The sequence below is a fragment of the Streptomyces sp. NPDC002742 genome (assembly GCF_042888885.1).
Classification (GTDB): domain Bacteria; phylum Actinomycetota; class Actinomycetes; order Streptomycetales; family Streptomycetaceae; genus Streptomyces.
Genome location: NZ_JBIAQF010000003.1, coordinates 462,034 through 515,212, shown reverse-complemented (window position 1 = coordinate 515,212; position 53,179 = coordinate 462,034). Strand labels below are relative to the sequence as shown.

At 70.0% G+C, this 53,179-nt stretch carries 40 protein-coding genes and 2 tRNA genes (1 of these 42 cut by a window edge); 10 read left to right on the top strand and 32 right to left on the bottom strand.

Annotated features, from left to right (window positions below; all coding sequences use genetic code 11):
• Window positions 1–510, top strand: a 510-nt coding sequence (locus ACFYW8_RS07510) for a UTP--glucose-1-phosphate uridylyltransferase (RefSeq protein ID WP_389068792.1), incomplete at its 5' end; no start/stop codon positions are given.
• 233 nt (window positions 511–743) lie between these two features.
• Here the strand turns inward: ACFYW8_RS07510 and obgE are convergent.
• From obgE to ACFYW8_RS07475, 7 genes are all read right to left on the bottom strand, one after another.
• Window positions 744–2,180: a GTPase ObgE gene (gene obgE / locus ACFYW8_RS07505; protein WP_389068790.1), complete on the bottom strand. Its 1,437-nt coding sequence runs from the start codon at window positions 2,178–2,180 to the stop codon at window positions 744–746.
• Between the two features lie 191 nt (window positions 2,181–2,371).
• Entirely contained in the window at window positions 2,372–2,626 is a 255-nt protein-coding gene (gene rpmA / locus ACFYW8_RS07500) for a 50S ribosomal protein L27 (protein ID WP_037618784.1), read from the bottom strand.
• 16 nt (window positions 2,627–2,642) lie between these two features.
• Window positions 2,643–2,963 (bottom strand): 50S ribosomal protein L21, encoded by a 321-nt coding sequence (gene rplU / locus ACFYW8_RS07495; protein WP_164320786.1) that lies wholly within the window; start codon window positions 2,961–2,963, stop codon window positions 2,643–2,645.
• A gap of 266 nt (window positions 2,964–3,229) precedes the next feature.
• A complete protein-coding gene (locus ACFYW8_RS07490) occupies window positions 3,230–7,276 on the bottom strand; it encodes an Rne/Rng family ribonuclease (RefSeq protein ID WP_389068785.1) in 4,047 nt (1,348 codons plus the stop codon).
• Window positions 7,277–7,536: 260 nt separating this feature from the next.
• On the bottom strand, window positions 7,537–8,325 hold the full coding sequence (locus tag ACFYW8_RS07485; RefSeq protein ID WP_389068783.1) for a TIGR03936 family radical SAM-associated protein: 789 nt from the start codon (window positions 8,323–8,325) through the stop codon (window positions 7,537–7,539).
• Between the two features lie 48 nt (window positions 8,326–8,373).
• Entirely contained in the window at window positions 8,374–9,558 is a 1,185-nt protein-coding gene (locus ACFYW8_RS07480) for a hypothetical protein (protein WP_389068781.1), read from the bottom strand.
• An 89-nt stretch (window positions 9,559–9,647) separates the two neighbouring features.
• On the bottom strand, window positions 9,648–10,790 hold the full coding sequence (locus tag ACFYW8_RS07475) for a glycosyltransferase (RefSeq protein WP_365880415.1): 1,143 nt from the start codon (window positions 10,788–10,790) through the stop codon (window positions 9,648–9,650).
• 261 nt (window positions 10,791–11,051) lie between these two features.
• Between ACFYW8_RS07475 and ACFYW8_RS07470 the strand changes: the two genes are divergently transcribed.
• Entirely contained in the window at window positions 11,052–11,825 is a 774-nt protein-coding gene (locus ACFYW8_RS07470) for a hypothetical protein (protein WP_389068778.1), read from the top strand.
• A 131-nt stretch (window positions 11,826–11,956) separates the two neighbouring features.
• On the opposite strand, the gene ACFYW8_RS07465 is transcribed toward ACFYW8_RS07470, so the two are convergent.
• Entirely contained in the window at window positions 11,957–12,391 is a 435-nt protein-coding gene (locus ACFYW8_RS07465; RefSeq protein ID WP_365880411.1) for a barstar family protein, read from the bottom strand.
• Between the two features lie 493 nt (window positions 12,392–12,884).
• A complete protein-coding gene (locus tag ACFYW8_RS07460; RefSeq protein WP_389068774.1) occupies window positions 12,885–13,877 on the bottom strand; it encodes a phospholipase D-like domain-containing protein in 993 nt (330 codons plus the stop codon).
• Between the two features lie 699 nt (window positions 13,878–14,576).
• Here ACFYW8_RS07460 and ACFYW8_RS07455 point away from each other — a divergent pair.
• On the top strand, window positions 14,577–15,047 hold the full coding sequence (locus ACFYW8_RS07455) for a VOC family protein (RefSeq protein WP_389068772.1): 471 nt from the start codon (window positions 14,577–14,579) through the stop codon (window positions 15,045–15,047).
• Between the two features lie 264 nt (window positions 15,048–15,311).
• On the top strand, window positions 15,312–16,499 hold the full coding sequence (locus ACFYW8_RS07450; protein WP_389068769.1) for an MFS transporter: 1,188 nt from the start codon (window positions 15,312–15,314) through the stop codon (window positions 16,497–16,499).
• Window positions 16,500–16,504: 5 nt separating this feature from the next.
• Here the strand turns inward: ACFYW8_RS07450 and ACFYW8_RS07445 are convergent, their stop codons facing one another.
• From ACFYW8_RS07445 to ACFYW8_RS07390, 12 genes are all read right to left on the bottom strand, one after another.
• Window positions 16,505–17,770, bottom strand: a complete 1,266-nt coding sequence (locus ACFYW8_RS07445; RefSeq protein WP_389068767.1) for a sensor histidine kinase — start codon at window positions 17,768–17,770, stop codon at window positions 16,505–16,507.
• 381 nt (window positions 17,771–18,151) lie between these two features.
• Window positions 18,152–20,122, bottom strand: coding sequence for a TIGR03960 family B12-binding radical SAM protein (locus ACFYW8_RS07440; RefSeq protein WP_389068764.1), 1,971 nt, complete (start codon window positions 20,120–20,122; stop codon window positions 18,152–18,154).
• 235 nt (window positions 20,123–20,357) lie between these two features.
• Window positions 20,358–21,869 carry a CHAD domain-containing protein gene (locus tag ACFYW8_RS07435; protein ID WP_389068763.1) on the bottom strand — a complete coding sequence of 504 codons (1,512 nt, stop codon included), beginning with the start codon at window positions 21,867–21,869 and terminating at the stop codon, window positions 20,358–20,360.
• Window positions 21,870–22,009: 140 nt separating this feature from the next.
• Window positions 22,010–23,206, bottom strand: a complete 1,197-nt coding sequence (gene rodA / locus ACFYW8_RS07430; protein WP_389068760.1) for a rod shape-determining protein RodA — start codon at window positions 23,204–23,206, stop codon at window positions 22,010–22,012.
• A 34-nt stretch (window positions 23,207–23,240) separates the two neighbouring features.
• On the bottom strand, window positions 23,241–25,499 hold the full coding sequence (gene mrdA / locus ACFYW8_RS07425; protein WP_389068757.1) for a penicillin-binding protein 2: 2,259 nt from the start codon (window positions 25,497–25,499) through the stop codon (window positions 23,241–23,243).
• Window positions 25,500–25,639: 140 nt separating this feature from the next.
• Window positions 25,640–26,314: a rod shape-determining protein MreD gene (gene mreD, locus ACFYW8_RS07420; protein ID WP_365880371.1), complete on the bottom strand. Its 675-nt coding sequence runs from the start codon at window positions 26,312–26,314 to the stop codon at window positions 25,640–25,642.
• Between the two features lie 18 nt (window positions 26,315–26,332).
• Window positions 26,333–27,271, bottom strand: coding sequence for a rod shape-determining protein MreC (gene mreC, locus ACFYW8_RS07415; RefSeq protein ID WP_365880369.1), 939 nt, complete (start codon window positions 27,269–27,271; stop codon window positions 26,333–26,335).
• 218 nt (window positions 27,272–27,489) lie between these two features.
• A complete protein-coding gene (locus tag ACFYW8_RS07410; protein ID WP_261708775.1) occupies window positions 27,490–28,509 on the bottom strand; it encodes a rod shape-determining protein in 1,020 nt (339 codons plus the stop codon).
• Window positions 28,510–28,947: 438 nt separating this feature from the next.
• The gene (gene ndk, locus ACFYW8_RS07405; RefSeq protein WP_057615965.1) at window positions 28,948–29,361 is read right to left on the bottom strand and encodes a nucleoside-diphosphate kinase; all 414 of its coding nucleotides are present in this window, start codon (window positions 29,359–29,361) and stop codon (window positions 28,948–28,950) included.
• A gap of 400 nt (window positions 29,362–29,761) precedes the next feature.
• Window positions 29,762–30,151 carry a DUF4233 domain-containing protein gene (locus ACFYW8_RS07400; protein WP_389068751.1) on the bottom strand — a complete coding sequence of 130 codons (390 nt, stop codon included), beginning with the start codon at window positions 30,149–30,151 and terminating at the stop codon, window positions 29,762–29,764.
• A 5-nt stretch (window positions 30,152–30,156) separates the two neighbouring features.
• Window positions 30,157–31,695 (bottom strand): bifunctional folylpolyglutamate synthase/dihydrofolate synthase, encoded by a 1,539-nt coding sequence (locus ACFYW8_RS07395; RefSeq protein WP_389068748.1) that lies wholly within the window; start codon window positions 31,693–31,695, stop codon window positions 30,157–30,159.
• A gap of 350 nt (window positions 31,696–32,045) precedes the next feature.
• Window positions 32,046–34,697, bottom strand: coding sequence for a valine--tRNA ligase (locus tag ACFYW8_RS07390; RefSeq protein WP_389068746.1), 2,652 nt, complete (start codon window positions 34,695–34,697; stop codon window positions 32,046–32,048).
• A gap of 136 nt (window positions 34,698–34,833) precedes the next feature.
• Here ACFYW8_RS07390 and ACFYW8_RS07385 point away from each other — a divergent pair, with 136 nt between their 5' ends.
• Window positions 34,834–35,802: a hypothetical protein gene (locus ACFYW8_RS07385; protein ID WP_389068743.1), complete on the top strand. Its 969-nt coding sequence runs from the start codon at window positions 34,834–34,836 to the stop codon at window positions 35,800–35,802.
• Between the two features lie 113 nt (window positions 35,803–35,915).
• Here the strand turns inward: ACFYW8_RS07385 and clpX are convergent, their stop codons facing one another.
• The 5 genes from clpX to ACFYW8_RS07360 all read right to left on the bottom strand — a co-directional run bounded on the left by clpX (window position 35,916) and on the right by ACFYW8_RS07360 (window position 40,903).
• Window positions 35,916–37,202, bottom strand: coding sequence for an ATP-dependent Clp protease ATP-binding subunit ClpX (clpX, locus tag ACFYW8_RS07380; RefSeq protein ID WP_261708796.1), 1,287 nt, complete (start codon window positions 37,200–37,202; stop codon window positions 35,916–35,918).
• A 160-nt stretch (window positions 37,203–37,362) separates the two neighbouring features.
• Window positions 37,363–38,043: an ATP-dependent Clp protease proteolytic subunit gene (locus ACFYW8_RS07375; RefSeq protein ID WP_261708770.1), complete on the bottom strand. Its 681-nt coding sequence runs from the start codon at window positions 38,041–38,043 to the stop codon at window positions 37,363–37,365.
• Between the two features lie 117 nt (window positions 38,044–38,160).
• Window positions 38,161–38,766 carry an ATP-dependent Clp protease proteolytic subunit gene (locus ACFYW8_RS07370; protein WP_054231895.1) on the bottom strand — a complete coding sequence of 202 codons (606 nt, stop codon included), beginning with the start codon at window positions 38,764–38,766 and terminating at the stop codon, window positions 38,161–38,163.
• A 464-nt stretch (window positions 38,767–39,230) separates the two neighbouring features.
• The gene (tig, locus tag ACFYW8_RS07365) at window positions 39,231–40,625 is read right to left on the bottom strand and encodes a trigger factor (protein ID WP_389068740.1); all 1,395 of its coding nucleotides are present in this window, start codon (window positions 40,623–40,625) and stop codon (window positions 39,231–39,233) included.
• Window positions 40,626–40,826: 201 nt separating this feature from the next.
• Window positions 40,827–40,903: transfer RNA gene (locus ACFYW8_RS07360), tRNA-Pro, on the bottom strand.
• A 152-nt stretch (window positions 40,904–41,055) separates the two neighbouring features.
• On the opposite strand from ACFYW8_RS07360, the gene ACFYW8_RS07355 reads away from it, so the two are divergent.
• A tRNA-Gly gene (locus ACFYW8_RS07355) sits at window positions 41,056–41,129 on the top strand.
• Between the two features lie 553 nt (window positions 41,130–41,682).
• Here the strand turns inward: ACFYW8_RS07355 and ACFYW8_RS07350 are convergent.
• Window positions 41,683–41,877, bottom strand: a complete 195-nt coding sequence (locus tag ACFYW8_RS07350) for a hypothetical protein (RefSeq protein WP_365880354.1) — start codon at window positions 41,875–41,877, stop codon at window positions 41,683–41,685.
• 654 nt (window positions 41,878–42,531) lie between these two features.
• Here ACFYW8_RS07350 and ACFYW8_RS07345 point away from each other — a divergent pair.
• The gene (locus ACFYW8_RS07345) at window positions 42,532–43,734 is read left to right on the top strand and encodes an acyltransferase family protein (protein WP_389068736.1); all 1,203 of its coding nucleotides are present in this window, start codon (window positions 42,532–42,534) and stop codon (window positions 43,732–43,734) included.
• A 124-nt stretch (window positions 43,735–43,858) separates the two neighbouring features.
• On the opposite strand, the gene ACFYW8_RS07340 is transcribed toward ACFYW8_RS07345, so the two are convergent.
• Together ACFYW8_RS07340 and ACFYW8_RS07335 are read right to left on the bottom strand one after the other, a co-directional pair.
• Window positions 43,859–44,314: an HD domain-containing protein gene (locus tag ACFYW8_RS07340; protein ID WP_365880350.1), complete on the bottom strand. Its 456-nt coding sequence runs from the start codon at window positions 44,312–44,314 to the stop codon at window positions 43,859–43,861.
• Window positions 44,315–44,397: 83 nt separating this feature from the next.
• Window positions 44,398–45,570: a PP2C family protein-serine/threonine phosphatase gene (locus ACFYW8_RS07335; RefSeq protein WP_365880348.1), complete on the bottom strand. Its 1,173-nt coding sequence runs from the start codon at window positions 45,568–45,570 to the stop codon at window positions 44,398–44,400.
• A gap of 171 nt (window positions 45,571–45,741) precedes the next feature.
• Between ACFYW8_RS07335 and ACFYW8_RS07330 the strand changes: the two genes are divergently transcribed.
• Window positions 45,742–46,971 carry a GNAT family N-acetyltransferase gene (locus tag ACFYW8_RS07330; protein ID WP_389068731.1) on the top strand — a complete coding sequence of 410 codons (1,230 nt, stop codon included), beginning with the start codon at window positions 45,742–45,744 and terminating at the stop codon, window positions 46,969–46,971.
• Window positions 46,972–47,148: 177 nt separating this feature from the next.
• On the opposite strand, the gene ACFYW8_RS07325 is transcribed toward ACFYW8_RS07330, so the two are convergent.
• Entirely contained in the window at window positions 47,149–47,958 is an 810-nt protein-coding gene (locus ACFYW8_RS07325) for a DNA-formamidopyrimidine glycosylase family protein (protein WP_365880344.1), read from the bottom strand.
• A gap of 62 nt (window positions 47,959–48,020) precedes the next feature.
• Entirely contained in the window at window positions 48,021–48,515 is a 495-nt protein-coding gene (locus ACFYW8_RS07320) for a ribose-5-phosphate isomerase (RefSeq protein WP_389068727.1), read from the bottom strand.
• Window positions 48,516–48,773: 258 nt separating this feature from the next.
• Here ACFYW8_RS07320 and ACFYW8_RS07315 point away from each other — a divergent pair, with 258 nt between their 5' ends.
• The gene (locus ACFYW8_RS07315) at window positions 48,774–50,261 is read left to right on the top strand and encodes an amino acid permease (RefSeq protein WP_365880340.1); all 1,488 of its coding nucleotides are present in this window, start codon (window positions 48,774–48,776) and stop codon (window positions 50,259–50,261) included.
• A 137-nt stretch (window positions 50,262–50,398) separates the two neighbouring features.
• Here ACFYW8_RS07315 and ACFYW8_RS07310 read toward each other — a convergent pair whose 3' ends face one another.
• Entirely contained in the window at window positions 50,399–52,699 is a 2,301-nt protein-coding gene (locus ACFYW8_RS07310; protein ID WP_389068724.1) for a protein kinase, read from the bottom strand.
• A 231-nt stretch (window positions 52,700–52,930) separates the two neighbouring features.
• Here ACFYW8_RS07310 and ACFYW8_RS07305 point away from each other — a divergent pair, with 231 nt between their 5' ends.
• Window positions 52,931–53,179 carry the start of an LPXTG cell wall anchor domain-containing protein gene (locus ACFYW8_RS07305; RefSeq protein WP_389068845.1) on the top strand. 471 nt of this gene lie beyond the right edge of the window, so only the first 249 of its 720 coding nucleotides appear in the window; its start codon is at window positions 52,931–52,933; its stop codon lies beyond the right edge, outside the window.

The following is a 53,179-nucleotide window of genomic DNA, read 5'->3' as shown; positions in this document are numbered from 1 at the left end:
GACGACCTGATCGACCCCCGCGACCCCCTGCTCGCCCGCATGGTCGAGGTCCAGGAGCAGCACGGCGGCAGCGTCATCGCGCTCATGGAGGTCGCGCCCGAGCAGATCCACCTCTACGGATGCGCCGCCGTCGAGACCACCGACGAGGGCGACCTGGTCAAGGTGACCGGACTGGTCGAGAAGCCCGACCCGGCCGACGCGCCCAGCAACTACGCCATCATCGGCCGCTACGTCCTCGACCCGCACGTCTTCGACATACTGCGCAAGACCGAGCCGGGCCGCGGCGGCGAGATCCAGCTCACCGACGCCCTCCAGCAGCTCGCCCAGGACGAGAAGGTCGGCGGCCCCGTGCACGGCGTCGTCTTCAAGGGCCGCCGCTATGACACCGGCGACCGCGGCGACTACCTGCGTGCCATTGTCAGACTCGCATGCGAACGTGAAGACCTGGGCCCGGACTTCCGGACCTGGCTCCGCAGTTACGTAGCCGAAGAGATCCCCGGCAACGCCTGACCGCGGCCGCCCCCAACGCCCGTACGGCACACGTGTCCTGACGCACCGACAGCACGCGTGCCGCGTGGCACACCCCCTGCGGCCTTCACGGTCCCGCACGCGTACGCAGAGACGGACCGGCCATTCCTGGCCGGTCCGTCTCTGCGTAGGTACACCCTGCGGTGGCGGCCGGTCTCCGGAGTCCGTGGACCCGGGAGACCGGCCCGCCGCGGCCGCCGTCGGCCGTGGGCGCCCTAGAACGGCTCGAAGTCGTCGTACTCCTTCTCCGACTCGTCCCGCTCCGCCTGCTTGTCGCGGCGGCGCTGGGCGGCGGGGCGAGGCTCATCGAGGCGGTGGTCCTCGCCACGGCGGCCGAGCATCTCCGCACCGGCCATGACCGTCGGCTCCCAGTCGAAGACGACCGCGTTCTCCTCGGGGCCGATGGCCACGCCGTCGCCCGAGCGGGCACCCACCTTCATCAGCTGCGCCTCGACACCGAGACGGTTGAGGCGGTCGGCGAGGTAGCCGACGGCCTCGTCGTTGTTGAAGTCGGTCTGGCGGACCCAGCGTTCGGGCTTCTCGCCGCGCACGCGGAAGAGGCCGTCCTCCTCCTGCACCACGGTGAAGCCGGCGTCGTCGACCGCCTTCGGGCGGATGACGATACGGGTCGCCTCCTCCTTGGGCTTCGCGGCGCGGGCGGCGGAGACCATCTCGGCGAGCGCGAAGGACAGTTCCTTCAGACCCATGTGGGCGACCGCGGACACCTCGAAGACGCGGTAGCCGCGGCTTTCCAGGTCAGGACGGACCATTTCCGCGAGGTCCTTGCCGTCCGGCACGTCGATCTTGTTGAGGACGACCATGCGCGGCCGGTTGTCCAGGCCGCCGTACTGCTTCAGCTCCTCCTCGATGATGTCGAGGTCGGAGATCGGGTCGCGCTCGGATTCGAGGGTGGCCGTGTCCAGGATGTGGACGAGCACGCTGCACCGCTCCACGTGGCGCAGGAACTCCAGGCCGAGACCCTTGCCCTGGCTGGCGCCGGGGATGAGACCGGGCACGTCCGCGATGGTGTAGACGGTCTCGCCGGCGGTCACCACGCCAAGGTTCGGGACGAGGGTCGTGAACGGGTAGTCCGCGATCTTCGGCTTGGCGGCGGACAGGACCGAGATGAGCGAGGACTTGCCGGCGCTCGGGTAACCCACCAGGGCGACGTCCGCGACGGTCTTCAGCTCCAGGACGATGTCCTGGAGGCCACCGGGCACACCGAGCAGCGCGAAACCGGGCGCCTTGCGGCGGGCCGAGGACAGCGCCGCGTTGCCGAGGCCGCCGCGGCCGCCCTCGGCCGCGACGTACGAGGTGCCCTGGCCGACGAGGTCCGCGAGGACGTTGCCCGCCTTGTCGAGCACGACCGTGCCGTCCGGCACGGGCAGGATCAGGTCCTGGCCGTCCTTGCCGGAGCGGTTGCCGCCCTCACCGGGCTTGCCGCTGGTGGCCTTGCGATGGGGTGAGTGGTGATAGTCGAGCAGCGTGGTGACGGACTGGTCGACGACCAGCATCACGTCACCGCCACGGCCGCCGTTGCCGCCGTCCGGACCGCCGAGCGGCTTGAACTTCTCCCGGTGTACGGAGGCACAGCCGTGACCTCCGCTACCCGCGGCGACGTGCAGCTCGACGCGGTCCACGAAGGTGGTCATGTGGGGTGCCTCCAGCACTTCAGTTACTTCTTGTACGTACGGAATGTCTCTTACGTAACACGCGAAAGGCGGACCCGCTTCCCGTGGGGGAAGTGAGGTCCGCCTCGCGAAGAACTCTGTTCTACGGAGCCTGGGCCCCGAGGCACCGCATCCGGTCCGCGTGGAACCGGATCAGCCTCGACGGGACTGGATCAGGCGACCGGAACGATGTTCACGACCTTGCGACCACGGTGCGTGCCGAACTCGACCGCACCGGCGGCCAGCGCGAACAGCGTGTCGTCCTTGCCACGGCCGACGCTGACGCCGGGGTGGAAGTGGGTGCCACGCTGGCGGACCAGGATCTCACCGGCGTTGACGGTCTGACCGCCGAAGCGCTTCACACCGAGCCGCTGAGCATTGGAGTCGCGACCGTTCCGAGTGGACGATGCGCCCTTCTTGTGTGCCATGTCTCAGTCCCTACCCTTACTTCGCAGCCGCGGGGATCTCAGTGACCTTGATCGCCGTGTACTGCTGGCGGTGGCCCTGACGACGGCGGTAGCCGGTCTTGTTCTTGTAGCGAAGGATGTCGATCTTGACACCCTTGTGGTGGTCCACGATCTCGGCCTGGACCTTGATGCCCGCGAGGACCCAGGGGTCGCTCGTCACGGCTTCGCCGTCGACAACGAGCAGGGTCGAGAGCTCGACCGTGTCGCCAACCTTGGCGGTGGGAATCTTGTCAACCTCAACGATGTCGCCGACAGCAACCTTGTGCTGGCGACCACCGCTGCGCACGATGGCGTACACGCGGATCTCTCTTTCGCTCGGAACGGACCCCGCAGTCCAGCCGCCGACTCGCGCGAGCGGCCTCTCCCGGAACGCTGAGCACGAAGCTCGCGACACCAGGAGGAAAAGGTTTACGGGGGTGCGGCGCGTCAGGGGACACGCCGACGGTCAAGGTTACGGGGCCACGGCCGAAAGGGTCAAACCAGGCCGGGCCCCGCGGGTGTGCCACCGGTCACGCGACGTCCCGGGCCCGGCGGATGCGCGGGCCCGGGACGTCGGGTGGAGGCTCAGTCCTCGTCGGTGGACGCCGTGACGGTGGAGAGCGTCTGCTCAGCCGCCGCGGTCTTCTTCGCCGTGGACTTGGCGGCCGTCTTCTTCGCGGTCGCCTTCTTGGCCGTGGCCTTCTTGGCGACCGTCTTCTTGGCCGCCACGGTCTTCTTGGTGGCGGCCTTCTTCGCCGTCACCTTCTTGGCCGTCTTGCGGGCGGCCGTCTTCTTGGCGGCCGGGGCCTCGGCGTCGGCCTCGGCCTCGACGGACTCCGGCTCGGCGGCCTCGGGCACGGAGACCGGCTCCGCGGCGGCCGTCGGGACGACCGTGACGGCCGCCTCCTCGGACGCGGTCGGCGCGGTGGCCTTGCGCACGGCACGGCGGCGCGGACGGGCCGGCGCGGCGCTCTCGGCGGGGGCCTCGGCGACCGGCTCGGGCGTCGGCTCGGCCTCGGCGACGGGCACCGGAGCCGATTCCGTGATCGTCACCGCGGCCTCCTCGGCCGCCCTGGGCGAACCGGCCGGCGCCGACACCTTGCGGGTCGCACGACGACGCGTACGGCCCTGGGGAGCGGCCTCGGCCTCCGCCACGGCGGCCACGGGAGCCTGGGCGGTCTCGGCCTGAACCTCGACGACCGGCTCGATCACCGGCTGCTCGACGGCCGGAGCCTCGACGACCGGGTCCTCGGCCGCGAACGGCTCGGCCTCGGCGGCCTCACGGGACCGGGCGGCGGCGCGCTCGGCCCGCTCCTCGCGCCTGCTCCGGGGGGTGCGCTCCTCGGCCTTCGGCGCACCCGCCGGGGCGGACGCGCGCCGGGGGGTCCGACGCCGCGAGCGGCCACGGGTGGCCGCGGCCTCCGCCTCGGCGGCGCTGCCGTAGAACTCCTCGTCAGGCTGGAACTCGGTCTCGGCGAGCGCGACGGGCGCGGCGACCTCGGCGGCCAGCTCGGCCTCGGTCTCGACCGTCTCCGGCTCCTCGGCGCTCTCGTGCGTGAGCTCGTGGTCGTGGTCGTGGTCGTGGAGCTGGTCGGCGCCGCCACGGCCGCGCTTCTTGCGCTTGCCGCCGCCACCGATGGACGTCGGCTGCTCCATGTGCACGATGACACCGCGGCCGTTGCAGTGGACGCAGGTCTCGGAGAAGGACTCCAGCAGGCCCTGGCCGACCCGCTTGCGGGTCATCTGCACGAGGCCCAGCGAGGTCACCTCGGCCACCTGGTGCTTCGTACGGTCGCGGCCCAGGCATTCGAGCAGGCGCCGCAGCACCAGGTCGCGGTTGGACTCCAGGACCATGTCGATGAAGTCGATGACGACGATGCCGCCCAGGTCGCGCAGCCGCAGCTGGCGCACGATCTCCTCGGCCGCCTCCAGGTTGTTCCTGGTGACGGTCTCCTCCAGGTTGCCGCCCTGGCCGGTGAACTTTCCGGTGTTGACGTCGACCACGATCATGGCCTCGGTCTTGTCGATCACCAGCGAACCGCCGCTGGGCAGCCAGACCTTGCGGTCCAGCGCCTTCATCAGCTGCTCGTCGATCCGGTACGTGGCGAAGACGTCGACCTCGGAGGTCCACCTCGACAGCCGGTCGGTCAGATCGGGCGCCACGTGCGAGACGTAGCCGTGGATGGTCTCCCACGCCTCGTCGCCGCTGACGATGACCTTGGAGAAGTCCTCGTTGAAGATGTCGCGGACGACGCGGACGGTCATGTCCGGCTCGCCGTAGAGCAGGGTCGGGGCGTTGCCGCTCTTCGCCTTCTTCTGGATGTCCTCCCACTGCGACTGCAGACGCTCGACGTCGCGGCGCAGCTCGTCCTCGCTCGCGCCCTCGGCGGCGGTGCGCACGATGACGCCCGCGTCCTCGGGGACGATCTTCTTGAGGATGGTCTTCAGACGCGCGCGCTCGGTGTCGGGCAGCTTGCGGCTGATGCCGGTCATCGAGCCCTCGGGCACGTACACGAGGTAGCGGCCCGGCAGGGAGACCTGGCTGGTCAGACGCGCGCCCTTGTGGCCGATCGGGTCCTTGGTGACCTGCACGAGGACCGACTGGCCGGACTTGAGGGCGGACTCGATACGGCGCGGCCCGTTGGCCATGCCGAGCGCCTCGAAGTTGACCTCACCGGCGTAGAGGACCGCGTTGCGGCCCTTGCCGATGTCGATGAAGGCCGCCTCCATCGACGGCAGCACGTTCTGGACCTTGCCCAGGTAGACGTTGCCGACGTACGAGGTCGCCTGCTCCTTGTTGACGTAGTGCTCGACGAGCACGTTGTCCTCGAGGACGCCGATCTGGGTGCGCTCGCCGCTCTGGCGGACGACCATCACGCGCTCGACGGCCTCACGGCGGGCCAGGAACTCGGCCTCCGTGATGATCGGAACACGGCGACGGCCCTGCTCGCGCCCCTCACGACGGCGCTGCTTCTTCGCCTCGAGACGGGTCGAGCCCTTGATGGACTGCACCTCGTCCGAGGGCTGCTGCTCCTCGCGCCTGCCGCGCGGCTCACGGACCTTGACGACGGTGCGCTCGGGGTCGTTCTCGCTGGGCTGCTCGGCCTCGCCGCCGGAGTCACCGGCGCGACGACGGCGACGGCGACGGCGACGGGAGCTGCTGGAGCCGCCCGGCTCCTCGCGCTCGTCGGCCTCCTCGGCGTCCTCCTCGGCCTGCTCGGCGGTGTCCTCGGCGTCCTGTTCGGCCTGCTCGGCGGCGTAGTCGTCCTCGCCGGCCTCGCTGTCCGACTCGGCGGACTCGCCACGACGACGACGGCGGCCACCGCGACGACGGCGGCGACGGGAGCCCGCGGACTCCTCCTCGCCCTCGTCACCCTCGACGGCGTCCTCGGCCTCTTCGGCGTCCTCCGCGTCCTCGGCGGATTCCTCGGTCTCCTGGGGCTCCTCAGTCTCCTGGGGCTCCTCGGCCACGGTCACCGGTTCGTCCTCGACGGCCCGGCGACGGCGGCGCCGGCGTCCGAGGGCCGGCTCCTGGACGACCTCGGCCGGCTCGGCGGCCTCGACGGACTCGGCGGCTTCCTCGGCGGCCTCGGCGGCAGCCGCGGCGGCGGCCCGCTCGGGCGTCTGGAACATCGGCTCGGTGAACACCGGCGCCTGGAACACGGCGACGGCGGGACGGCCGGGGCGCCGCGAGGACTCCTCGGTCGCCTTCGGCGCGGGCGCCGAGAAACCGACCGCGGCCTTACGGGTGGCGCGGCGGCGGGTGCGGCGCGGGCCGCCTTCGCCGCTGTCCTCGGACCGCGCGGCGTCAGCCTCGACGGCCTCCGGCCGCAGGGCCTCCTCGGACTTGTTCTCGCTGCTCACGGGCGCCTCCACACGCTCGTCGGCGGTGTCGCCCTCGGGCGCACCGGCGGGGGCGGAGACACGCCGGGTGGCGCGACGACGGGTGGTACGACGCGGGGCGGCCTCTTCGGTGGCGGGCTCGGCGACGGGCGCCTCGGCCTCCGCGGTGGCGGGGGCGGCCACCGGCTCGGCGGCGGTCGTCACGACCTCGGCGGGCTCGGCCGTGGCGGGCGCGCCGGTGGGCGCGGAGACACGGCGGGTGGCGCGACGGCGGGTCCGGCCGGCGGGGGCGGTCTCCTCGACCGGGGCCTCCTCGACGGGCGATTCCCCGGGCTCGGCGGCCGCGGCGGCGGGCACCACGGTCTCGGCGGTCCCCGCCGCCGCGGGCGCGCCGGCGGGGGTGGAGACACGGCGGGTGGCACGGCGACGTGTACGGCGCGGTGCGGCGTCGTCGGTCTCGGTGCTGACGGCGGCCTCGGCCGGGGCCGGGGTCTCCTCGGTCTCTTGGACCGCGGCCGTCTCGACAGCCTCGTCGGCCTCGTCCGTCTCCTCGACCTCGTCGTTCACAGAGGTCGCGGCCCGCGCGGGGGCTTCCTCCGCCATGAGGTCGGCGGACGCCACGGCCGGTATGGCCGGCGCGGTGGCCTCGGCCGCGGCCGCGGCCTCGGAGGCGGCGACCGGCGGACCGGCGGGGCGCGACGCCGCACGGCGGCGGCGCCGCGGCGGCAGGGTGTCGCTGGGAGTGTTGTTGGTGTCGGAACCCTCGGTGGGTTCGGTCGGCTCGAGCATGCGGGTGGATCTCCCGTCAGGCTCCCGGGCGCCGCGCCTGGTCCGGCAGTGCCGGTGACGTCCGCGGCTCGCGCGATGCGCGGTGCCGCCGTCCGGGGCGCGGGCGCCGCACGGGAGCTCTCTGTGTCCTGTCTCGCCGGTTCCGTACGCCATGTGTGCGTACGGCCTGGCGAAAGTCTTCTGGTCGGTGCGCTGCCCGACCCAGGTGGCTCCCGGATACGAGGGCGGCGCTACGACAACTGCCTTACGCGGGACCTTCCTTACGCCGACGCCTTCGCGGCGGCAGTTTCGGCGGCCCCCGCGTGATCTGCTGGGGCGGCTGCTACTGCCTCGCGGTCGGGCGCGAGCGGGTCGGTCACCGTGCCGGTCTCTTCATCGAACAGCCCCTGCGCCAGCCTGGTCACCGCTGCGGCGACCGGCGGCGCCAGGTCGGCCACGGCGCGAAGACCGGACAGGACGTCGTCGGGTCGAACGGCAGGCGTCACGTGCCGAACAACCAGCCGCAGTATCGCACAGGCCTGGTCGGTCGGCCTATCAGCCTGTGGACTGTGCGTCTCATCAGTCGTCTCAAGGCTTGCCACGGCACCGCGGGCGTCGAACGTCCGCATGCCGTTCTTGGTCTTGCGGCGGACCTCGACGGTCTCGGCCGCGTTGAAGGCCTCCACCGCGCGCTCCGCGTCCGCCGGGTCCACGCCGTCGAGGCGCAGCTCCCACACGGAAGCGGTGAGCCGCTCGGCGAGACCCGAGACGCGGGCCTCGACCGCCTCGATGATGTCGAGACCATGGGGCATCGACTCGTCGAGGAGCGCGCGCAGCTTCTCGGGGTCGCGCCGGTCCGTGAGCGCGATCTCCAGGTACTCCGCCTCGCTGCCCGTGCCGGTGGGTGCGGCATTGGCGTACGACACCTTCGGATGCGGTGTGAACCCCGCCGAGTACGCCATGGGTACGGCGGCACGGCGCAGGGCACGCTCGAAGGCGCGCTGGAAGTCACGGTGGCTGGTGAACCGGAGGCGGCCGCGCTTGGTGTAGCGCAGTCGGATGCGCTGCACCGCGGGTGCGGGCGGCGGGCCTTCGGGCTGTCGCTTGCCCAGTGTCGCTCAGTCCTTCATGAGTGCGGTCGTACTGCTACCTAGAGTACGTGTCTCACCGGCCGCTGGTTCCCGTAGGGCGACCGGCTCCGGTTCCCGGGGCGCCCCGAAGACCATCCGCCGGAAGTCGGCGCGGGCCTGCCGGGCGCTGTCCCTGGCGGCGTCCAGGGCCTGCCGTGCCGCCTGCCGGACGCCGCGCGCCACCTCGGCCGCGGGCTCCAGCACCAGGTCGCGCACGGCGTGCCCGACCGGTGTCAGCACGGTCCGGTAGGCCCAGCGCGCCGGTTCCACGAAGGTCCACCGGAAGAGGCGCGCGAGGAACCGTCCGACGGCGAGCGAGATGTACCCGGCGACCCGCCACGCGTGCCCGAGTGCCTCGCCGATCTCCCTGGCGACGACGGCGAGAATCCGCCCGACCGGCACGAGGACCCAGCGCCACACCGCGAGGGCGGGCAGCACCAGCAGGACGCGCGCCGTCCGGTAGAGCGCGGCACCGATGCCCACGAAGATCATCCGTACGATCCATGCGAGCCCTCCGGCCAGCAGGGCAGTCGCCTTGCCGACGGGCGTGAGGACCCGGGCGTAGAGCCACAGGGCCGGGACGACGAGCAGGTACCGGACCAGCCAGGCGACGGCGGTGTACGCCCCGGCCCCGATGGCCGCGAGGACCCGGCCGACACCCTTGAGCAACCGGCCGGCGGATCGTCCGAAGGGCGTGAACAGCCGCACGTAGACCCAGTCGAGCACGGTCACGACACCGGCGGCCGTCCCGATGACCACGGCCGCGAGTCCCCTGAACAGCAGGGCGATCCCGGCGCCGATCCCCCGGACCAGCCAGGCGACGGCGTGACCGAGCGGAGTCAGGACCGTGCGGTACAGCCACACCGCGGGCACGACGAGCAGCACTTCCCCGAGCCATGCCAGTGCCCTGCCGACCGGCAGGACGACGTACCGCCACAGCGCCACCCAGGGCCACACGAACAGCGCGCGTGCCACCCATCCGAGCCCCCGCCCCAGCGGCCTCAGCATGGTGTCCCGAAGAAACCTTCCGCCGACGACGAGCGCGTCCCACGCCATCCGTACCGGCACGACGAGGACGAGCACCACGATCCGCACCGGAATGCGGATCGCGACGGCAAGGCATCCCGCGGGCTGCGTTCCGGGCCCGCCGAGGGGCGGCTTTTCCAGATCCATACCTGCGTAGACGCAACGGCCGTGCCAATGGATGCGACACATCAGCACCCATTGGCACGACAGCCGCCCGTCACACAGTCGCAGCCCCGCTACCTCTTGGCGGCCCTGCCCGCCCGGGACGCCTCCGGCCCGCTGGGCACGGAGGCCGGCGGCGGAACGGTGGCGAGGCGCTGGACCGAGAACTCACGGTTGATGCCGGTCTGGCGCCGGATGGCCTCGGGCAGGTCGGGCAGGGCCAGCAGCCGGTCGCAGGCCTGTACCGAGCCTGCGTGGTCGCCCACCCAGTAAGCGGTGATCGAGTACTCGAAGAGCAGACCCCAGCGGTACACCCAGTTCCTGGTGAAGAGCAGGTCGTCGGGTTCGGGCCGGTCCAGGGCCGCGCCGAGCAGGGCGTGCGCGGTGTGGTGGCGGCCCTGGACCCGCAGCCGGGATGCCAGTTCGTAGCAGGCTTCGAGCCGCTCCGGACGCGCTTCCCAGGCGCGGGAGAACGCGTCCATCGCCCCCGGCCAGTCCCCGGCCCTCTCCGCCTTGAGGAGACCGGCCTCCAGCAGCGAGCAGTAGACCTCCTCCGGCCAGCCGCCCATGGCCGCACGCCGTTCGTACAGCGCGATCGCCTCTTCGGCGTGGCCGAGGTCGCGTTCGGTGTTGGCGAGGTAGAAGACCGTGCGGGTGTTGGCGGGGTCGCGCTCCAGTTCGCCGCGCAGCAGGCGGGCGTCGCGCTCGAACTTGTCGGTGCGGCAGCCGCCGTCGGCGTGGTCCTCGACCACCAGCGCGTCCAGGTTCTCCTGGACGTCGGGCTCGTCGGTGCACGGGTACTCGTGGGTGACACCCTCGTAGTACCAGGTCCTGTCGCCCCGCATCAGGTGCTTGAAGCGGTGCTGGGTGCCCGGGGTGTCGTAGCGCAGCATGTACGAGGTCGCCGTCAGCCGGGGCAGCGGCGCGTCCTGGCGCAGGACGTGGTCGGCGTCGACGGTGAGGAGGAAGTCGGCCTTGCCGCGGGCGTACTGGATGTTCCGGGTGCGGTTGTGGCCGAAGTCGACCCAGGGGTCCTCTTGGAGTTCGCCCGGGATTCCGGCGAGTGCCGTGCGGATCAGGTCCTGGGTGCCGTCCGTCGAGCCGGTGTCGGAGATCACCCAGGTGTCGATCAGGTGGCGGACCGAGCCGAGGCAGCGTTCGATGATCCGCGCCTCGTTCTTGACGATCATGCAGAGGCAGATGGTCTGCGGCTTCACGGCGGCCAATGTGGCACACGCGGGGCGCCCGGGATCGCAGGGCGCGGGCCGCGGGGCCGAACAGCGCCCGATCGGCCGAAGGCGCCCCCGACTTCGAACCGATGGCGGGTGTTGACCCATCAGGTCGCCCGTAATTGAGCTGATTTGATGATATACAGGGCGCGTTTCGATGGAATACGACGGTCCGGCCGGGGTCGGCGGGTCAAGCTCGCGATCGGCTTCGGGGAATTCCCCACCGATCGATTCAAGGAGCACCCCCGCATGAATCCTGAGTCCAGGACCGCCCGCCTGCTGGGCCCGCCGGGCCGCAGCCGGTTCAAGAGGGCCGGCGTGGTCGCCTCGCTGGCGCTGGTGACGGCGTCGGGAGTAGCCGGCCCCGCGATCCCGGCGACCCAAGGCGGGTCCGATCGCACTTCGGTCGCGGCGGGCGGCGACCGGTGCCGCCCGCGCCACCGCGAGGTCGGGGCCCTCCCGGGCGAGCCCGCCGACGACAGGTCGGGGTGCAGGGGTCCGCGGGGCCCGAGAGGCGCCACCGGTGCGATCGGGCCCATCGGGCCCATCGGGCCTCAGGGACAGCCGGGGCCCACCGGAGCCACCGGCCCTCAGGGCGAAGTCGGCGCGACAGGACCGACGGGCCCCTGTGTCGGCATCGACGCCGATCAGGCATCGGAGGACTTCGAGATCCGTGTCGCCCTGAGCGGCGGAAGGACGTACGCGGGCATCCGTGACCAGCGGACCGGCGAGAAGCAGAACTTCCTCTGGACCGACCTCAGCGGCCGTCCCGACTATCCCGCGGGCGGCGCGGGCGGCCTGCCCTGCGACGTCTCCGTCAACGCGCACAACCGGAACACCACGGTGAAGCGCATCAAGTTCGACGTCATCACCACCACGGGTCAGATCTGGGAAGCCGCCTGCGTCGCGTTCACCACCACCCACCCCGCGACCCTGAACTGCGCCGACCGTACGGGTCATCCCAAGCCCTGGATCCTGGTCGCCCGGCAGCCGGTGCTCGACGCCCTCAACGGCGGCGTTTGACCGTCGGCTCCCCGCCACCGGTTCCCCGTACGGCCTGTATCCGAACCGGCCGGACACAGCCGCGCGGAAGGGGTGTCCGACGGGTCGGAACCCGACCTCTAGGACACCCCACGCGACGGACGACCGCCGGGTCAGACCCCGGTCCAGTCCCCCACGTAGAACAGCTCCAGCTGGCCGTACGGTTCGTCGATGTTCGACAGTTCCTCGGCCAGGCTGTGCAGCACCGTCACGGACCGCACGAAACCGTGCACGTCCGCGCGGAGGAACGAGTGGGCCCCCGTGAACACCATGGCGATGAGCCACGGACTGCTCTCACCGCGCTGCTGAAGCAGGTCGCGCAGCGCGTCCCAGTTGTCGGCGTAGTCGTCCGGCTTGACCAACGCCCGGCCCAGCGCGGCTTTGAGCTGTCGCTCCTCGCGCACCGCCGCCAGGTCGATCTCCAGTACCGAGAAGCCCGACCGTTCCAGTTCCTCCACCAGGAGGCCGTGCCGTTCCTCACCCACGAAATAGGGGTCGAGCGGCAGCCAGGGCAGCCGTTCCTCGACGTCCACCCAAGCGTCAAGCATCTCGTCCTCGGTACTCACCAAGTCCCCCGCACGCAGTCTTGTGATGATCGCCGGATGAGTACACCACACACGGCCCGATCGGGATCCGGTCGTCCGCCCACGAACAGGGAGCGGCCGGGGCCGAGCGCCTTGTCGGGCATGACGAAGCCGCCCACCAGGATCTTTCGTGGTGGACGGCTCGCGTCTGGTTGTTCAGAGATCGGAGTCGGCGGCGGCAACGTGACGTCCTGGGCCGCTGGACGACACCGGCCGGGGCCGGCGACGGGATTCGAACCCGCGTTGTTCTCTGTACAAGGAGAAGTAGCCGCAGCCTGCGCACCTGAACGACGCCCACACTAAAGGCGGTCGGCGCTTCGCGCATCCGACTTACCGTACGTCCGGAACGAGTTGAACCCGCCGGACCGGCCGGAACGCGGAGGCACGCGACCGCGCCCTCGCCCCGCCGGGTTGGGTCCGCATCATCTATCGGCGGGCCTTCCCGGACAGGCTCCGGCTAGGCGGTGGTACCGCCCGCGTAGTCGCTGTCGAAGGTGGTCTCGATGGTGGTGGCGACGGACTGGGCCACGCCGGTGCCCGTGAGGATGAGGCCCAGTTCCCTGTTGTTGCTCAGCGAGTTGCTGCTGATGTTCATCGAACCCGCCTCCACCTCCTGGGTGGACAGGGCGTAGTCGGCGACCATCGCCTTGGCGTGGATGTAGAACCCGTTGGGGTCGGAGTACCCGACGACGGTGCCGCCCGCCGCCTTGATCGCGGACACCTGGCTGGAATAGCTGGAGGGACTCTCCAGGACCACCCGTACGGTGACGCCCGCCTTCGCCCTGGCCACGATGGCGTTCACCACCGTGCTGTCGCTGAACTCCAGTTCCTCGACGTCGAGGGTCTTGGTGGCACTGTTGATCACGGACACCAGGCGGCTGCGGGAGTCGGTGGGAGACCAGAGCAGATGGTCGCCGTCGGTCGGGGTGACCGCGGTTCCGGAGTAGTCCGCGTTGAAGACCTTCTCGATCGAGGCGACGTCGCGGCTGTCGTCGTCGAACACGCCGTAGTCACGGCCTGTCGGGTAGTACTGGGAGGTGAGGTTGCTGGTGAGGATCAGCGACTTCGCACCGTCCACCGTGATGGTCTTCTGGTGGGTGTAGACGAAGGTGGACGACGACCAGACCACTCCCGCGCCCGCGCTCGTCAGGGAGTTGTACGCCGACTGGTCGGCGGACTTGTGCGCGCTGTCCAGGATCACCCGTACCGCTACACCCTTGTTCTCCAGGGCTATGAGGTCGTTGACGGCCGTCGTGTCCTCCAGCTCGTACATGGTCATGTCGAGTGAGGTGGTGGCCGAGTTGATGAAGCCGTAGATGGCGGGCTGGCTGCTGCTCCGCGAGAAGGCGAACGCCGTGTAGCTCGCGGCGTTCGCGGGGACGGCGGTGGCGAGCACGGCGGCGCCCGTTGCCAGCGTGACACCGGCGCGGCCGAAGACCTTCCACAACATGCGTGACTCCTAGTCGAGTTGACGCCCACCCGGGGGGATCGTGGACGTGTGCATGACACCACGCGCGTAGACAGCCGAGGAAGTGAAGGCGGGTGAACGCGCGGTTACCGGCCGGCCGTGCGGACGGGCAAAGGGGACTTCGCGCAGATGGAACGCGGTTCACGCAATTCCCGCGCGTTCGCAAAATCTTCGTAGCGAGCCCGGGGAAGTACGCGAGGTGCGGGTTCCGGGTGCCGCCACCGGCTCCGGGTGCGGATGCCAGGCGGCGGGTCCGGGTGCGGATGCCAGGCGGCGGGTCCGGGTTCGGATTCCAGGCGGCGGCTCCGGGTTCGGATTCCAGGCGGCGGCTCCCGGGTGCGGATTCCAGGTGCCGCCAACGTCGGCACCTGCCACCGTCGGCACCCGCCACCGTCGGCGCGCCCTTGCCGCCGTCGGTACGTCGCCGTTCGAGCCGCCGGGCCGGTTCGAGCCGCCGAACCGCCGGTCATGATCACACTTGGGTCGCGGTTGGAACCCCGTCGGCAATCCGGCCTTGACTCAAAACCCCTCTGTGCCGGTGGAGCGCCGTGGTCATCGGCTCCGCGACAGCCGGCGTCAGCTTCCGAACACCGGACTCTCGGACCGATCCACCGATGAGTTCCGCCGGGCGGGCCGGTCTACCAGGACGTACGCCATCGAGCCACCGTCTGGAGACCCACCATGACCACTCCCGCACACCCCGGCCGCATGCTGTTCGTGAACATGCCCGTGGCGGACCTCGAGCTCAGCAAGGCGTTCTTCGCCAAGCTCGGGTTCAGCTTCAACCCGATGTTCACCGACGAGACCGCCGCCTGCATGATGGTCGGCGAGCACGCCTTCGTCATGCTGCTCAGCCGCGAGAAGTTCGCGGAGTTCGCGAAACTGCCGATGGCCGATCCCACCACGCACACGCTGGCGCTGTACTGCTTCAGCGTGTCGTCCCGCGACGAGGTCGATACGGTCAGCGCCGCTGCGCTCGCGGCGGGCGGCTCCAAGGCGGATGACGCCGAGGACTACGGCTTCATGTACTCGCGCAGCTTCTTCGACCTCGACGGCCACGGCTGGCAGGTCATGTGGATGGACCCGGCGGCGGCGGAGCAGGGCCCCGAGGCGTTCGCGGCCTCCGCGCAGGACACCGACACCCCGGCCTGAGCCACCGCGTTCCGCACGTGCGCCGTCGCCGTGCGGCCGACCGCCACGCCGCGAGCACCTGCTGGACAGGGAGAACGAAATCCAACGGAGCAAGTCCACGGGACACCCGCTCTCGGGCACTGCCCGCCGGATGCTCGACACGACATACCGGAAGTGGCTGAGACAAGCGAGGCCAAGGGCTGTCCATGTTGTGCACGACCGCTCGCGAAGACTGTGCGGAGCAGCCCTTCCATGCCCCGCGCGCGAGACACCGGATCGGAGTCCATGACCGACACTCCCGACCCCCGGGCGGCTCCGGCCCGGCAGATGTGGCCGTTGTACGCGGCCGGATTCACCACCGCGTTCGGCGCCCACGGCATCGCCGCGAACCTCGGCGGCCACGGGAGCGGCGCGGTCACCTCGCTGATGGCGCTCGGCGGGCTGCTCGCCCTGTACGACGGCGCCGAGGTGCTGCTCAAACCGGTCTTCGGCACGCTCGCGGACCGTGTCGGGGCCCGTCCCGTCCTGCTCGGTGGGCTCATCGCGTTCTCCGCCGCCTCCGCCGTGTACGCGCTGGCGGACAGCCCCGGATTGCTGTGGGCGGCGCGCCTCGGTCAGGGCGCCGCCGCGTCCGCCTTCTCGCCCTCGGCCTCCGCGCTGGTCTCCCGACTCAACCCTGCGGCGAAGCAAGGCAGGGCTTTCGGCAGTTACGGCTTCTACAAGTCCGTCGGCTACACCCTCGGCCCGCTGCTCGGCGGAGTGCTCGTGTGGGCCGGCGGGCTACGGCTGTTGTTCACGGTCCTGGCGGTGCTGGGCGCGGCGGTCGCCGTGTGGGCGGCGCTCGCCGTTCCGGTGGTGCCGCCGCTGGCGAAGGCCCGGCAGACCGTGTTCGACCTTGCCAGGCGACTGACACACCCGGATTTCCTGCGTCCGACCGCCGCGCTGGCCGCCGCGACCGCCGCCCTGTCCGTCGGCGTGGGCTTCCTGCCCGTCTCGGGGCGGGCGGCCGGCCTCGGCACGGTCGCGACCGGGGCGGCCGTGTCGGTGCTCGCGGCCTGTGCCGCTGTCGTCCAGCCCCGGGCCGGACGCGCTCTGGACGCCGGACGCCTCACCGCGCGCGATGGCATCATGGCCGGGCTGCTGCTCGCCGCCGCGGGTTTGGGCTGCGCGACCCTGCCGGGCGTACCGGGGGTGCTGTCCGGCGCGGCCCTGATCGGCACCGGAACCGGCCTGATCACCCCCCTCGGCTTCGCGGCTCTGGCCGCCTCGACTCCCGCCGAGCGGCTCGGCCAGACCATGGGTGCCGCCGAGCTCGGCCGCGAACTCGGCGACGCGGGCGGCCCGTTGCTCGTCGCAGCCGTCGCCACGCTCACTACCCTCGACCACGGTTACGCGACTCTGGCCGTGGTCCTCGCTCTCGCACCCGCGACCGCTCTCGTACGCCGTGCCGCCGGGCTGCGTACCTCCCGCTGACCGGCTCAGCAGGGCACGTCGAGCGTGACCGCTGCTCCAGTGGCTCCCGTAGCTCGCGGTGGGATGTTCTCGGCGTGGGCCGTTCCGCCGTGTGAGGCCGCGACCGCCGCCACGAGCGCCAGGCCCAGGCCCGCGCCGGGCGTGGTGCGGCTCGCCTCGGCGCGGCTGAAGCGGTCGAAGGCGTGCGGCAGGAAGTCCGGCGGGAAGCCAGGTCCTTCGTCGGAGACCGACAAGGACAGACGGCCGTCGTGCGTCTCGACGCACACCACTATGGCGCCGCGGCCGTGGCGCAGGGCGTTGTCGAGGAGGGTGCCCACGGCCGGTTCCAGCCAGCGGGGGTCGACCCGCACGGTGGTGTGGTCGTACGTGACGGTCAGGGTGCGACCGTCACGTTCCGCGGCCGTCCGGTACTGCGCGCAGGTGTCGTCGAGGAGGCGGTCGAGGGTGATCGGGACGCGTTGGACGCGTTCGCCGCTGCCGAGCTGTTCGAGGTCGAGGAGGACATTGGCGAGGGTGACCAGGCGGCGCGCCTCGGCGTCGACGGCGTGCAGGGTCTCGGTCAACTCCTCGGCGGTGCGCGGCCGGTGCAGGGCGACGTCGAGTTCGGCGCGCATGAGAGTGAGCGGGGTGCGCAGCTCATGGCTGGCGTCCGCGATGAACTGGTGTTCGCGGGCGGCCGAGGGGGCCAGTCGGTCGAGCATCCGGTTGAGGGTGTGCCCGAGCCGGGTGATCTCGTCGTCGCGGTCGGTCGGCACTTCCAGCCGCAGTCCCGGTGACGCGTCGGCGCCGTCGGCGAGGGCCGCGGCACCCACCCGGTAGCGCTCGACCGGACGCAGGGCGGCTCGGGCGGTGCGATAGCCGACATACGAGGCTGCCAGCAGCGTGAGCCCCGAGGCGAAGGCGAGCTGGGCGAGGAGCTCGCGCAGCGCCTCGTCACGGTGGCCTCGCTGGACGGCCGCGATGACGATGCGCCGCTGCCCGTCGGCGGTCACCCGATCCGCCCGCAGGCGCAGGGTGCCGTCGGTGATGGGCAGCAGGGCACCTATGTCACGCCGGACGACGGCTCCGTGCGCGGCAGCCACCCGTTCAGCCGGCGTGAGCAGTCGCTGATCGCGGAAGGCGGGGCTGGAGCGCAGCACCCGGCCGTCCGTGTCGAGGACCTGACGCACACTGCCGTTCGGGCCGGCCGGCAGATCCTGGCCGTGTCCGACGTGCTGTCCATGCTCGACGGTCTTGCCGACGAGCGCGTTGAAGCGGTTACCCCCGACCAACTGGCGATCGCGGACACTGATCTCAACTCGGCCGTCTTGTCATGGATGATCGCGCGCCCTGACGGCGTCGATCCCGGAGTCGGAGCGCCCCGCCGGAGCCATGCCTTGACCACTGCTCGCCGTCGGACGCCTGTGAGCCCCCTTCCCGGTCAGGTAAGGGGGCTCACAGGTCACGCAAAAGCCGATCCGAACCCTCAGACCCACTCCACCTCAGAAACGATGTGCAGCGAAGCCTCAGGGCCCGGCAGCGGCGTCCGGAGGGGCGCTGACGGCGCCGACGGGCGAGGGAGCGAGACGCCGGCCGCGGACAGTGCAGCCGTCACCTCGTCCTCGCTAGCCCCCGCCAGCGCCTCAATCACCCGATCGAGTGCCCCGCTCACGTCAGTGAGAGTGACCGCTCGATGCCGGCGTCGGACCCGCGTTCTTGACCGTCAGAGGCAGCAACTTCTTGCCGGTCGGGCCGATTTGTATGGCCGTGTCCATCTGGGGACACACACCGCAGTCGAAGCACGGCGTCCAGCGGCAGTCCTCGACCTCGGTTTCGTCGAGGGAGTCCTGCCAGTCCTCCCAGAGCCAGTCCTTGTCGAGGCCCGAGTCGAGGTGGTCCCAGGGCAGGACCTCCTCGTAGGTGCGCTCGCGGGTGGTGTACCAGTCGACGTCCACGCCGAAGTCGGGGAGGGTCTTGTCGGCGCACCGCATCCAGCGCTCGTACGAGAAGTGCTCGCGCCAGCCGTCGAAGCGGCCGCCGTCCTCGTAGACGGCGCGGATGACGGAGCCGATGCGCCGGTCGCCGCGGGAGAGCAGGCCCTCGACGATGCCCGGCTTGCCGTCGTGGTAGCGGAAGCCGATCGAGCGGCCGTACTTCTTGTCGCCGCGGATCTTGTCGCGGAGCTTCGTGAGGCGGGCGTCCGTGTCCTCGGCGGAGAGCTGCGGTGCCCACTGGAACGGGGTGTGGGGCTTGGGAACGAACCCGCCGATGGACACCGTGCAGCGGATGTCGTTCTGACCGGAGACCTTGCGGCCCTCGGCGATCACGTTCATCGCCATGTCGGCGATCTGCATGACGTCGTCGTCCGTCTCCGTCGGCAGGCCGCACATGAAGTACAGCTTCACCTGACGCCAGCCGTTGCCGTAGGCGGTGGAGACGGTCCGGATGAGGTCCTCTTCCGAGACCATCTTGTTGATGACCTTGCGCATGCGCTCGGAGCCGCCCTCGGGGGCGAAGGTCAGACCCGAGCGCCGGCCGTTGCGGGTCAGTTCGTTGGCGAGGTCGACGTTGAAGGCGTCCACACGGGTGGAGGGGAGGGAGAGGCCGATCTTGTCCTCCTCGTACCGGTCGGCCAGGCCCTTGGCGATGTCGCCGATCTCCGAGTGGTCCGCGGACGACAGGGAGAGCAGGCCGACCTCCTCGAAGCCCGTCGCCTTGAGGCCCTTCTCCACCATCTCGCCGATGCCCGTGATGGAGCGCTCGCGCACCGGGCGGGTGATCATGCCCGCCTGGCAGAAGCGGCAACCGCGGGTGCAGCCGCGGAAGATCTCCACCGACATGCGCTCGTGGACGGTCTCCGCGAGGGGCACCAGGGGCTGCTTCGGGTAGGGCCACTCGTCGAGGTCCATCACCGTGTGCTTGGAGACGCGCCACGGGACGCCCGACTTGTTCGGGACCACGCGGGCGATCCGGCCGTCGGGGAGGTACTCGACGTCGTAGAAGGCCGGGATGTAGACGTTGCCCGTCTTCGCCAGGCGGAAGAGGACCTCTTCGCGGCCTCCGGGGCGGCCCTCGGCCTTCCAGCCGCGGATGATCTCCGTCATGTCGAGCACGGCCTGCTCGCCGTCGCCGATGACCGCCGCGTCGATGAAGTCGGCGATCGGCTCGGGGTTGAAGGCCGCGTGGCCGCCCGCCAGGACGATCGGGTCGTCCAGCGTGCGGTCCTTGGACTCCAGCGGGATGCCCGCCAGGTCAAGGGCGGTCAGCATGTTCGTGTAGCCCAGCTCCGTGGAGAAGGACAGGCCGAACACGTCGAAGGCCTTCACCGGGCGGTGGCTGTCCACCGTGAACTGCGGGACCCGGTGCTCGCGCATCAGCTCCTCGAGGTCCGGCCAGACGCTGTACGTGCGCTCGGCGAGGACGCCCTCGCGCTCGTTCAGCACCTCGTAGAGGATCATGACGCCCTGGTTGGGCAGGCCGACCTCGTAGGCGTCGGGGTACATAAGTGCCCAGCGGACGTCACAGGAGTCCCACGGCTTGACCGTGGAATTGAGCTCTCCGCCGACGTACTGGATCGGCTTCTGCACATGCGGGAGCAGAGCTTCGAGCTGTGGGAAGACCGACACGGCGGTTTCGGCAGGCATCTCGCGAACCTTCGTGAGCTGATGGGGGGTGACCATCTAGCGTAACGCGGCCGGAGGGACTCGCCGCACCGCTGGACGTGATCCGCCCCCGGACACCACCGGACGGACACCGCCCCGGCCGCCTCCCGGGCCCGGGAGGCACCACCGGAGGGACGGACGCTCCCCGGTTCCGCCGCCTCCCCCGTTTCCCCCGCTCACCCCATGCGCCTCCCGCCTCCGCCTTCCGGCCGTACGGTCAGACGGACATCTGCCCCTCGATCGCCTCCCAGGCCTCCGGCAGCGCCGCCTCTGCCGTCGCCGCGCGCTGTTCCTCACGGCCGTAGAGCACCCCGTAGGTGAACGAGCTCTCCCCCGCCGCGTGGGCCAGGGCCGACAGTTCCCGCAGGGCCCCGCGGGTCATCACGCTGTCCTGGTGGTCGCCGAGCAGGGTCTGCAGCGACTTCATCGACTTGACCAGACCTGCGGCCGGCCCGCCCAGGGCCGGGGCGGCGGCCTCGGCGGCGTAACGGGTGCGTTTGGCCTTCTTGCGGGCGTCGTGCATCGCCTGGTCGCGGCCGGCGCCCGGCGGCCGGTCGAGAGCCTGGACGACGAGGTCGGCGACCTTGCCGAAGTCCTTGCGGACGGCCTTCGCGATCACCTTCGCGGGGTCACCCGCGGCCGCTTTGAGCAGCGGCGGGTCGGCCACGAGCGCGTCGAGCGCGGTCAGCAGCGCCATGTAGCGCTTTCCGTCCAGCACGGCGATCAGGCGGCGCCGGGAGCCGCCGTGGCGGGCGTGCGCCCAGGTGCGCAGCCGGGTGCGGACAGGTCCGGAGAGCAGGGTGCGGGGCAGCCGGCCGAGGGCCTCGGTGAGCCGTTCGGTGAGGACTTCCTGGTCGCGGTCGACGCCGAGCTCACCGGCCAGCCATTTCAGTTCGTCGCCGATCGGGTCGGTGACGGCGCGGTCGAGGATCTTCCCGTACGAGCGGAAGGTGCTGCGCATCCGGCGGGTGGCGACGCGCATGCTGTGCACGGAGTCGTGGACGTCGCGGCGGACGGCCGGATCGAGCTCGACCATGGCGTCGTACTGGGCGCGGAGGTAGGCGAGGACGTGGTCGCCCGCGGTGACCGGCTCCTTCTCGGGGGCGGGCTTCTTGGCGCGCTTCCCGGTCTCGCCCAGCGCCTTCGCCAGTTTGGAGGAGGAGGCGGAGCGGCTCAGTCCGGCTTTGCGGAGCTTCTTCTCGACCTTGTCGAGGAAGGCGGGGTCGCCGTCGTCCGCGAGTTCCACCTCGATCTCGGTCCACGCGGCGGTGCCCTTGCCTCCGCCGAGCCGTTCCGCGCGGACCCGGTCGAGGCTGACCTCGGCGAGCAGGGCGCCGGAGCCGTCGACGAGGTGGCGGATGTCGCGGGCCGACCGCAGGCGTACGAGGGGGACGAGCTCGGCGTCGCGCACCCGGGAGCGGACGAGTCCGGACAGTGCGCGGGGCACGGTGTCGGAGAGGGGGGCCTGGATCTCGTCGCGTACGCCCTCGGAGACGGGGAGCTTGAGATGCCAGCCCGCGTCGGCGCCACCGGTGCGGCGGCGCAGGGTGAGGGAGGCGGCGGCGAGGCGCTGGTCGGGCGTGTCGTAGTAGGTCGCGTCGAGTTCGGCGACGCCCTTGTCGACTACGCCCGCGACTCCGGGGACGCCGCTCAGGTCCGGCAGTTCGGTGCCGCCCTCGGCCGCGGCACCTTCGTACTTACGCTCGATCTCGCGCTTCGTGTCCGCCATGAACTGAATCTAGACGCGTTTGCATGCCCTGGGCAGTACCCAATCGGCCCCGGCTCGGCCAGAGGATGTCTTTTGCCGTTGGGCCGGGTGTCACCTCATGTTCCGTGAGGCGGCACCCGGCCTTCGGTGTCTCGGGCAGGCTAGGCCGACATCGGGCGTTGCACTCTGATCGACTGCAAGAGACCGATCGCGACCCAGACCGCGAACATGGAGGATCCTCCATAGGACACGAACGGTAGGGGCAGACCGGCGACCGGCATGATCCCGAGGGTCATGCCGATGTTCTCGAAGGCCTGGAAGGCGAACCAGGCGATGATCCCGGCGGCGACGATCGTGCCGTAGAGCTCGGTCGTCTCGCGGGCGATGCGGCAGGCACGCCACAGGACCACGCCGAGGAGCAGCAGGATGAGGCCCGCGCCCACGAAGCCCAGTTCCTCGCCGGCGACGGTGAAGACGAAGTCCGTCTGCTGCTCGGGCACGAACTGGCCGGTCGTCTGCGAGCCGTGGCCGAGGCCGGTGCCGAAGAGGCCGCCGGAGCCGATGGCGATGCGGGCCTGGTTGGTGTTGTAACCGACGCCGGCCGGGTCGAGATCCGGGTTGGCGAAGGCCGCGAAGCGGTTGATCTGGTACTCGTCGAGGACGTGCAGCCGCCAGGCGGCGACCGCGCCGAGGGCGCCCGCGCCGATGAGGCCGAACACCCAGCGGTTGGAGGCGCCGGAGGAGAGCAGCACACCGAGCACGATGACGACCGCGACCATGATCGTGCCGAGGTCGGGCATGAGCAGCACGATCATCATCGGGACGGCGGCGAGGCCCAGCGCCTGTACCACCGTGCGGTGGTCGGGGTACGGCTTGTCGCCCGCGTCCACCCGCGTGGCCAGCAGCATCGCCATGCCCAGGATGATCGTGATCTTGATGAACTCGGCGGGCTGGAGCGACAGGCCGCCCGCGACGAGCCAGTTGCGCTGGCCGTTGATCGTCGCGCCGAGCGGGGTCAGCACGAGCAGGATCATGAAGACCGAGAACCCGTACAGGATCGGCACGGCCGTGCGCAGGGTGCGGTGGCCGAGCCAGATCGTGCCGATCATCAGGCCGATGCCGATGCCGGTGTTCATCAGATGGCGGATGAGGAAGTAGTACGGGTCGCCCTGGTTGATCTCGGTGCGGTTGCGGGTCGCCGAGTAGACGAGGGCCGAGCCGATCAGCGAGAGCGCGACGGCCGACAGCAGTATCGGCCAGTCGAGCCGGCGGGCGAGCGAGTCGCGGGCGAACAGACGTGTCCAGCCCGCGCGCTCGGGTCCGTACCCGGAGACGGAGAAGTTGTTGGCTCCGGTCATGTCAGGATCCTCAGCACCTTGGTCGCCGCCCTCGTCATGTCAGGATCCTCTTTCCCCGCCTCTTCGGCGGGTGGGCCCTACGCCTCCGGGTGACGCGGTTTCCGGCGCTGGGCGAGGCGGTGGTGCCGGCGGGCAGCTGCTGGCCGGTGGTGGCGTCCTTGGGGGCCTGGCTGGCCTGCTGGTCCTTGGCCGGGTCCTTGGAGATGGCCGGGGCGTCGATCGAGCCGTCGGTCTGGATCTTCGGCAGGCTCTTCTGCGGGGACGGCAGCAGGGCCTTCTTCTTGTCGATGGCGCCGTCGGCGGAGACTCCGTAGAGGGCGTTGTAGATCTTGCGCACGGCCTCACCGGACGCTCCCGAGCCCGTACCGGCCTGGGAGATCGTCATGATGATCGTGTAGTCCTTGGAGTACGTGGCGAGCCAGGACGTCGTCTGCTTGCCGTAGACCTCGGCGGTACCGGTCTTGGCGTGCAGCGGGATCTTGTCCTGCGGCCAGCCGCCGAACTTCCAGGCGGCGGTACCTCGGGTGACGACACCCGCGAAGGCCTCGTTCATGCCCTTGAGCGTCGCCTTGCTGACCGGCAGCTTGCCGTTCACCTTCGGCTTGATCTCCTGGACGCTCCTGCCGTCGGCGCTGACGATCGCCTTGCCGATGGTCGGGGCGTACAGGGTGCCTCCGTTGGAGACCGCCGAGTAGATGGCGGCTTCCTGGACCGGGGTGACGAGGGTGTCACCCTGGCCGATGGAGTAGTTGATCGAGTCGCCCTCGCGCATCTTGTTGCCTTCGAGGCAGTTCTCGTACTCGATCCGCTGGACGTAGGTGCCGCCCTTCTTGCCGGTCTTGCACCAGGCGTCCTTGTTGGCCTTCCAGTAGTTCAGCTTCCACTTGCGGTCCGGGACGCGGCCGGTGACCTCGTTGGGGAGGTCGATGCCGGTCTCCTGGCCGAGTCCGAACTGGTGCGCCGTCTTGTAGAAGTAGTCCTTGGGGGTCTTCTTCGGGTTGATGCCGCCGTCCTTCTTCCACTCGTTGTCGGCGAGTCCGTAGAAGACGGTGTCGCAGGAGACCTCCAGCGCCCGGCCGAGCGAGATCGGGCCGAAGCTCTCTCCCTCGAAGTTCTTGAAGACCTGGCTGCCGACGGAGTACGAGCTGGTGCACGGGTAGTGCCCGTCGAAGGAATATCCGGCCTGGACCGCGGCGGCGGTGGAGACCACCTTGAACGTCGAACCGGGGGCCGACTGGCCCTGGGTGGCCCGGTTCAGCAGCGGGTAGTTGGACTTCTTGCCGGTGAGCGCGGTGTAGTCCTTGCCGGAGATGCCGCCGACCCAGGCGTTCGGGTCGTACGTCGGCTGGGAGGCCATGGCGACGACACGGCCGGTCTTGGCCTCCATCACCACGACCGCGCCGGAGTCGGCCTTGTAGTTCTCGCCGGTGATCTTGTCGAACTGGGTCCGGGCGACCTTCATCGCGTAGTCCAGCTCGTACTCGGCGACGCGCTGGACGCGGGCGTCGATGCTGGTGACGAGGTTGGCGCCGGGCTCGGCCTTGTCGCTCTTGGCCTTGCCGATGACGCGGCCGAGGTTGTCGACCTCGTAGCGGGTGACGCCGGCCTTGCCGCGCAGGGCCTTGTCGTACTGGCGCTCCAGGCCGGAGCGGCCGACCTGGTCGGAGCGCAGGTAGGGCGAGTCGGTGTCCTTGGCCTTGGTGATCTCGTCGTCGGTGACGGGCGAGAGGTAGCCGAGCACCTGCGCGGCGTTGGACTTGCCGGGTGCCGCGTACCGGCGTACCGCCTCCGGCTCGGCGGTGATGCCGGGGAAGTCCTCGGAGCGTTCGCGGATCTGCAGGGCCTGGCGCGGGGTGGCCTTGTCGGTGATGGGGATCGGCTGGTAGGGCGAGCCGTTCCAGCACGGTTGCGGCGTCTTGGCGTCGCAGAGGCGGACCTTCTGGATGACGTCCTCGGGCTTGAGGCCCAGCACGCCGGCGAGCTTGGTGAGGACGGCTTTCCCGTCGTCCGCCATCTTCAGCAGGTCGGTGCGCGAGGCGGAGACCACGAGCCGGGTCTCGTTGTCCGCGATCGGAACGCCCCGGGCGTCCAGGATCGAGCCCCGTACGGCGGGCTGGACGACCTGCTGGACGTGGTTGCCGGAGGCTTCCTTGGCGTACTGGTCGCCGTTGCGGATCTGGAGGAACCAGAGGCGTCCGCCGAGGGTACCGAGGAGGGAGAGTACGAGAATCTGGATGACGACGAGCCGGATCTGGACCCGTGGGGTCCGACCGGTCTCGGGGATATTTGTCATTGGTGCTGCCTCCCCCTCTCAGTGTGTGTACGAGTCATACGAGTACACGGCGAACCTGTGCGTCCCGACACCGCGGTCGGTCAAGTCCCGCGACCCGCGCGGCGCTTGAGCTGTCGGCCGGACGGCGCTCGTCGCTGTCGTCACAGCCGCTTGACCCCCTTGATGCGTCCGGCGCGGGCGACCCGTGCCTTGGCGGCCTTCACGCGCAGTCCGCTGCGCTGGCTGCCGATGCGCAGGCCGGTGCCGCCGGAGGACAGCCAGCCCGACGCGACGTCGGCCGCCTTGGACGCCGAACCGCCCTCGGAGAGCGGATCGTTCTCGGCGCGCCTTGCGAGCGCCATCAGCACCGGGACGACGAAGGGCGCGAGCAGCAGGTCGTAGACGGCGGCGGTGAGCAGCAGGCTTCTGAGCCCCACATGGCGGGCGGCGGTGTCGCCGACGAGGGCGCCGACGCCCGCGTAGAGCACGGTGGAGCCGATCGCGGCGGCGACGACCACGACCATGGGTCCGGTGGCCGATTTGAGTCTGCCGTTCTCGGGCTTGGCGAGGCCGGCGAGATAGCCGACGACGCAGAGCACGAGGGCGTAGCGCCCGGCGGCGTGGTCGGCGGGTGGGGCGAGGTCGGAGAGGAGACCCGCGCCGAAGCCGATGAGCGCGCCGCCGACATGGCCGTAGACCATGGCGAGGGCGAGCACGGTCAGCAGCACCAGGTCCGGGACGGCGCCCGGGAGATGGAGTCGGGCAAGAACGCTCACCTGGATCACCAGGGCGACGACCACCAGGGTGACGGAGAGCAGCATCCGGTTGAAACGCATGGGATTCGGCTCCTCCTGCTACTGCTGCTGGCCGAGGACGGGGGCGCTCGCCGAGGGGGTGACCGTCACGGTCACGGTCGGCGTGGGCGTCGGTCTGGGTTTCGGCGGCAGCACGGTGTCGCGCGGGTCGCTCTTGGGTGCCGCCACGACGACGCCGACGATGTCGAGCTTGGTGAACGAGACGAACGGCGTCACGTAGATCGTGCGGGTCAGGTCGCCGCCGGAGGGGTCGACTCGGGAGACGACGCCGACGGGGACGCCGGGCACGAACGGCTTGTCGGACTGCGAGCCGAAGGTGACCAGCCGGTCGCCCTTCTTGATCTTCGCCTTGGCGTTGAGGAGTTCGACGCGCAGCGGGCGGTCGCCCTGCCCCGAGGCGAAGCCGAGTTCGTCGCTCGACTCCATGCGGGTGCCGACGGTGAAGTCGGGGTCGTTCGCGAGGAGCACGGTCGCGGTGTCGGGGCCGACGGTGGTGACCCGGCCGACCAGTCCGTCGCCGTTCAGGACGGTCATGTCGCGCTGGATGCCGTCGTTGGCGCCGACGTCGATGGTGACGGTCCAGGAGAAGCCCTGGGCCGCCCCTATGGCGATCACCTCGGCACCCTTGATGCCGTACTGGCCCTCGCCCGCCACCTTGATCATCTTGTCGAGCTGCTTGAGGCGGCTGCGGTTGCGGTCGTCGCTGCCGAGCCTCGCCTTCAACGCCGCGTTGTCGTGCTCCAGTTGGGCGAGACGGTCGTGCCGTCCGCCCGAGTCGCGGACCGCGGAGATCGCGTTGCCGACGGGGTCGACCGCGGACGACACCCCGTTCTCGATCGGGCCGAAGACCGTCGCGGCGGCCTGGCGGGCACCGTCGACCGGTGAGTCCTGCCCGCCGCGGATGTCCACCGTGATCAGTGCGAACGCGATGGCGATCAGCAGCACCAGGAGCAGCCGGCTCTCTCGTGTGTCCCTCACGTGCGGCGGCCGTGCCTTCCTCGTCGTAATGAGTCAACAGGGGCGCACCCTGGGCGAGAAGGACGCCCACGGTGCGATGAGGCTGGGTGGTGGGGGGTGTGACGGGGTGGCTGTTATGGGGGAGGTTATGACTCTATGTCGCAGGAGTTTATGCCTCCATACCAACGATCCGCCGCACGAGAAGGGGTGATCTCGTACGGCGGAATCGAAGTGTTACTTCATCTGCGCGGCTGGGCGTCCAGAACCTGCTGGAGCGCCTCGAACTCCTCGACACACTTGCCGGAGCCGAGCGCCACGCTGTCCAGCGGGTCCTCCGCGATGTGGATCGGCATGCCGGTCTCGCGGCGCAGTCGCTCGTCCAGACCGCGCAGCAGGGCCCCGCCGCCGGTCAGAACGATTCCGCGGTCCATCACGTCACCGGAGAGCTCGGGCGGACACTTGTCGAGCGTCGTCTTCACGGCGTCGATGATCGCGTTGACCGGCTCCTCGATCGCCTTGCGGACCTCCGCCGCGGAGATGACGACCGTCTTGGGCAGTCCGGACACCAGGTCCCGGCCGCGGATTTCGGTGTGCTCGTCGGTGTCGAGGTCGTACGCCGAACCGATCGTGATCTTGATCTGCTCGGCCGTCCGCTCACCGAGAAGGAGGCTGTACTCCTTCTTGATGTGCTGGATGATCGCGTTGTCCAGCTCGTCACCCGCGACGCGGATGGACTGGGCGGTGACGATGCCACCGAGCGAGATGACCGCGACCTCGGTGGTGCCGCCGCCGATGTCCACCACCATGTTGCCCGTGGCCTCGTGGACCGGCAGGCCGGCGCCGATGGCCGCGGCCATGGGCTCCTCGATGATGTGCACCTGGCGGGCGCCGGCCTGGGACGACGCCTCGATGACGGCACGGCGCTCGACTCCCGTGATGCCCGAGGGCACACAGACGACGACACGGGGGCGGGCGAGGTAGCGCCGCTTGTGGATCTTCAGGATGAAGTAGCGGAGCATGCGCTCGGTGATCTCGAAGTCGGCGATGACGCCGTCCCTCAGCGGGCGCACGGCAACGATGTTGCCCGGCGTCCGCCCGATCATCTTCTTCGCTTCCGCGCCGACCGCGAGGATCCCGCCGGTGTTGGTGTTGATCGCGACGACGGACGGCTCGTTGAGTACGATCCCGCGACCCCTGACGTACACCAGCGTGTTGGCGGTCCCGAGGTCGACAGCCATGTCACGGCCGATGAACGACATTGAGTTCCCCATCAGGATTCGTCTGGCCTTCCCAAGTGGAGCTTTGACGGCTTTTTAGGACGGCGAGGTTGGTGCAGCGACGTGAATGCTTCCATCGTAGACGCGCATACACGAACACGGCGCGAGGGTCTTCGCCATTGTCAGCAGATGGCGGGCCGACTTGCTTGTGGAGACGGGCCATCGGGGTCACGCGTTCCCTCGATCAGCACGCATATGCCACGGGACGGCCGGATTTTTCACGGCCGTCCCAGGTCAGACTGTCCGAGCGGCGCTGACGCCGTCTCAGAAAATATCTTTTGGATGTACTGCCCGACGCGGTCCGCGGATCGTCCGGGCGACCTCGCCGAGACCGCCCGCGACCTCGGACGCGACTGTCCGTGCGCATGACGGTGACCGTCCGTGCGCGCGGGCGCGCACGCGAGGTCGGCGTCCGTACGCTCAGGCGCGGCCGGGGAAGAAGATCTTCACCTCGCGCTCGGCGGACTCCTCGGAGTCGGAGGCGTGGATCAGGTTCTCGCGGACGATGACGCCGTAGTCACCGCGGATGGAACCGGGGGCGGCGGCGATCGGGTCGGTCGGTCCGGCCAGGGCGCGCACGCCCTCGATGACCCGCTCGCCCTCGACGATCAGCGCCACGACCGGGCCGGAGGCCATGAACTCGACCAGCGGCTCGTAGAAGGGCTTGCCCTTGTGCTCGCCGTAGTGCTGCTCCAGCGTGTCCTGGTCCAGGGTCCGCAGCTCCAGCGCGGTGATCTGCCAGCCGGCCTTGCGCTCGATGCGGCTGATGATCTCGCCGGTCAGGCCGCGACGGACGGCGTCGGGCTTGAGAAGGACGAGGGTGCGCTGGCTCACGGGATGGCTCCTTCGGGTCACACTTGTGCGGATGACCGAGGCTACAGGGCGTGTCAGGGTGGCTGTCGCACAGTGTCGGGTGATACCGGCACACGCGCCTGTCCGCCGGTGCCGCGCGCCGGGGCGCGGGTGCCGCGCCCCGGAGTGCGGGTGCCGCGCGTAGGAGTGCGGGTGCCGCGCGCAGGAGTGCGGGTGCCACGCGCAGGAGTGCGGGTGCCACATCACACGCGGGAGTGCGGGTGCCGCGCGCCGGGGCGCCTCGGAGGGCTGGGGCAAGCCCCCGACACCAGCGCCGGCGGCGACAGCGGCGTCAGGCCGGCACACGTGCTCGCCCGCCCGCGCCCGACCGTCACACGCTTGCGCCCGACCGTCGCACGGCCCGCGCCCGTCCGGGCCACGTCTAGGCCGGGTTGCCGCCAGGCTCGGCCTTGGCCGGGGCCTGCGGCTGCGGCTGCGGCTGCGCCTGCGCGGCGAACCTGGCCTTGGCCTCGTCGATCTTCCGGCCGTAGTGGACCGAGGCCCACCACAGGGCGGCGAAGGCCGCGCCCAGGACGAACATCGACGGGACGACGAAGCCGCCGGCGATCAGCAGGATCTGCAGGGCCCAGCCGAGCTGGACCCCGCCGGGCCGCGTGATCATGCCGCACAGCAGCACGCTCAGCGCCATCAGGACCCCGCAGACCGTCCAGACCGTGGCCGTGGACAGATCGGGTTCCTTCATGGCGACGAGCCCGGCGAAGCCGATGACGAAGAACTCGCCGATCAGCGTGGAAGCACAGAGCGTACGCACGGGAGTCAGCCCTTCCCCAGGAGCAGTCGGACCTCGCCGACCGTGATGACGGATCCGGTGACCAGTACGCCCCCGCCCGCGAACTCGCCCTCTTCCTCGGCGAGCGTGATCGCGGCCTCCAGGGCGTCGTCCAGCCGCGGTTCGACCTGTACCCGGTCCTCACCGAAGATCTCGACGGCGATCCCGGCCAGTTCGTCCGTGTCCATCGCACGGTGGCTGGAGTTCTGGGTGACGACCACCTCGGCGAAGATCGGCTCGAAGGCTTCGAGCAGCCCCCGGACGTTCTTGTCGCCGCTCGCGCCGACGACGCCGATCAGCCGGCTGAAGTCGAACACCTCGCTCACCGCCTCGGCGGTGGCGCGGGCACCCGCGGGGTTGTGCGCGGCGTCGAGCACCACGGTGGGCGAGCGCCGCACGATCTCCAGGCGGCCCGGCGAGGTGACCGCCGCGAACGCCTTGCGCACGGTGTCGATGTCGAGCCGCTGCGCGTGTGCCGAGCCGACGCCGAAGAACGCCTCGACCGCGGCGAGCGCCACGGCGGCGTTGTGCGCCTGGTAGGCGCCGTGCAGCGGCAGGAAGACCTCTTCGTACTCCCCGCCGAGGCCGCGCAGGGTGAGCAGCTGCCCGCCGACGGCGATCTGGCGCCCCACGACACCGAATTCGAGCCCCTCGCGGGCCACCGTCGCGTCGACCTCGACGGCCTTCTTCAGCAGCACCTGGGCCGCGTCGACCGGCTGCTGGGCCAGGATGACGGTGGCGTCCTGCTTGACGATGCCCGCCTTCTCGGTGGCGATCTCGCCGGGCGTCTCCCCGAGCCGGTCGGTGTGGTCGAGGTCGATGGGAGTCACGACGGCGACGGCCCCGTCGATCACGTTGGTGGCGTCCCAGCTGCCGCCCATGCCGACCTCGACGACGGCGACGTCCACGGGCGCGTCGGCGAAGGCGGCGTACGCCATGCCGGTGAGCACCTCGAAGAACGACAGCCGGTACTCCTGCTGCCCGTCGACCATCTCGATGTACGGCTTGATGTCGTTGTACGTCTCGACGAACCGCTCGGCGGGGATCGGCGCCCCGTCCAGGCTGATCCGCTCGGTGATCGACTGCACGTGGGGGCTGGTGTAGCGGCCGGTGCGCAGGGCGAAGGCGCTCAGCAGCGCCTCGATCATGCGGGCGGTGGAGGTCTTGCCGTTCGTGCCCGTGATGTGGATCGAGGGGTACGCGCGCTGCGGCTCACCCAGGACGTCCATCAGCGCCGCGATCCTGCTGACGGACGGCTCCAGCTTGGTCTCGCCCCAGCGGGTGGCGAGCTCGGCCTCCACCTCGCGCAGCGCCTTGTCCACCTCGGGGTCGGAGGGGCGCCCGGGTACGTCGGCCTGCGGGCCGCCACTGCCCTGCGTTCGCAGGGTGCGGCTGCCGGCCTCGATCACCGCGAGGTCGGGGTCTCGGTCGGTCTCGTTTGCCACGATCTCCTCGAAGAGGCCGTGCGGGTCACGAGGTTCCGGCTCGTCGGACGCGCTGCTGTCGTGCGGGGGGAGGTCGCTCACGGGGCCAGTCTACGGAGGCGGCGGGGTGTGGGGGCGTGTGGGGCCGCGTGGGGGTTTTCGCCCCCTCCGCCCCTACCCGTCCCGTAACGGGGGCGCTGCCCCCGGCCCCCCGCTCCTCAATCGCCGGAGGGGCTGATCCTCTCTCGTCCGGCGCTGGAAAGTCTTAGCCCGTCCGGCGATCGAGGACGAGGCCCTCGGGCCGAAGTGGGGGGCTGGGGCGCAGCCCCCGGGACGGGAGGGGCGGAGGGGGCGGAGGGGGTGGAGGGGGTGGAGGAAAGTCTGGCCGGGTACGGCGGAAGGCCCCGGGGCCGAACGGTCCGGGGCCTTCGTCACGCTCGTACGACGGGCGGTTACGCCTCGGGCAGCCGGTTCAGCTGCTCCTGGATGCGGGCGATGTCCTCGTCCGCCTTGGCGAGCCGGCCGCGGATCTTCTCCACGACGTTGTCCGGGGCCTTGGCCAGGAACGCCTCGTTGCCGAGCTTGCCGTTCGCCTGGGCCTTCTCCTTCTCGGCGGCGGCGAGGTCCTTGGCCAGCCGCTTGCGCTCGGCGGCGATGTCGATCGTGCCCGACAGGTCGAGCGCGACCGTGGCGCCCGCCACCGGCAGCGTCGCCGTGGCCGAGAAGCTGTCGCCCTCCGGCTGGAGGCGCAGGAGCTGGCGGATGGCCGCCTCGTGCGGGGCCAGCGCGGTCCCGTCGAGGGTCAGCCGGGCCGGAACCCGCTGGCCGGGCTGGAGGCCCTGGTCGGCACGGAAGCGGCGGACCTCCGTGATGACCTGCTGGAGCTTCTCGATCTCCTGCTCGGCGGCGGTGTCGCGGAAGCCGCCCGCCGCCTCGGCACCCGGAACGGACACGGCCTTCGGCCAGTCCGCGATGACGACCGACTCGCCGCCCGTGAGGGTGGTCCAGAGGGTCTCCGTGACGAACGGGACGATCGGGTGCAGCAGCCGCAGCGTCACGTCCAGGACCTCGCCGAGGACCCGGCCGGAGACCTTCGCGGGCTCGCCGCCGGCCATGAACGTCGTCTTGGACAGCTCGACGTACCAGTCGAAGACCTCGTCCCACGCGAAGTGGAACAGCGCGTCCGACAGCTTGGCGAACTGGAAGTCGTCGTACAGGGCGTCGACTTCGGCGACCGTGGCGTTCAGCCGCGACAGGATCCAGCGGTCGGTGGCCGACAGCTCCTCGGCGGGCGGGAGGTCGCCCTCGACCGTCGCGCCGTTCATCAGCGCGAAACGGGTGGCGTTCCAGATCTTGTTGGCGAAGTTGCGTGAGCCCTGGACCCAGTCCTCGCCGATCGGCACGTCGACACCGGGGTTGGCGCCGCGCGCGAGCGTGAACCGCAGTGCGTCACTGCCGTACTTGTCCATCCAGTCCAGCGGATTGACCGCGTTCCCGAAGGACTTGGACATCTTCTTGCCGAACTGGTCGCGGACCATGCCGTGCAGGGCGATGGTGTGGAACGGCGGGGTGCCGTCCATCGCGTACAGGCCGAACATCATCATCCGGGCGACCCAGAAGAAGAGGATGTCGTAGCCGGTGACCAGGACGGAGTTCGGGTAGAACTTCGCGAGGCTCTCGGTCTGTTCGGGCCAGCCGAGCGTGGAGAACGGCCACAGGCCGGAGGAGAACCAGGTGTCGAGGACGTCGGTGTCCTGGTGCCAGCCCTCGCCCGTCGGTGCCTCGTCGTCGGGACCGACGCAGACGATCTCGCCGTTCGGCCCGTACCAGACCGGAATCCGGTGGCCCCACCACAACTGCCGTGAGATGCACCAGTCGTGGAGGTTGTCGACCCAGTCGAAGTACCGCTTCTCCATCTCCTGCGGGTGGATCTTGACGCGGCCGTCGCGGACGGCGTCGCCCGCGGCCTTCGCCAGCGGACCGACCTTGACCCACCACTGCATGGACAGCCGCGGCTCGATGGTGGTCTTGCAGCGCGAACAGTGGCCCACGGAGTGGCTGTACGGCCTCTTCTCGGCGACGATCCGGCCCTCGGCGCGCAGGGCGGCGACGATGGCGGAACGGGCCTCGAGACGGTCCAGTCCCTGGAAGGGGCCGGAGACCGTGATGACCGCGTGCTCGTCCATGACGGCGATGTTGGGCAGGTTGTGGCGCTGCCCGATCTCGAAGTCGTTCGGGTCATGGGCGGGCGTCACCTTGACGGCGCCGGTGCCGAACTCGGGGTCGACGTGCTCGTCCGCGACGACCGGGATCGAACGCTCGGTCAGCGGAAGCCGGATGAGCTTGCCGATGAGGTGCTTGTACCGCTCGTCGCCGGGGTGAACGGCGACGGCGGTGTCACCGAGCATGGTCTCGGCGCGGGTGGTGGCGACGACGATGGAGTCGTCCCCCTCCCCGTACTTCATGGAGACCAGCTCGCCGTCGTCGTCCTGGTACTCGACCTCGATGTCCGAGATGGCGGTGAGGCAGCGCGGGCACCAGTTGATGATGCGCTCGGCGCGGTAGATCAGCTCGTCGTCGTAGAGCTTCTTGAAGATGGTCTGGACCGACTGGGAGAGACCCTCGTCCATGGTGAAGCGCTCGCGCGACCACGCGACGCCGTCACCGAGGCGGCGCATCTGCCCGGAGATCTGCCCGCCGGACTCGGCCTTCCACTGCCAGACGCGCTCGACGAACGCCTCCCGGCCGAGGTCGTGCCGCGACTTGCCCTCCTTGCCCAGCTCCCGCTCGACGACGTTCTGGGTGGCGATGCCGGCGTGGTCCATACCCGGCTGCCACAGCGTCTCGAAACCCTGCATGCGCTTGCGGCGCGTGAGGGCGTCGATGAGCGTGTGCTCGAAGGCGTGCCCGAGGTGCAGGCTGCCCGTGACGTTCGGCGGCGGGATGACGACCGTGAACGGAGGCTTGTCGCTCTTCGCGTCCGCCTCGAAGTAGCCGCGCTCCACCCAGCGCTCGTACAGCGGCCCCTCTACATCGGCCGGCGCGTACTGGGTCGGCAGTTCGGCGTTGGGCTCTGGTGGCTGCTGCTGAGCGTTTTCGGTCACGGGATCAGTTTAGAGGCGTCATGCCCCTGTCCCGAAACGCGATTACTTCGTAACGGTGCGGCCCCCGGGGGCTTGGGGGCGTGACCTGTACGCCAGGATGTTGGGAACGCATAAGTATCTGGAGGGGAACCCAGGAATGAGCTACAACCAGCCGGGCCCGTACGGCGGGCAGCCCGAGCAGCCCGGACCGTACGGTCAGCCGGGCCAGCCTGGCCCTTACGGCCAGCCGCCGCAGGCCCCGCAGCCCGGCTACGGCTACCCGCCCCAGGCTCCCCCCGCGCAGCCCGGCTACGGCTACCCCCAGCAGGCTCCCCAGGGCGTCCCGCCGCAGACCCCTCCGTACGGCCAGCCGCCCGCCTACGGACAGCAGCCTCCCTACGGCACGGTCCCGATGCCGCCCGAGCCGTCCGGCGGCAAGAAGCGGACGGGCCTGGTCATCGGCGGCGTCGCCGTGGTGGCGGTCGTCGCGGTGGCGTCGTACCTCCTGTTCGCCGGAAGCGCCAGCGGCAGCTCCGTGGCCGACGACGGCCCGCACAAGCTGACGACGCCGGCCTCGGTCCTCGGCGGCGAGTACAAGAAGTCCACCGCCGCCGCCGACGCCGGTGGCGGCATGACCAAGAACGATCTGAAGGACGCCCAGGGGTGGGGTGTGAAGAACCCCAAGGACGCCAACGCGACGTACCAGTCGGGCGACAAGAGCAACCCGCTCTCGATGAAGCAGCTCACGTTCGGCGGTGTCTGGGGAACCATCGACGACCCGGAGGCGACCGTCGACAACATGTTCGCCGGCATGAAGAAGGAGCAGCAGAAGCAGGGCTCCAAGGACGGCGAGTTCGTCGGGAGCCCGAAGGCGTACACGCCGAGCGCGCTCGACGGTGCCGTCCTCAAGTGCCAGGAGATCAAGGTCAAGAACGACTCGGCGAGTTCGGGCGCCGGCCCCAGCTCGTTCACCCTGCCGATCTGCATCTGGGGCGACCACAGCACGATCGGTCTTGTGATGCCGTTCGACTACGCGAGCATCTTGTCCGGCAAGAGCAGCACCCCGGAGAGCGCGGCCGACATCGCCGCGAAGCTGCGCAAGGACGTCAGGGTCAAGATCTCCTGACGTCGGCCTCCCGCTGAAGGGCCCGGCGCCTTCACAGCGGTAGGCGGTGAGGGCAACAGACAAGGGGCGCCCGGCGATTGCTCGCCGGGCGCCCCTTCGTCGTAGAGGTGTCGCTACGCCGTCTTCTGCTCCCCCGGCCCCCGGCCCCGCGCGTCACGCGGGATAAGGGTCGGGTTGACGTTGCGCAGGACCACGTCCGCGGTGATGACCACGCGGGCCACGTCCTTGCGGGACGGGACCTCGTACATCACGGCCTGGAGGACTTCCTCCATGATCGCGCGCAGGCCTCGGGCGCCGGTCTGGCGGAGGATGGCCTGGTCGGCGATGGCCTCCAGGGCCTCACGCTCGAAGTCCAGCTCCACACCGTCGAGTTCGAAGAGGCGCTGGTACTGCTTCACCAGGGCGTTGCGCGGCTCGACCAGGATCTGGAGGAGTGCCTCGCGGTCCAGGTTGTGGACCGAGGTGATGACCGGGAGACGGCCGATGAACTCGGGGATCATGCCGAACTTGACCAGGTCCTCCGGCATGACGGCCTCGAACTGGTCCTTGGACTCCAGCTCGCGCTTCGAGCGGATCGTCGCGCCGAAGCCGATGCCCTTCGCGCCCGCCCTGGACTCGATGAGCTTCTCCAGGCCCGCGAAGGCACCGCCCACGATGAACAGGACGTTCGTCGTGTCGATCTGGATGAACTCCTGGTGCGGGTGCTTGCGTCCGCCCTGCGGCGGCACCGAGGCCGTCGTGCCCTCGAGGATCTTGAGCAGGGCCTGCTGGACGCCCTCGCCGGACACATCGCGGGTGATCGACGGGTTTTCGCTCTTACGGGCCACCTTGTCGATCTCGTCGATGTAGATGATCCCTGTCTCGGCCTTCTTGACGTCGTAGTCGGCGGCCTGGATCAGCTTCAGCAGGATGTTCTCGACGTCCTCGCCGACGTATCCCGCCTCCGTCAGCGCCGTCGCGTCGGCGATGGCGAACGGAACGTTCAGCATGCGCGCGAGGGTCTGGGCGAGGAGCGTCTTGCCCGAGCCCGTGGGGCCCAGCAGCAGGATGTTGGACTTCGCCAACTCGATTGCGTCCTCGCGGTTCTGGCCCGCGCTGTTCTCACCGGCCTGGACGCGCTTGTAGTGGTTGTACACCGCGACGGAGAGGGCCTTCTTGGCCGACTCCTGCCCGACCACATAGCCCTCGAGGAACTCGTAGATCTCGCGGGGCTTGGGGAGTTCCTCCCAGCGCACCTCGCTCGTCTCCGCGAGTTCTTCCTCGATGATCTCGTTGCAGAGATCGATGCACTCGTCGCAGATGTACACACCGGGGCCTGCGATGAGCTTCTTGACCTGCTTCTGGCTCTTGCCGCAGAACGAGCACTTGAGCAGATCGCCGCCGTCACCGATGCGTGCCACGGTGTGCTTCCCCTTCGCCTGGGAGACGCCTAGGTCCAGCGGCTCCTGGTGCTGCCTTATGTCCGACGGTACCTTGCCGAGCCCCTCGTCCGGGCCCCCCTTGGCACGGTTCACTTTGTCGTGGACCGTGCCAAGGAGCGGCAGACGATACAGCGATTCGTCACACGACCGCGGAGTTGTTCATTTTCCGGGTGGAAATGATCTGGTCGATCAGGCCGTACGCCAGGGCGTCCTCGGCCGTGAGGATCTTGTCGCGCTCGATGTCCTCGCGGATCTTCTCGATCGGCGTGGTCGAGTGCTTGGCCAGCATGTCTTCCAGCTGCGCGCGCATCCGGAGGATTTCGTTCGCCGCGATTTCGAGGTCCGAGACCTGCCCGCGGCCGGTCTCGCTGTACGGCTGGTGGATCAGCACACGGGCGTTCGGAAGTGCCATGCGCTTGCCCGGGGTTCCGGCGGCCAGCAGGATCGCGGCGGCCGAGGCGGCCTGTCCCATGCAGACCGTCTGAACGTCCGGCTTCACGAACTGCATCGTGTCGTAAATGGCCGTGAGGGCCGTGAACGACCCACCGGGGCTGTTGATGTAGACCGAGATGTCACGGTCGGGGTCCATCGACTCCAGGCACAGCAGCTGCGCCATGACGTCGTTGGCGGAGGCGTCGTCGATCTGCACGCCGAGGAAGATCACGCGCTCCTCGAACAGCTTCGCGTACGGGTCGTACTCACGCACGCCCTGCGAGGTGCGCTCGACGAAGCGCGGGATGACGTAGCGGGACTCCGCGCGAGGACCGGTGTACTCGGCCTGCGTGCGGGCGAAGAGGCCGCTGCCGGGGAAGTCGTTCACTGTGTCTCCTGAAAAACCTGAAAGGGCTGAGCGGTCGGCTGAGAGCACGCTGGGGGCCCGGCGCCACCCGGGGGCGGGAAGGGGGCCCCGCGCCGCTCTCGGGGGCGCTGGAGGGGCTTAGGACGCCCCGGTGCCGCCACCGCCCGGCATACCTGCAGCGGTGGGCACGATGTCGTCGATGAGGCCGTACTCCTTGGCCTCGATCGGGTCGAACCAACGGTCGCGGTCCGAGTCACGAGTGATCTGCTCGACCGTCTGACCGGTGTGGAAGGAGGTCAGCTCCGCCATCCGCTTCTTGGTGTGCAGCAGCCGCTCGGCGTGGATCTTGATGTCCGACGCGGAGCCCGCGAGACCCGCGGAGGGCTGGTGGATCAGGATCTCGGCGTTCGGCAGGGCGAAGCGCTTGCCGGGGGTGCCCGCGCTGAGGAGGAACTGCCCCATCGAGGCCGCCATGCCCATGGCGATCGTCACCACGTCGTTCTTGATGAACTGCATGGTGTCGTAGATCGCCATGCCGGCGGTGATCGATCCGCCGGGGCTGTTGATGTAGAGGTAGATGTCCTTGTCCGGGTCGGCGGCAAGGAGCAGCAGCTGCGCCGTGATCTTGTTGGCGATGTCATCGTCGACCGCCTGGCCGAGGAAGATGATCCGCTCGCCGAGCAGTCGGTTGTAGACCTGGTCGCCGAGGCCACCACCGAAGGGTTCGCCGGCAGCTGTGGGCATCAGATTCGTCACGTATCCACCTGCTCGTCTTACGACGGCGCCGGGCCGTCTCACGTCTTCTGCAGGGACCTGGGACCCCGGGTTCCGCGCCGCCTCCCGGCGGCGTCCAGGGACTCCCCTGCCCTCGTATTCATGGACCCTAACGCGCGGGTCCCTCCGGGGAATCCCGCAGAGGGAACTGTTCGCTGTGAGCGCATGCGCTGCGCCGGCCCGACCGGGCCCTCGGGGCCGCCCCTCAAGGGGCTGGGCACCTCTGTGCCCGGCCCGCTGGAGCCGGCCCGCGTCACCGGCGCGGGCCGGTGACGCGCACCCCCGAAACGCCGCACCCGTGGGGGTGCCAGGGGCCCAGGAACGCGACCGCGGCCGGGTGGGGGTTGCTCGCGCAGTTCCTCGCGCCCCCAAAGGGGACGGGCCCCCGGGGACATGAAGTCCCCGGGGGCCCGTCAGGCGTACAGGTGAGGCGATCAGGCCTCGGGGGTCTCCTCGGCCTCGGCCTCGGCGGCGTCGGTGGCCTCGGAGTCGTCGGCGGCCGCGGCCGTCTCGTCCTCCTCGTCCTCGAGGTCGACGACCTCGCCGTTGGTGTCCTTGACCGTGGCGGCCTCGACGACGACCGCGAGGGCCTTGCCGCGGGCGACCTCGCCGACGAGCATCGGGACCTGGCCGCCCTCGACGACGGCCTGGGCGAACTGGTCGGGGGACATGCCGGAGGAGGCCGCGCGCCGCATGAGGTGCTCGGTGAGCTCCTCCTGGTTGACGTTCAGCTTCTCCTTGTTGACGAGCTCGTCAAGGACGAACTGCGTCTTGATGCCCTTGACCGCGGCTTCCTTGGTCTCGGCGTCGAACTCTTCCTCGGTCTTGCCCTGGATCTCCAGGTACTTCGCGAGGTCGAGGCCCATCTGGCCGAGCTGGTGGTGCTCGAGGTTGTGCTTGCGGGTGTTGATCTCGTCCTCGAGCAGCTTCTCGGGGACGGGCACCTCGACGAGCTCCAGCAGCTTCTCCAGGACGCGCTCCTGGGCCTGCGTGGCCTGGTCGTACTGCTTCATGTTCTCGAGGCGCTTGCGGCTGTCGGCCTTCAGCTCGTCGAGGGTGTCGAACTCGGAGGCGAGCTGCGCGAACTCGTCGTCCAGCTCGGGAAGTTCACGCGCGGCGACCTGGGTGACCTTGACGGTGACCTCGGCCTCCTTGCCGGCGGCGGAGCCGCCCTTGAGCTCGGAGGCGAAGGTGGTCTCGCCACCGGCCTCCAGGCCCTTCACCGCTTCGTCGATGCCGTCGAGGAGCTCGCCGGAGCCGATGGTGTACGAGACACCGCTCGCGACGCCGTCCTCGAGGACCTCTCCGTCGACCTTGGCCTCGAGGTCGAGGGTGACGACGTCGTCGTCCTGGGCGGCGCGCTCGACCGGGGAGGTCGAGGCGAAGCGCTCGCGCAGCTCGGCGACGGCCTTCTCGACGTCCTCGTCGCTGACCTCGACGGCGTCGACCTCGACCTCGATGCCGGAGTAGTCCGGGATCTCGATGGTCGGGCGGACGTCGACCTCGGCGGTGAAGTTCAGCGTCTCGCCGTCCTTCAGCTCGGTGATGTCGACCTCAGGCTGTCCGAGGACATTCAGCTCAGCCTCGTTGACCGCTTCGGTGTAGAACTTCGGGAGCGCGTCGTTGACGGCCTCTTCGAGCACGGCGCCGCGACCGAACCGCTGGTCGATGATGCGCGCCGGGATCTTGCCCTTCCGGAACCCCTTCACCGTGACCTGCTGGTTGATCTTCTTGTAGGCCGCGTCGAGGCTGTCCTTGAGCTCCTCGAAGGGCACCTCGACAGTGAGCCGAACCCGAGTCGGGTTCAGGGTCTCCACGGCGCTCTTCACGGTTCGGTCTCCTTGTGGCTGACTTCTTGGGGGGTTCTGCTGCGTGCCGCTGCCGGTCGGGCAGAGCCTGTGGGCGGATTCGCGGCCCTTGAGAGACGTAACACTGCAGACATACGGGCACGCAGCTTGCATAGTAACCGCAGGCGGTACACGCCCCAAAAGGTGATCTTGTCCGGGCGGATCCCTGGCGGGTCTTGCCGGTGGTCGGGGTGGCGGGATTTGAACCCACGGCCTTCCGCTCCCAAAGCGGACGCGCTACCAAGCTGCGCCACACCCCGTCGGTGCGACACGTAGGGTACATGCCCGCAGGCAGCGCGGCTGCCGCATTTCGCGAGCGCCGACGCGGACGGGAAACGGGGTGTGCGATGTGGGCGGTCGACCCGCTACGATGCATTCTGTGCCGCGGTCGCTGACCTGCGGCGCACTCTGTGCGGGCGTAGCTCAATGGTAGAGCACTAGTCTTCCAAACTAGCTACGCGGGTTCGATTCCCGTCGCCCGCTCCAGATGACGTAGGGCCAGGCCGGAGGTTCATTCCTCCGCCTGGCCCTTGTCGTTTCCGGGGCTGCGGTCAGCCCTCCGTGCCCGCGGCGCGCCCAGGGGCGCACCCGCGCCGGGGGAATGCGCCGCGGTGACGCGATTCCTTCGGGCGGCGCAACCAGTGAGCCCCCTGCGGAGTCCTACCCGCATGATCGATTCACGCGCACGGCACACTCTCGGCCGGTAGGGCCGCCGGGGCCGAGCCCGACCTCACGCTCGTTCGGCACCCGGAACGGGCCTCGTCCGGGGCCGGGCGGTCAGGGGTGCCGCCGGGTCCCTCGCGACGCGGGAACCATCAGCTGCCCGTCGGCCTCGCGCTCGCGCAGGACAGGGCGGACGTCGCGACGGACGTCGCGGCGGAGCTTCGTCATGACGGCCGCCCCTTCGGGCGCTGGGTTTCGGGCGCAGTGGGGTCCGTGACCGGCGCGCGGAGTCGGTGACGCGCGCCCGGCGCAGGCCGCGCCGCGTTACCCACACGCGTCCGCGGTCCGGTGACGGGCGCCTTCCGCCGTGTTCCGTTCAGAAGCTGATCGAGTTGATGGTCTGCGCTATCGAATCGAGGAACCGGGTGATGGACGGAGCCATACCGGTCGACGCGAGAAAGAAGCCGAAGAGCACCGCGACGATGGCAGGTCCCGCCTTGATAGATCCTCCTCGGATCAGCACCACGAGGATGATCGCCAACAGCAGCACCACTGACAGCGAAATGGCCACAACTGATCACACCCTACGGTCGGTCCGCTCTCCCGGCCCGGAGGTGCAGCCCCGCACACCCCCGCCAGAACCATCGTGCCACCAACCGGCCGCTCGTATGCGGCAGGTGACGCATCGTTGGCCAGGGGTGGACCCGGGTGCAGGTCGGCGCCCCACCGGAAGAGGGGGCACCACCCTCCCCCGCCGCCACGGAATCGCGTCAACCGCACTGCCCCGCACCGAAATTCGGAAGGATGCCCGGACAGCGAATTCACGGTGACCGTTGCCATGTCCACACATCTCGCTCGCGGACAATTCGAATTGCCGCCACAGGCACAGCGCGAGCACGGAGCAGGGGCGACCGAAGCTCACCGAAGGCTATCGAACCAGACATATCATCAGAGTCGCCTTCGGGTGCTATGCACCACTTAGTCATCACGAAGCGGGACAGAACACCCCTCGCCAGTAAGCGAATCGATTACGGAACACCTGTGGATCGGCAGGCACACATCCGCGAATCCGGGGTAAGCGCAGGCGATAAGCAGGAATGAGATCGAGCGTTTTACGAGAACGTGCTGACAACGCTAAGGTGCCTCAGATGTTCCACGCCGCCACGCCCCCCATACGCGCAGCGAGGTCCAGAATCGTCTCCCGGAGTTCTTGGCGGGAGGGCCTGTGACCAACTCGCCCCGACCCCACGGTCACCACCGCTCGCCGCTCACGTCGGTCGAGCGGCAGACGGACGGATCGCCCGGTCCTCGCCCGCCCCGGACGCCTGCGGCGGCCGTCGCCACCGCACCGGGCGGCAAGCCCGCCGGACAGCGCGACCCCTTCTTCGACAACGCCAAGTACCTGGCGATCGTGCTCGTGGCCATGGGTCACGTGTGGGATCCGCTGAAGGGCCAGAGCCGCGTCCTGGAAGCCCTGTACATGGTCGTGTACGCCTTCCACATGCCGGCCTTCATCATCATCTCCGGCTACTTCTCGCGCAGCTTCGACATGCGCCCCGACCGCCTGAAGCGGCTGGTCACGGGCGTCGTCGTACCGTATGTCCTGTTCGAGACGGCGTACTCCCTCTTCAGCCGCTGGGTCGGCGGCTCGGACCTGTCGATCAGCCTGCTCGACCCCTGGTACCTCACCTGGTTCCTGGCCGCGCTCTTCGTCTGGCGGCTGACGACCCCCCTGTGGAAGCTGATCCGCCGGCCGCTCCCGCTGACCCTGTGTCTCGGCCTGATCGCGTCCGTCTCACCGGAGATCGGTGACGATCTGGACCTCCAACGGGTGCTGCAGTACCTGCCGTTCTTCGTCCTCGGCCTGTCCATGAAGCCCGAGCACTTCCAGCTGGTGCGCCGCCGCGAGGTGCGCGTCCTGGCGGCGCCGGTCCTGGCCGCGGCACTGGTCGTGGGCTACTGGGCGGCGCCCCGGATGAACATCGCCTGGTTCTATCACCGCGACAGCGCACAGGAGATGGGCGCCCCCTGGTGGGCCGGCGTCATCATGACGCTCGCGCTCTACGGCTGCTCGCTGGTGCTCACCGCCTGCTTCTTCGCCTGGGTGCCTCGGCGCACGTACTGGTTCACGGCGCTCGGCGCGGGCACGCTGTACGGCTATCTGCTGCACGGCCTGGTCCTCAAGGCGTTCGCGTACGGGGGCTTGTTCGACGAGGGGTGGGTGCGCGGTCCGCTCGGCGAGTTCGTCGTGACGGTCGCCGCGGCCGCGCTCATCACCGCCCTGTGCACACGGCCCGTCCGGCGGATGTTCCGCTTCGCGGTGGAGCCGAAGCTGGCGTGGGCGTTCAAGCAGGACGCGGCGGAAGCCGCCCGGGAGCGGGCGAAGGCCCCTGTGCGAGCGGCCGACGCGCAGCCGGCCAACGCGTAGCCGGCCGATCGGTGTCGAAGGGGGCGGGCCCGCAGTCTGCGGGCCCGCCCCCTTCGGCACGGGGGCGAACAGAGGACGGTGGACGGCGGCGCACAACAGCGGAAGACGGTGGAAGGCACCGCGTTCAGCTCGGCGGCAGCCCCAGCAGGGTCCGCATCGTCGCGTACTTCTTCGTCAGGCGGGCCCGGGTGTGCTCGTCGAGGACCGCGAGGCGGCCCGGGTCGGCGTTGTGCGCCAGGTCGGACGCCTTGACCAGCAGGGCGCCCCGCGTGGTGCGGATGCGTCGCGCGTACGACTCCGGGGACTCGCCGTCCTGTTTGGTGAGCGCCAGCACGATGTCCTTCGTACCGGGGGTCAGCGCGGCTTCCTTCAGCCAGTCCTCGGAGAGGGCGTCGTCCTCGACGGCGTCGTGCAGCCAGGCCGCCGCTATCTGGTCGTCGTCGCCGCCGCGCTCGCGGACGCCGTCCGCCACGGCTTGGAGGTGCTCGGCGTACGGCCGGCCGGCCTTGTCGGTCTGGGCGGCGTGCGCCGCGCGAGCGAGCGCTTCGACTTCGGCCAGGGTCAGGAGAGGTTGCGTCACGCGATCAGTGTCTCCTCGGTACGGGCCGCCGCCGCCGCGTTGCCGGAAACAATCGCGTTGCCGGAGGCGGCCGTGGGGCGCGGTCAGCGTACCGGGGTCAGGCCCTCGCGACAGATCAGGAGGAGGGCCCGGTCGTCGTTGACGTCCCTGGCCACCGCCTCGATGAGGTGCCAGGCGGCGCCGTGGAAACCGCCGGCGACAAAGCGGTCGGCCGCGCCGGTGAGCCGGTCGATGCCTTCGACGATGTCCCGGTCGGCGGTTTCGACCAGACCGTCGGTGAACAGCATCAGCACGTCCCCGGGCCGCAGTGAGCCCTTCACCGGGTCGAACTGGGCGCCGTCGTACACCCCCAGCAGGGGGCCTTCCGCCACCTTCTCCTCCCAGCGTCCGCTGCCCGCGCTGAGCTGAAGGCCCGGCGGGTGTCCGGCCGAGAAGAGTTCGTAGTCGCCCGAGTCGAGATCGAGCACCAGATGGATCGAGGTGGCGAAGCCCTCGTCCCAGTCCTGGCGCAGCAGATAGCCGTTCGCGGCGGGCAGGAAGGCGTGCGGCGGCAGGGAACCGAGGAGGCCGCCGAAGGCTCCGGACAGCAGAAGGGCGCGTGAACCCGCGTCCATGCCCTTGCCGGACACGTCCGTGAGGACGACTTCGAGGGTCCGGCCGCCGTTCGTCCGCGCGGCCACGACGAAGTCCCCGGAGAAGGACTGTCCGCCCGCCGGGCGCAGCGCCATCTCGCGGTGCCAGCCCAGCGGCAGCTTCGGCAGCTTGCTCTGCACCCGGATGCGTTCGCGCAGGTCGAAGAGCATGGTGCCGCCGCGCCGCCAGGGCACGCCCACCCGGCTGCGGAACTGTGCGATCAGCAGTCCGAAGAAGCCGCAGGCCGCGACCACCAGGACCACACCCGGGGTGACCCGGGACGGGCCCTCCGTGTACGGGCCGAGCTTCACGGACTCCACTATCAGCGCGGTGGCGGCGGCAGCGTACAGCCCGAGCAGGCTGGCGGGCCGGAGCAGCAGTCCGCCGGCCACGATCGGCAGGACCAGGGCGGAGGGCGAGCACCACACCGAGTTCACCAGCGTGGTGGAGGCGATCACCGGGATGGTGATCAGCAGGCCGGCCAGCGCGATCCAGTCCGAACCGTCCCCGCGGAAGTAGTCGACAGCGGATCTGCGCAGCCCTGTGCGGGCCCGGTGCCATTGCTTCCTCAACCGGGCCGTGAACGTATCGGCTGCCGCGCGCCGCTCTCGTCCTGCTGCCATTAGTTCGGGACCCTATCCATCGGACCAGGTGCTTGGCACGGGAGGTCCCACTTGTCCCCCCTCCGAGCGCTCAACTTCACAGAGAACCGCACAGGTACGTTCCGGTTGGAGGCCACGACGGTCGGGCGAAATTCCCTCGCTCGTACCGCATTGCCCTGGTAGGGATGGGATATGACGACTGACGTTCGGGTGCTGCGGCAGGCCGACTGGGACAAGTGGTACAACAACCTGATCCGCGCGTTCGGAGGTGTGGCGGAGTCGTCCGAGGAGCGCGAACTGTGGAACGCGCTCACAGAGTACGACCGTTCGCTGGGGGTCTGGGACGGCGAGGAGTGCGTGGGTACGGCGGGGGCCTTCTCCTTCCGTGTCACGGTCCCGGGCGGCGCCTCGGTACCGGCGGCCGGGATCACGATGGTGAGCGTCGCGGCCACGCACCGGCGGCGCGGGGTGCTCACCGCGATGATGCGCCGCCAGCTGGACGACATCCGGGCCGGGAGCGAGCCGCTCGCCGTCCTGACCGCGTCGGAACCGGCGATCTACGGGCGGTTCGGCTACGGCATCGGGACCCTGCAGATCCGCGCGGAGATCGACACCAGCCGCGTGGAACTGTCCGTGCCGCCCGGGACCGACGACGTACGGCTGCGCTACGCGGTGCCCAGGGAGGTACTGGACGCGTGCGAGGCGGTGTACGCGCGGCTCGTGCCGGAGCGTCCGGGGATGCTGGCCCGGCAGCCCGGCTGGCAGCGGCTCGGCGTGCTCGACCCGGAGTCCGAGCGGAACGGCGCGTCACCGTTGCAGTGCGTGGTGGCCGAGCGGGACGGCGAGGTAGTGGGCTACACGCGCTTCCGGGTCAAGCCCGAGTGGGGCCCGTCCGGGCACAACGGGACGGTCGTGATGGTTGACCTGGAGGGCGTGGACCCGGCGGTGCGGGCCGCGCTGTGGCGGTTCCTCTTCGACATCGACCTGACGACCACGCTGCACACCCGGGGCCGTCCCGTGGACGAGGCCTGGCAGCACATGGTCTCCGACATCCGCCGTTGCCGGCTGCAGATGAAGGACGCGCTGCATGTACGCCTCGTCGACGTCGGGGCCGCACTTGAGGCGCGGACGTATCAGGCCCCGGTGGACGTGGTGTTCGAGGTCGAGGACTCCTTCTGCCCGTGGAACGAGGGGCGTTGGCGGCTCACCGGCAACGCGAAGGGAGCGTCGTGCGTCCGGACCGAGGACGCCCCTGATCTCGCCCTGTCCGTGCGGGAGTTGGGCATGGTCTATCTCGGCGGGGTGTCGCCGGCCTCGCTCGCGGCCGGCGGCCTGGTGCGTGAACTGCGGCAGGGAGCCCTGGCGGAGGTGTCGATGGCGTTCACCTCGGTGGTCGCACCCTGGCTGCCGCACGGGTTCTGAGGGCTGGCCGGGTGACCGCGCCCCCGACCGCGGGACGACGGCCACGCCCCGGCGGAAACCGGTGACCGCGCGTCGGCCGCTGAGGACGGGGGCCGGAGGACGGGGTCCGGAGGACGGGGTCCGGAGGACGGGGTCCGGAGGACGGGCAGCGGCGCCGGGTCCCGGCTCGGCCCGGACTCAGGCCTTTTGGCAGGTCGGGCACCAGAAGAGGTTACGGGCGGCGAGATCTGCGGTGCTGATCTCACCTCCACAGATGTGGCAGGGCCGGTTGGCCCTGCGGTACACGTAGACCTCGCCGCCGTGGTCGTCCACGCGTGGCGGGCGGCCCATCGCCTCGGGCGTGTGCTCCGGGCGGACCGTGTCGATGCGGTTGTTGCGGACGCCCTCGCGCATGAGATGCACGAGGTCGGCCCAGACCGCGTCCCACTCCGTCGCGCCGAGGTCCCTGCCCGCGCGGTACGGATCGATGCCGTGCCGGAAGAGGACCTCCGCGCGGTAGACGTTTCCCACGCCCGCGATGACCTTCTGGTCCATGAGCAGGGCGGCGATCGTCGTACGGCTGCGGGAGACCCGCCGGTAGGCCGCGGACGGGTCGGCGTCCGGGCGCAGCGGGTCGGGGCCGAGGCGGTCGTGTATCGCGCGCTTCTCGTCGTCCGCGATCAGGGCGCAGGTGGTGGGGCCTCGCAGGTCGACGTACGCGGTGTCGTTCGTGAGGCGGAGACGGACGGTGTCCGTGGGCGGCGGGGCGGGCGCGCCGCCGAAGCCGACCTTGCCGAAGAGGCCCAGGTGGATGTGGATCCACTGCGCCGGACGGAAGCCGAGGAAGAGGTGCTTGCCGTGGGCCTGCGCCGCGGTCAGGACCGATCCGTCGAGGAGGGCCGCGGCATCGGCGAACCTGCCCTGGGGGCTGGTCACGCGGACGCCGCGGCCGCCGAACGCGGCGAGGTAGTCCTCCGCGAGCCGGTGAATGGTGTGCCCCTCGGGCACCGGTCCTCCTGCTGTCTCTCGTCCGGGGCCCGACGACACGTCGGCGCGTCGGCCCCTCGGCGCTACGCCTGCGGCTGCTGCGGGTGGTGGGCCGGGATCGGCGGGAGTTCCCGGGTCGTCTCGTAGTCCGCGAGCATCTCGATGCGGCGGACGTGACGCTCCTCGCCGGTGAAGGGGGTGCCGAGGAAGGTCTCGACGAACTTCGTCGCCTCTTCCTGGGTGTGCATACGGGCGCCGACGGACATGACGTTCGCGTTGTTGTGCTCGCGCCCGAGCGCCGCCGTCTCCTCGCTCCAGGCGAGTACGGCCCGTACGCCGGCGACCTTGTTCGCGGCGATCTGCTCGCCGTTGCCGGAGCCGCCGATCACGATGCCGAGGGCGCCCGGGTCGGCCACGGTGCGCTCCGCGGCGCGGAGGCAGAACGGCGGGTAGTCGTCCAGGGCGTCGTAGATGTGGGGCCCGCAGTCGACGGGCTCGTGGCCGGCGGCCTTGAGCCATTCGACGAGGTGGTTCTTCAGTTCGAGACCGGCATGATCGGAGCCGAGATACACGCGCATGGTCCGAGTGTGACACGACCGTTTCCGGGCGGCCTCGCCGGGGGCTACCCCCGAAATCAACGAGCAATCCTACAGAACCTCAAGGAAACCTCAAGTAACGATCTGGATTCAAAGGTTCACGAATTCCTTTGCCTCCGTTTCACTGGACCAACTCGTACGCCGTCCACACGATGGATCAGTGCGTGCCCCGTACACCGCTCGTACGGGTTGGGCGCTCTGTACGGGAATCTGCTCATCCGGCGCAAAGGAATCCCCCTCATGACCTCGCAGCCGACCCCCACGAAGGCCGCACAGGCCTCCGGAGGCCCCGGAGAACCCGGTGGCGGCCTCCAGGCCGGACTCAAGAACCGTCATCTGTCGATGATCGCCATCGGTGGTGTCATCGGCGCCGGGCTCTTCGTGGGCTCAAGCTCGGGCATCGCCACGGCGGGCCCCGGCATCCTGCTCTCGTACGCCCTCGTCGGCACGCTCGTGGTGCTGGTGATGCGGATGCTCGGCGAGATGTCCGCCGCCAATCCGACCTCGGGTTCGTTCTCGGCGCATGCCGACCGCGCGCTCGGCCGCTGGGCGGGCTTCTCCATCGGCTGGCTGTACTGGTTCTTCTGGGTGGTGGTGCTGGCCGTGGAGGCCACCGCCGGCGCCAAGATCCTCGAAGGATGGATGCCCGGCGTACCGCAGTGGGGCTGGGCGCTCATCGTGATGGTGGTGCTGACGGCCACCAATCTGGTCTCGGTCGGCTCGTACGGCGAGTTCGAGTTCTGGTTCGCCGGGATCAAGGTCGTGGCGATCGGCGCGTTCATCGTGGTCGGCGCTCTCGCGATCTTCGGAGTGCTGCCGGGTGCGGACGCCCCCAAGGCGGGCCTGGGCAATCTGACGGACCACGGCGGCTTCCTGCCGCACGGGCCCGGCGCGATCCTCACCGGTGTGCTGCTGGTCGTCTTCTCCTTCATGGGCAGCGAGATCGCGACCCTCGCGGCCGGTGAGTCCGAGGACCCGCAGCGGGCCGTCACCAAGTCGACGAACAGCATCATCTGGCGTATCGCCGTCTTCTACCTGGGCTCGATCCTCGTGGTCATCACCCTGCTGCCGTGGAACGACCCGTCGATCAAGGACAAGGGCTCGTACGTCGCGGCTCTGGACTCCCTCGGCATCGCGCACGCCGGTCAGATCATGAACGTCATCGTGCTGACGTCCGTGCTGTCCTGCCTCAACTCCGGCCTCTACACCGCCTCCCGGATGGCCTTCTCGCTCGGTCAGCGCGGGGACGCGCCGAGGGTGTTCGCCAGGACCACCCGCCGTGGTGTGCCACTGACCGCCATCGTCGTCTCGGTCGTGTTCGGCTTCGTGGCCGTCTTCTTCAACTACAAGTTCCCGGACTCGGTCTTCCTCTTCCTGGTCAACTCCTCCGGCGCGGTCGCCCTGTTCGTGTGGCTCGTCATCTGCTTCTCGCAGCTGCGGATGCGGAAGATCATCATGCGCGAGGCGCCGGAGAAGCTCGTCGTGCGGATGTGGCTGTACCCCTATCTGACCTGGGCGACCGCGGCGATGATCGTCTTCGTGCTCGGCTACATGCTGACCGACACCGAACACGACGGCCGGGAGACCGTGCTGCTGTCGCTGCTCGTCGCGGCGATCGTGCTGGTCATCGCGTTCGCGCGGCAGAAGTTCGGCGCGGGTGCCCGGTCGGCCGCGCAACCGCTCGCGGGCGGCTCCCGCGATGAGACCCGGGCCGAGGTGCGCGCCTGACCCGCCACCGAAGCCTGAGCGGAGAGGGGCCCGCGGCACATCGCCGCGGGCCCCTCTCCGTTCCCCGGGGTCCGTATCCTGCTGCGTCCTTGCGCCCGGCCGCGGCCACAGGCCCACAGGCCCACAGGCTCACAGGCTCACAGCACGGTGAAGCTGTTCTTGACCTGGTTGTAGACCGTGAGTGCCTGGTCCTCGATGTCCTGGTGGTACCAGGTGTTGATCTGGTACGACTTCCCGTCCGCGTCGAAGCCGAGCAGCCGCGCGTGCCAGCTGACCCCCTTGAGCGTGAAGGTGTATTCCCAGACGACCGCGGTCCGGCCCCGGAACGTCGTCTCCTCCAGCCGGATCTTCCGGTAGTCCTGCCCCTGGCGGGCGTTCTGCTCGGAGGTCGTCCAGGTGTCCATTAGATTCCCCTTGGCGAGGGAGGACTTGGCCGCCAGTTCCTGGGCGCCGTCGGGCGCGGTGTAGTGCACCTCGGAGCCGGTCTGCGGATCACGCCGCCAGCCCTTGGGCGTCACCCACGCGTATCCGCCGGCCTCCCGGCGTGCTCCCGGGGGCGGACCGGGCGGGCGTGAGGTGCCCTCGACCGTGGGTGCCGGGGACGAGGGGCCGCCGGTGGTGGAGGCCTTCGACGCGGACGAGCCCGTCGCGGCACCGGTGCTGCCGCCGGGCGCTCCGCCGGTCATGGCCAGGACGGCCCAGGCGACGGCTCCCGCCGCGACGAACCCGGCGGCGGCGAATCCGGTACGCCGCCTGCCGCGGCCCTGACTCCGGCCCGCCGCGGAGCCGGACGGTGCGGCTGGGTCCGGGAGTTCATCCGGTGGCAGCGCTACGGGCACGGTTGACGTGGGCAGTCGGGAGGGCGCGCGCACGCCGGGCTCCGCACGCGGTTCGGACGGGGTCCGCGAACTGGGCTCCGTGCGCGGTTCGGAGGGGACTTCGGTGGAGGCGTTGGCCGTCATCTGCGCGTCGTGGCCCCTGGTGACGCCTTCGGCTCCGGCGACCGCGGAGTGTTCCGAGGGACGCGGCCGAGCATCCTTCCCGAAGTCCGGCGGGTTCTTCAGGGTCGGAGTCGGCCGGACCGGGACGGCGTCGTGCACGGAGTGGTGCTCCGGGTCGTTGCCGGGGTCGGCTTCGACTTCGACTTCGGGCGCGGACACGGGCACGGGCACGGGCGCGGACACAGGCACGGCTTCGGGTGCAGGTTCGGCTTCCGTGAGACGCGCGGGCCCCGGCTTTCGCGGGTCGCCCGCGTCGGTGTGCTGTTCGTCCGGAGGTGGAACGGCTTCGGGAAGGTCCACCGGGGGTTGCCGCGCCGCCCGCACGATCCGGGCGTCCAGCAGCACGCGCGTGGCCGGCTCGGCCAGGTCCTGACTCCCGGTCGGCCCGGCCCGATCACGGTCCGGGGCCGGATCGGGTCCCGGGGCCGGATCGGACGCTCGCCCGGACACCGGCTCGGGGGCCGGCTCGGGGGCCGACCTGGGTTGCGACTCGCGGTCCGCATCCCGGGTGCGTGCCGACAAGTGATCCGGCTCGGTGAGGGGTTGGCGCGTTGGACGGTTCCCGGGAGCGGGTTCGTGCGCGGTCCCGTACTCCTCGGATGAGGAGGCCAAGCCGCCCTCGGGCCCCCCTGTCGGCGGTCCGGCGGGACTCGCGGTGTTCGTCCCCGCGGTGTTCGCTCTAGGCGGGCGGACGAGTTCCTCAAGTCCTGCCTCGAGCTCCTCCAGCACGGGCCGTGCGGCCGGGTCCTTCTCCAGGAGGGCTGCCAGGATCTCCCGCAACTCGCCCGCTCCGGAGGGAAGTTCGGGTTCCTCGTACAGAACCGCGTGCAAGGTCGCGAGGGTGGTGGAGCGGGAGAAAGGGGAGCGGCCGCCGAGGGCCGCGCAGAGCGTGGCGCCGAGGGACCACACGTCGGAAGGCGGCCCCTGCGGGCGGCCGGAGATCCGCTCGGGCGCCATGTAGTCGGGGGAACCGACCAGCATGCCCGCCATGGTGAGCCCCTCGGCGTCCTGAAGCGCCGCGATGCCGAAGTCGGTGAGGACGACACGGTGCCGTCCGGCGTGCTCGACCAGTACGTTGCCCGGCTTGATGTCGCGGTGCAGCACTCCCTGGGCATGCACCTGGCGCAGCGCCCCGACGAGTTCGAGGCCGACTCGGGCAGCCTCGCGTGTGTCCAGCGGTCCGTCCTCGGCCACGACGCGTTCGAGGGAGCGACCGGCGACGAGCTCCATGACGATCCAGAGCCGTTCGCCCGCGTCCACGACGTCATAGATGCGGACGACGCCCGGATGGTCGATCCGGGCCGTCGCCCTCGCCTCGCGCAGGGTGCGTTCCCGGCGCGTGCGGGTGTTCTCGGGATCGAGTCCGTCTATGCGCATTTCCTTGACCGCGACCTGCCGGTCGAGCATTTCGTCGGCGGCTCGCCACACCCGCCCCATTCCTCCCTGACCAATACTTTCGACCAGCCGGTAACGTCCGGTCACCAATAATCCCGGAACACCACCCTGTATGTTCGCCGACAATCTCTGCACCCCCTCAACATCAGCCACAATCGCCTGTCACGGCAGAAACACGATGGTCACACTTCAGCCTGTACCAGCATAGTGCGGAGAAATCTTGTGGTACCTCTTCAAGTACTGCGAATTCAGGCGCAGCCAAGGGGGGCGAACATGAGTTCTCGTCGGACGACGACCATTACGGGATCGCTGCTCACGGCCTGCTTCTCGACCGTGATGATCCTTTCCCACACCGCCGTCGCGGACGACCAGGGACCGGGGAGCGGCAAGGGCGGAAAGGCGATGGAAAAGCCGCCGGCGGGCGTGCGGGTGACCACGTTGCTGCCGGAGAGGATCTCGGTCGACAACAGCACTCAGAAGACGGCGATTACCGCCACGGTAAAGAACGAGGGGACCAGGGAA

Coding starts and splice junctions, on each gene's coding strand:
- ACFYW8_RS07470 (WP_389068778.1), top strand. CDS start 11,052: ATGAATCCTGAGTCCAGGACCGCCCGCCTGCTGGGCCCGCCGGGCCGC.
- ACFYW8_RS07335 (WP_365880348.1), bottom strand. CDS start 45,570: ATGGCAGCAGGACGAGAGCGGCGCGCGGCAGCCGATACGTTCACGGCC.
- mreD (WP_365880371.1), bottom strand. CDS start 26,314: ATGCGTTTCAACCGGATGCTGCTCTCCGTCACCCTGGTGGTCGTCGCC.
- ACFYW8_RS07440 (WP_389068764.1), bottom strand. CDS start 20,122: ATGCCTGCCGAAACCGCCGTGTCGGTCTTCCCACAGCTCGAAGCTCTG.
- ACFYW8_RS07320 (WP_389068727.1), bottom strand. CDS start 48,515: ATGCGCGTGTATCTCGGCTCCGATCATGCCGGTCTCGAACTGAAGAAC.
- ACFYW8_RS07370 (WP_054231895.1), bottom strand. CDS start 38,766: ATGCCCACAGCTGCCGGCGAACCCTTCGGTGGTGGCCTCGGCGACCAG.
- ACFYW8_RS07315 (WP_365880340.1), top strand. CDS start 48,774: ATGACCTCGCAGCCGACCCCCACGAAGGCCGCACAGGCCTCCGGAGGC.
- ACFYW8_RS07310 (WP_389068724.1), bottom strand. CDS start 52,699: ATGGGGCGGGTGTGGCGAGCCGCCGACGAAATGCTCGACCGGCAGGTC.
- ACFYW8_RS07465 (WP_365880411.1), bottom strand. CDS start 12,391: ATGCTTGACGCTTGGGTGGACGTCGAGGAACGGCTGCCCTGGCTGCCG.
- ACFYW8_RS07460 (WP_389068774.1), bottom strand. CDS start 13,877: ATGTTGTGGAAGGTCTTCGGCCGCGCCGGTGTCACGCTGGCAACGGGC.
- obgE (WP_389068790.1), bottom strand. CDS start 2,180: ATGACCACCTTCGTGGACCGCGTCGAGCTGCACGTCGCCGCGGGTAGC.
- ACFYW8_RS07435 (WP_389068763.1), bottom strand. CDS start 21,869: ATGGCGGACACGAAGCGCGAGATCGAGCGTAAGTACGAAGGTGCCGCG.
- ACFYW8_RS07385 (WP_389068743.1), top strand. CDS start 34,834: ATGAGCTACAACCAGCCGGGCCCGTACGGCGGGCAGCCCGAGCAGCCC.
- ACFYW8_RS07410 (WP_261708775.1), bottom strand. CDS start 28,509: ATGTCGTTCATCGGCCGTGACATGGCTGTCGACCTCGGGACCGCCAAC.
- ACFYW8_RS07455 (WP_389068772.1), top strand. CDS start 14,577: ATGACCACTCCCGCACACCCCGGCCGCATGCTGTTCGTGAACATGCCC.
- ACFYW8_RS07490 (WP_389068785.1), bottom strand. CDS start 7,276: ATGCTCGAGCCGACCGAACCCACCGAGGGTTCCGACACCAACAACACT.
- ACFYW8_RS07330 (WP_389068731.1), top strand. CDS start 45,742: ATGACGACTGACGTTCGGGTGCTGCGGCAGGCCGACTGGGACAAGTGG.
- ACFYW8_RS07480 (WP_389068781.1), bottom strand. CDS start 9,558: ATGGATCTGGAAAAGCCGCCCCTCGGCGGGCCCGGAACGCAGCCCGCG.
- mrdA (WP_389068757.1), bottom strand. CDS start 25,499: ATGACAAATATCCCCGAGACCGGTCGGACCCCACGGGTCCAGATCCGG.
- rodA (WP_389068760.1), bottom strand. CDS start 23,206: ATGACCGGAGCCAACAACTTCTCCGTCTCCGGGTACGGACCCGAGCGC.
- ACFYW8_RS07450 (WP_389068769.1), top strand. CDS start 15,312: ATGACCGACACTCCCGACCCCCGGGCGGCTCCGGCCCGGCAGATGTGG.
- rpmA (WP_037618784.1), bottom strand. CDS start 2,626: ATGGCACACAAGAAGGGCGCATCGTCCACTCGGAACGGTCGCGACTCC.